This is a genomic window from Nocardiopsis sp. NPDC049922 (assembly GCF_040660275.1).
Lineage (GTDB): Bacteria > Actinomycetota > Actinomycetes > Streptosporangiales > Streptosporangiaceae > Nocardiopsis.
In genome coordinates this window covers 1-57,466 of sequence record NZ_JBFAME010000013.1, presented here as the reverse complement: position 1 = coordinate 57,466, position 57,466 = coordinate 1, and the positions used below count along the sequence as shown (strand labels likewise).

The window sequence follows — 57,466 nt, the reverse complement described above, 5'->3', positions numbered from 1 at the left end:
AGCTCGTAGAACTCGATGGCGCGGGCGTCCCGGTCGTCCTCGTTGAGGGCCAGACCCATGGCCACGCGCATGAAGAACGCCTGCGGCAGCTCGTAGCGGACCTCGTCGCTGTGCAGGAAGTAGCGGTCGTAGAGGGTCTGGATGCCGAGGAAGGTGAAGTTCTCGTCCCGCTCGGGGCGCAGGGCCGCGCCCAGGCGCTCCAGGTCGAACGTGGCCAGCGCCGGGTCGAGCTGGCCGAGGTCGATGCCGCGGCCGACGTAGGCGGCCAGGTAGGCCGGGTAGCGGTCGGCCATCTCGGACTGGCTGGCGGCCTGGGGGGAGCCGGCGATGAAGGTGAGGGCCTCGCGGCGGAGTGTGTCCAGCAGCAGGCGGGCGGCCACGTAGGAGTAGTCGGGGTCGACCTCCACGAAGCTGCGGGCGGCCATGACCAGGGCCAACTCCACCTCGGCGTCCGAGATCCCGGGGTAGAAGCCGCGGCGCGCCTCGGTGAGGACCTTGTCCGCCGAAACACCGGTGAGCCGCGCGCAGGCCTCGGTTACGACGTGCTCGATCCGGTCGACGGCGGCGGGGGGCGCGGCGTCGTGGGTCGGCTCGGGCCGAACGGATGCGGGCACGGCCTCGACGTCAAGGGTCATACAGCGGCTCCAACCTCGGTAGAAGAGTCCCGGCGGGGAGGGACACGAGAAACACGGCCACGGCACACCGGTGGGCCGACACGCTCAGTGCGCGTGGTCATCGTGACCGGTGGGTCGCGGTGGCCCGCTCTCGAAGCCCCGTCGTCGGCGCACGCTCCGGTGCGCGCCGGTGGCAGGTCCCCGGGCTCGTGGTCGGTCTCCTGAGCGTCGCTCCCCGGGGGTCTCTCGGGGGATCCCAGTACGTGTGCGGAGTCCGATCCCACTCGCCGCTGCGGGCAGTCCCGGATGCGCACCGGGTTCCCTCTCGCCTCACCCCGTCGGGGTGAACCACCAGCGGGACTAGATACTACATCTTGGGGATGGGACGTTGGAACACCGCAAGATGATGGCGTGTCATGGATTTTTCCCAGGAGTCGACCGCGACGGAGGGCACGTCGGCGGCGTGGTATGGGGCGCGCGAACATGCCCGCTTCATGGGGGTTTGGACCATCGATTCGAAGGTGTGCGCGACCGCGACCCGACACAGCCTAGGGGCCCGCGAGCGGTGTGACGCACCAGGCGCGTCAGAAAGCTCACGACACGCGCCGCAGGGCCGCCCGCGCTCGGCGCGGCGTGCCGAACGGCGGCGGGGTCAGTCGGTGTCCAGCAGGCCGTCCAGGTCGTCCTCACCCAGCCCCAGGTCGGTGCGGACACGGAACCGCATCCGTAGGAGTTCGTCGAGCAGATCGCGCACGTACGGCGAGGCCGCGGCGTCCATGTGGGCGCGGATCCCGACGGTCGCCCAACGCTCGGCGCCCGCCAGGTCGTCGTGCGCGTACAGCACCTCGGCGATGTGCACGTAGGTGGGCAGGCCGAGCACCGGCTCGCCTTCCAGTCGTTTGAGCTGCGCGTAGGCCCGATCGGTCTCGTCCAGTTGCAGCAGGGCGCCCGCGCTCAGGGCACGCGCGTCGATCACCGTCGGACCGCCGTCGTCGATCGCCCGCTGGTAGGCCGCGCACGCGTGCTCGTACTCCTGGGCGATCTCCCACTGCTCACCCGCGCGCACGAACAGCTCCGCGCGGGTGATCTCGCTCCCGGCGTCGACCCGGTTGGCCAGGTCCTGCAACTGGGCGGCGACGGGGCCGTGCTCACCCGACCGGACGGCGTGGAACTCCATACGGTCGAGATCGGCCGTCGTCACGTGGGTCAACCGCATCGCCCCCATCCCCTAACTCGCGCTCCCGCGCGCCAGTCAGGGTCTGGCGCGCTCCAGCGCCTGCCAGAACCCCTGGCGCAGTCCGTCCCGGACCTCGTCCCTCAACAGGTGGTCGATCGGCAGCGAAGAGCCCTGGAGCAGACGCGCCTCCAGGTCGGAGGGCATCCGAGGTCTCCGGGCGAGGACCGCCTCGACCCACAGGGCGGGCGCCTCGCGCGCGATCGACTCCGCGAAGTCGTTCCCTTCTTTGTGTGCGACATGCACCGCATCGTCAACGGTATGCGCGGCGGCGCGTGTCTGCTGGGGATATCCAGGACTGGGACCGGGTTCCTGGTGTCCCCGTCGGCCGAAGTGGCCGTCATGGTCGGGACCAGTACGCGGCGGACCCCCGTATCCGGGAGCCGCCCCGCCGCGGCGTGCGGCGTCAGTTTCCGTACTGGTCCCATAGGTAGGGTTTGCGTCGTTCGCACCCCCGAAACCCGGTGTGTCGCCCGGACCGAAACGCGGGTCCGCCTGGGGTGGCGGCCCACTTCTCTGCGGCGGTGGGTGCCCCTGGGGGGTGTCTGAGGCGAACGATCGCTGGGGGCCGGTCCCCGCGGCGAAGGACCGCTGCGGCCCCGTACCCGCGGCGAACGACGGCTGTGGCCCGGTGCCGCCCGCGAAGGACTGCTGCGGGCCCGTCCCGTTGGTGAACGCGGGCTGGGACCCGGTCGCCGGGTGCTGGTGGGCGCCCGGCCCGACCTGCCCCGGAGCCGCTCTGCCGGGCAGACCGTACCCGTTCTGCTCGGCGCCGTGCGCGCCCGGGTCTCCACCGGGGTAGGCGGCCTGGCCGCTCTGCCCGCCGCGCGCGTGTCCACCCGCGGTCGTCGGCGACGCGCCCGGGAAGGCGCCGTTGCCGCTCATCGGCACCTGGGCGCCGGAGGGGAACCCGTTGGCGTCGATGGGACCGGGCGACGGGGTGTCCGTGGAGGGGCCTGCGAGGTGGTCGCCGCGCTGTTGGGCGAGCGAGCGCCGCATCGCGCGCAGCTGGTCCATGGCACTGCCCTGGGGGGCGGACTGGGGGCCGGTGCTCGCGAAGATCGCGTCGAGGCCGCCGTTGGCGCTTCCCGCGGGCTCGACCCTGCTGCCGCCGGGCTGGGCCTCGACCGGCTGGCGGCGGGTGTCGGGCGCGGACCGGGCACGGCCGTTGGAGAACGGCGTCGTGGTCTTGGCCGCGGTCTCCTGCGTGGAACCGCCGCTGGTGAGCAGGTTGACGTAGGGACGCAGGTGGCCGGCGCCGATCTCGATGAGGTCGTCGCACTCCCGGCGCAGGGTTCGGGAGATGGTCCAGTTGCCCTCGACCGAGATGTGCACGACGGTGACACGGACGCCCAGGTCCTGCACGTCCGCGACGACCGACGCCATGTCCTCGTCACCGCTGACCAGGACGGCGTCGCACAGGACGCCGGTGCGCGCGAGGGTGGTGAGATCGCGCTGGACGTAGCTCTCCACCCCCTCACGGCGACCGGGGCGTATCCGGGCCGCGCGGAACTTGATGCCGGGGATGTCCGCGATGCCGTCCTGTTCCTGGGTGCGCCGGTCGTCGGCGACGGCCTCGTACCAGTAGCAGCGCAGGAGCGGCAGGCCGGTGCGGTCCCGCGCGACCTCGTTGAGGAACTGGACGAGACCGGAGTAGTCCCAGGAGACGGAGTCCCGGTTGCGGGTTCCGTGCACGGCCATCGCGCCGTCCGCGAGAAGGTATCCCGCGTCGACGAACAACGCGCAGCGGTCCACGTGACACCGCCCCCTTCCCTGTTGACTCTGGGGCCATATCCATGACCGGCCACAGCCTAGCCAAGTCTGTCTTGTTTTGCGTGCCAGCCGTGAACACCCACGGTTATGGCCACGCTACGCAGCGGCGAAGTTCCGAGGTGACTCGCCCCTTTCACGACCCACACAGCGTCACCGGGAAGTCATACCGAGTCGGGACTTCAGGTCCGCATGGGCGCGGTCAGGGCGACCGTTCCCACCATCACGGCGTCCTGGTGGGACTGGATTCGGATGTCCGATTCCCGCCCCAGTACTGCGTCGAATCGGACCACGTCCGTCCCGAACGTGGCGGGGTCCCCGACGGCCCCGCGCGCGGAACCGACGAAGCCGTTGGCCGCGCCCGCGTGTCCACCCCGTGGCGTGAGAACGGTTCCGTCCACCGTCACCGAGTCACCGTCCAGGCCCGCGTCGCCCTCCCACGCGACGACGTCGACGGTGGACGGCACCGCGGCGGGCAGCAGCCCGGACACGGGGAAGCCGACCGCTCCGCCCTGGAAGACCAGGTCGGTGTGGTCGAGGACCATCGCCTGGTTGTACGAGCCCACGCGGGGGTCCTCCAACACCACCACCAGGCTCCACCCGGCGTACACGCCGCGGCCCTCGGCCGCGGGGACGTCGGCGACCCACCACTGGCCGCCGCCCTGGGCGCGCACGAGGTCGGTGACGTCGGCGAACGCGTGGTAGGCGGGGTATCCGGGCAACTCGACGACGTGGGTCTCGTCCGCCTGGACAGTCCGGTACTCGTCCGCGGCGGGACCCTTGATCCGCGCGGTGGGCGCGTCCTGGTGACCGCTCGCGGAGAAGTACAGGCCCGCCCAGCGCACGGTGCCGCCCTCGGGCAGTTCCCAGGTCGCGGAACTGGAGGAGGCGGTGTCGGGGTTCCCGTCCCGATCGAGCGGCGCCATCTCCCAGTGGTCGTTGTCGCGAAGGTACCCCTCCCGTGCCCGCGCCTGGGCGCAGAACCCCTCCAGCCCCAGACCGGAGGGGCCGTCCGGGGGCTCGTGCTCATGGTCGGGCCAGGGCCACGGCCACGGGATCTCCGGGGGCTCGGGGGGATCCGGCTCGACACAGGTCATCAGGGCGTTGCCGACGGCCTCGGTCCGGACGCGGCCCGCCGTCGCGTAGCGCGCGGCCGCGCCCTCGGTGGTCACGCCGCGCTCCCCCGCCGCGGTGACGGAGACGTCACCCGTCGACAGGGAGACCGCGGCGGGGATCCCGGTACCGGCGTCCCCGGCCACCCGCACGTCGAAGAACTGGGTGCTGTTCTGACCGGCGCCCATGCCCGGGTGCACGCACCGGCCGCCGCCGCTGCCCGCCGCGCAGCTCCAGTCCCCGTGCCCCGCCGCGCCGGGGACCGCGTTGCCCGCGCCGCCGGAGGAGACCATCTCGACCCCGGGTGGCAGCGTGATGAGGGCGACCACCTCGTCCACGGTGGCCGCGCCGATGTTGCGCACGTCCATGACCATGATTCCGTCGCTCCCCGGAACCAGCGCCCCGACCGGGTCGATGCCCGCCGCGAACAGCGGTTCGGGGGCTTCCTCCGCGGGGACCTCGGCCTCCGGGACGTCGGCGGGCGGTACGACCTCCCATTCGGGCCCAGGCTCGGGTTCCGGTTCCGGCTCGGGTTCTGGCTCGGGTTCCGGCTCGGGTTCGGGTTCCTCGGCAGGCACCGGGTCGGTGACCGGTGCGACCGGGGCCGACGGGGGATCCTGCGCTGGGGGATCGTCCTCGGGAACGGGCTGCGCCGTGTGGGCGGGAGGCGCGGCGGTCGGCGGGTCGGGCAGCGGTTCCTGACCGCCCACCAGGGCGAGGGCGACCGCGACCGCGACACCGGTCGTGGCGGCGGCTCCGGCCGTCGCCTGCTGCTGGCCGCGCGACATCCGCCCCCACCAGGCCCCGGTGGCGGCCCCGCCCGGGACGGAGGCGAGGTAGCCCGCGGCACCCATCCCGGCCACCAGCGGCAGGACGGTCCCGCGCAGCCCCACGTTGACGTCCATGAGCTCCGCGTACACCTCGCGGCAGTCCGCGCATCCGTCCAGGTGCGCGCCGACCTTGGCGGTGTCCCGCTTGGCCAGGCCGCCCCGGACGTAGGCGCCGAGCAGGCCGAGGGTGGGACGGCACGGCTCCGCGGCGCCCCCGCCCGCCAGGTGCATCTGGAGGTAGGCCTGACGCAGGCCCTCACGGGCGCGGTAGGCGAGGGCGGCGACGCCGTTGGCGTTCATCCCGAGGATGGGCGCGGCCTCGGAGGGCTTGACCCCCTCGATCTCGGTGTGCCACAGCACCGCCTGCCAGCGTTCGGGGAGGGAGAGGAAGGCGCGGGCGATCAGTGAGCGTTCCAGACCCGCGAGCGCCGGGTCGACGAAGGGCTCGCCCGGGTCGAGGCTCTCCATGTCGTCCATGACGACCTGGCGCTTCTCCCCGCGTCCGCGGTCGTAGGCGGCGTTGCGGACGGCGGTGAGCAGGTAGGGGCGGAAGGAGTCCGTCGGGCCCTGGCCGCGCTGGATGACGCTGAGCACCTTGGTGAAGGCCTCGGCGACGGCGTCCTCCACCTCCGCCTCGCCGCGCAGGAGCTGGCGGGCGAGACCGCGCGCCGCGGAGGCGTGGCGTTCGTAGAGAACGCCATAGGCCGCGGTGTCACCGTCGCGTACCCGCCTGATGAACTCGGCGTCACCGGTGATCACCTCTGTGTGATGGCCGTCGGCGTCGGTCACCCGGCGTCCTTTCTCAACAATCTCCGCCAGCTGGGAGGAACGCCGGATCGGCGTCGCGTTCGCACGTCCCCGAAAAAATATCCCGCATTGGCGTCATAGCCGCCACCGATCTCCGTAATCCGAGGTGGAGGCGGGCGGACGGGCCCCGGAGCGCGGGTCGCGACCGGCCGCCGAAGGAACGGGCGACAGGGGGGAGCGGTGCCGTGGGTGACGACGCGGCGGGAGCCGGGGCATGCGACCACGGGGTTCGTGCCAGGGAACTGCGTGCCCTGTGGGCGACGCGGAGTCGGGAGACGGGGTGGGACGCGGGCGAGGACTGGTGGATCCCGGCGGTCGACGCGGTGTGCGAGTCCTTCGCCACCGGGTCCGGTCTGGCCGACGCCTCCGGCCACCTGGGAGCGGCGCGGGCCCGGGCGGGCGTCGGGGTCGGGCAGAGCCTGGCGGACCTGGCGGCGTTCACGGAGGCGGTCGGGTGGGGCGATCCCCCGTTGCGGCTGGTCCGGGCGATGGCCGAGGGGTGGGCCGCAGGAGGTCGGGCGGTGGACACCTGCCAGGACGCGCTGACCGGTCTGGCGACCCTGGCCTACCTGAGGGCCCGGTTGGGGGAGCTGTACCCGATCGGCGGCGACGAACCCCCCGCCGTGGAGCACCGGTTGGTCGTGGTGACGCTCGACCCGGCGATGGATCCGTGGCGGCGCGCCGCCCGACTGATCGTGCTCGGCTACGAGCTGCGCCGGTTCTTCACCCGTGGGGAGTCGGTGTGCCTGCTCAGCCGAACCCGGATCGCGGTGGTCGCGCAGGAGTCGGAGGGCCTCGACGCACAGCTGGCCGAGTTCCGTCGGGGATCGGGCTGGCGGCACGGGGCCGGTGTGTGGGCGGTTCCGCTCCCCCCGACCCTCACGGAGGCGATCACCCTGGTCGACGGCCTGTCGAGGTCGGGTCCATGACCACATGACGCCGCCCCGCGCCGTGCGGTCCGCCATGGGAGAGGTGCGACCCGGCGCGAGGTGGTAGGCCGACCGCCGTGCCCCACTGAGGGGAGGGGTGCGGTGTGTCGGCCCGCCGGACGGGACACGGGTCCTCTGGCCCCTTCGGGGGCGACCCGCGGAACCGCCCGGTGAGGGGAGCGCCGCCACGCGGCGCCCCCGGAGGCGCGTCCGCGAGGGGAGTCGGGCGCGCCTCCCCGCCTGTCACCCGATCACGGGATCAACCGAGGTTGACCCTGCCGCCGGTCATCGCGAAGACGGCACGCCGCAACCGCGCGGCCGGGACGGGCTTGATCGCGAGGATGCGCGCCTCGTACCCGCCAGGGGTCGGCGTGTGGGCGCCGTCGAGGAACCCCGCGGCGGAGGGTTCCGGAGCGGGCAGGACGCCCGAAACGGACTCGACGACGGGCGGCGCCGCCTCCTGGGGTGGACGAACCCACGGAGACTCGGAGGTCGTGGCCGTCGTGGACACGGGGGTATCCGGAACCTTCTTCCCGCGAGCCCTCCGCTCGGAGCCGCGGACGAGGAAGACGTCCGTCTCCTCCGCGTGGGGGTTCGGCGGGTCCGCCACGCCCGGCACTCCGACGACCGGGGGCCGCGGTGTGCCCACCTGACGGGGTTCCCTCGTGGCCGACGCGGCGTCCTGACCCGAGGTCCACGGCGTCGGTCGGGGCAGGTCCGAGGGTGGCACCGTGCCGAACCGCGCCTTGGCGGGGGACGCGCAGCCGCCCGACCCCCCGGTGCCGGAACCAGGCGCCGCTTCGGGCGATCCCGGGCCATGCTCACCGGTGGCACCGGTGACCGGACCGCGAACGGGGGCCGATGGCGCGGACCACGGGGACACGGGACCCGGCGATGGGGTTCCCGCATCAGGGGCCTCGGAGCCGAGCACACCGGACGCAGGCGACTCAGGGACGAACCCTCCGGTCACGGGTGTCCCAGGCGCGGGTGTCCCCTGAACAGGCGGCCCCGACACGGGGTGCCCCTGCCCGGGGATCCCGGGCACGGGCCCTGGTTGGGGCCCACCCCCCTGCCCGGGGCCGCGCGCAGGCATCCCGGCCACGGGACCCGGCTGCGGTCCACTGCCGGGACCGAAGGCGGGCGGGGGCGCCCAGGGCGACACGGGGGCGGGGGGATCGGCGGGCGGCGGCTCGGGCTTGGGCGCGCCGGTCAGGAAGGCCTCGGCCACCGAGTCCTGCGCGACGATGTGCGACGGCTGCGGCGGCATCCTTCCGGGGGGCGCCGGGGGGCGCGGCGGCCCCGCGTGCCCCGGCCACGGAGCCTGGTGCGGGCCTGAGTCGGCGAACCACGCCGCCCGGTTCGGTCCCGAAGGGGCTTCCCACGGCGTCTGGTTGGGGCCGGTCGGCTCGTGCGGCCCCGGCCGTTCGATCGCGTACGGGCTCGGCGGGATGTACGGCTGCCCGTGCGGGGGTGGGGCTCCCTCGGGCACGTCGGGGCGTTCCGGGTCCTCGGGATGCCGCGGATTCCGGTGGTTCACAGCGCCTCTCCCCTCCGCGTGCCCGGTCGGTCTCCGTCGACCGCCCGGTTCAGTGCCTCCGCCGCCGCGTCCAGAATCGTCCGGTGCGTCGCCTCGGCGATGTCGCGGGCCCGAACCTCGCCCCCCCGCGCCAGATGCCGGTCATGCGCCAACCGCAGGACACCCGCGCCGCTGTCGGCCACGACCCGCGCCGTGCGCACCGCGTCGAGCCCGGGATCCTCGCCGCGCCGCTCGTCGAACAGGACCACCACCGTCCGCCGTGCCTCGAACTCCCGACCGCCCTGGACGAACGCGTCGAGGGCACGACCCACACGTGCCACGGCGGCGCGCGTCGCCCGCACGACCCACACGCGGGCGTGCGCCGCCTCGGCCACGGCGTCCACGAACGCCGCGTCCCCCGCACCGGCGACCAGTGTCACCCCGAAGAAGCGGGACAGCGGCAGCAGTCGGGACGCGTAGACCGCCGCGTCGTCCCGTGCCGTCGCGACCGTCCACAGCCCGTCGCCCACCTCCGCCAGCGTCTCGCGTGCCGTCTCGAAGGAGGCCTCGTCCACGCCCGAACCCAGGTGGGCGGCGCCGTCCGCGCCCAGCCGCGTTCCCAGCGACGGCGACCTTCCGGTCGCGTCGACGGCGAGCACACGGTCGTGCCGGTAGTGGGCGAACGACCGGGCGAGCAGAGCGGTCACCACGGCGGTGTCCGCGCCCGTCCCGAGGTCGTCCACGACGATCCGCCGCCCCGTGGCGGTCGACCGCTGCAACCGCCGTCCGACCTCGACCGCCCGGGCCGCCTCGTCCACCGGCCGGAACGGGCGCAACGCGGCACGCCCGACCCGGCGGGGCAGGCTGTCACCCGGTACCACGCGATCGCCGGCCCCGGCGGTCGTCCGCGAAACGCTCATCGTCCCTCCAGGTCAGAACGTGGCGAGGAGCCGCTCGTAGGTGCCGAAGGCGCCGATCGCCAACGGAATGAGGACGACCACCGCGATCGCCTCGAACCGGCTGGTGACCCCCCGCAGGCGTGCCCGAACGTGCTCGGGCTGCTCGACGGACAGGACCACGGCGGGGATCGCCGCCACCGCGACCGCCACGCCCAACGCGGGCCACACCCCCCACGACACGGCCTCGGCCAGCGAGAACAGGGCGCTCACCAGGACGACCAGGCTCGCCACGATGAGCACGGACTTCTGGGCGACCAGGGGGAACAGCCGCGCCCGGCTGGCGACCACCACCGCGAGCACCGCCGACAGGCCCGCCGTCCAGGGGTTGAACTCCGAGGCCAGCCCGAGACCCGCGGTGGCGGCGGCGACGGCGACCGCCACGGTCGCGATGACCAGGCTCCGGTGCGCGCCCGCCACGGAGGTGAGCACGTCCGCCCGGGTCACCGCGTCGCCCGAACTGCGGTTGTCGTCCAGCACGGCCAGCCCCGAGAACATCAGCGCCAACCGCAGCAGCGTGCTCAGCAGCACCACGCAGGCCACGGCCATGACCACGGCGACCTGGTGGTTCGGAAGACCGAGCGCGGCCCCGGCCGACCACACCGCCGCCAGCGCCAGGCCGACGCCGCCACCAGTCAGTCCTCCCCGGCCCAGCCCTGAGGTCAGGCCGAGCAGCAGCACCAGCCCGGCCACCAGGGCGGCGATCCCGCCCCAGCGCGCCCAGTGGGGCCAGCCGAACAGGTCACTGGCCAACCACAGGCCCAGCCCGCCCATCGCCGTGCCGCTCATCGCGAGTGCGGTGCCCAGGGGCTCGCGCCATGTCGGCCCGATCGCGGCACCCACCGCCAGGAGCAGCGCGGCGGCCGCACCGATGGCGCCGACCGCCGCCCCTCCGGGCACGAAGTCCCGCACCGTCCACCCCGTGCTCAGCGTGAGGACGATCAGTGCGAGCGTGGACGTCCACCGGGCCGCGGTCGGGTTCCACCGGCCTCGGTGACCGTCCAGGGCCATGGACACCGCCTCGGGCACCTCGTGCACCACGGGTGCCGGCACCGGTTCGTCCGCGCTGACCAGCCGCAGCACCGCGCCGTCGGTGATCCGCCGTTCCGCCAGGGTGGTGTCGCCCGCCAGGACCGCGCCGGAGGCGGTGACCAGGTGCCGCAGCCGGGCGGGGTTGCTCACCTCGTCGCCGAGGAGGTCGAGCACCTCGGGCATGAGCGCGCCGATGGGCTCCGACGCGGGCAGGACGGCGTCGACCCGACGCTCCGCACCGACGAGCGTCACCCGGCTCCAAGCGGTCATGGCCTTCCAATCGTGCTGCGTGGCTGGCGGGGGTCACGCCAGGTTCGGATCCGCCCCCGTGCGGTGGTCAGGCGGGAACGTCGCTCACGGCGACGCGTTCAAGGTAGCCATTGCCGATCAGCCAGCGCACGGTGGGTACCGGCGGGACCTCGGCGAACCCGGCCGTGTCGAGGCTGAAGCGGATGCCCCCGCCCGGGCTGGCGCCGTCGGGGGCCGCGGTGCTGGCACCCACCTGGAAGGGGTGGATGACCCGGTAGCGGTGGTAGAGGTCCTCCCCGCCGGGGGACCTGCGGGCGTGTTCGGGCAGACCGCGGTCGGAGAAGGGGGTGCCGTCGGGGTGGAGGAACCGGCCGCTCTCCTGGCCGAAGGCGTCGACGACGTCGCCGACCTCCAGGGTGTGCCGGTAGGAGTCGCCGCTGCGGTCCTCCAGGTTCTCCCGCACCTCGGCGGTCAGCTCCGCCGTGGCCTCGGCGACGGCCTCCTCCTGGGCGGCGGTCAACGGAGCGGGTTCCGCCTCGGTGGTGGCCAACTCCTGGAACAGCCAGCGGGCCGCCTCGTCCTCGGTGGTGAACCGCATCCCGGTCCGGCCCTGGTCGAACGCGATGACCGAGGAGTCGAAGTAGCCCTCCGCGTCCTCGGTGACGAGGTAGTAGCTGTCGATGGTCCCCGGCGCGGGCCGCTCGTCGCCGGGAAGGACGTACAGGGTGTCGGGGACGCCCGCCGCGACCAGCTCCCCGCGGGCCATGTCCAGGGTGACCTCCGCGCCGACCCAGTCTCCCGGGAACTGCGGGACGGCGTTGCTCGCCGGACCGGAGGAGGCCTGTTCCTGCTCGATCCGCTGGTCGCTCAGGGTGTTGGTGACGAACGACCACCCGACCGTGGCCCCGCAGGCCACGGCGGCGAGACAGGCGCTGATCACCACCTTGCCCAGGTTCTCGTCGAGGCGGCGCCGGGTGCGCTGGCCGCCGAACAGCACCGCCTCGCGCAGGCGTTGCCGACGGACCGCGATGGACTCAAGAAGTTGGCTGTCGTAGTCGCGGGCCAACAGCACTCCTCGTTCTGGTCACGGGCGCCCCCGGGAGGTGGGGGCGGCCTGGTCGCCGCCTGTCCCGCCGGGGCCGGTCAGATGTTGGCGACCGCGGCGCCGGCGCGGCTCAGCGTCTCCTGTGCGGTGGCGTCGTTGGACTCCAGGGTCTCGCGCACGAGGCGAATGATCTCACGAACCTCGTTCGCCGCCGCGTTCCACTTCTGTTCCTTGCCGTGGTACTCCTCGGAGACACCGTCGGCCTCGAAGTCGCTCATCGCCGCGGCGACGTCGGTCTCGTGCTGGCCGATGATCGCCTCAAGGCGGGTCATGATGCCGTTGATGTTGCCCTGGACCTCCGAGGAGGCATCCGTGTTGTAGGCGTTGCGTCCGGTCATCTGGGGTTCTCCTCCACAAGGGGGGTGGGCGCGGTCTACCTGAACTTCGCGGCGTCGAAGTTGGCCGCGGCCATGTTCTGGTTGGCGTCGTCGGCCATGGTCTGGGTACCGGTCTGGAAGGCCGTCTCCATGCCCGCCTGGCCCTCGTTGATGGAGCCGAGCCCGGTGCGCAGGTCGGCGGTGATGGCGTCGGCGCGGTTCTTGAAGGAGTCGAACGCGGCCTTGCCGGGTCCGTCGAACTTGCCGTAGAGGGGCTCGGCCGCCTGGATGAGCTGACCGATCAGGGTGGAGAGTTCCTCACCGCTGCCCGCGGTGTTCTGTCCCAGGGTGGCCAGCGTCGTATCGCCTTGGTCCCAGCGTGGCATTCTTCACCTTTCCTCGGGGGCCTCGCGAGGCGGTCGCCTCCAGGAGGGGAGACGCGCGTGGAGTCGCCGTGGTTCCGGGTTCACGGAACCGCCGCCCCGTTTGGTAGGGGGACTTCGAATAATACAAGTGGCCAACGACGGAGAATAGGAGAGAACGGCCACCTGTGGACAACCGCGGAATGGCTCCCCGCGCCGTCCGCGACAAGGGCGGGAAGGCCGCGTACACGGCGCGGACGCGGGAAGACGCGGAAAACACGGAAGCGCACGCACCGCAGGCCTGCGCGCGGACGGAGAACCCCGTCCGAGACATCGGCCCCGTGCCGAGGCCGACGAACGCGAACACCCGGCCGGTGCGAACCAGCGGCGCCGAGGCGGGATCCCCGGAAGTGCCGTCGAATACCATCGGGACCGGCCACACCGAATTGCCCCGGTCGGACGAGTACGGCGCGCACCGGGAAAGACGATCTCTCCCCCGTCATCCCCACGGCCACCGCCGTGGTCCTCACCGCGCCGGAGACCGTCCGCCCGGCGCCGCCCCGCACGTGAGGAGACCCCTTGAGCCACGACGTGGTCGCTCTGCTGTCCCAGCCGCCCGACCGGCGCTCCCTGACCAGGGCCATGGTCGAGGCCGGACCCGGCCTGAGGGTCCGCCTCGTGGCCGAGGGCGCGTTGGTCGAGCTGCGCGACGACGACGGCCGGATCGTGGCCGCCCTCCAGGCCGCCCAGCGCCTGGCGATGTCCGCCGAGGCCGACCGCCTGTTGGCCGACGGCGTCAGCGACGACCTGCCCGCCGAGCCCTACTGGGTGGAGGCGCACGGAGCCGGGGTCCGGGACGCCGACACCGCGGGCATGGTCCGCCGGTTCGCCCGGTACCTGGCCGACGAGCACGACGGCGTGCTGTGGGAGCCCGAGCGCCGCCTCGATCGGAGCCACCCGCACCTCAACGGCACCACCGACCACCCCGCGGTGACCGCCGTCCCGGGCGAGTGCTTCGTCGTGCTCCAGGACCGCCCCGTGGTACCGCTCTCCCCCTGGCTCCTGGACGCCGTGGCCCGGCACGGACGGGAGGGGCGCCGCCTCCAGCTCGTCACACCCTCCACCAGCCGCCTCACGTACGCGCTGCGCTCCCTGGTCGGCAAACCCGGCTGCCGGTGGGTCGTCCAGGCGCCGGACGGGGCCTACTACGACGGCTTCTCCGGGGTCCCCCTGGTCTGGGACGCCGACTCCGGGTTCGTCGTGGACCCGGACGCCTCCGCCGAGGACGGACCGCACGAGGCGTTCCGGGGGTCCGCGCGGGATCTGGGCGCACAGCTGCTCGTCGAGGTCAACGTGGAGCACCCGGCCACCGACGACCTCCTCCTGGGCGGCGCCGCCGAACTGCTCGCCGAGACCCTGGGCGGCGCCCTCCCCTCCCTGTGGGGCACCGGCGAACCGCTGGCGCAGGCCTGGGACCGCGACGCCGTGACCGCGACGTGCCGCGGGCGCGTGCCCGCCCAGACGCTCATCGCGTTCTCCGGCCCGCCGGAGAGCGTGCGCGAGGAGGGGGTCCGCCCGTTCGCCGGTACCCAGCGGGTGGGGCGGACCGCGAACGGCGTGCGGGAGAACATCACGTTCGCGGTGGGGCACGAGCCCGGCGAGGAGCCCGACATGGCGGCCCTGACCACGGTCGTCAAGGAGCTCGCCGCGCGCGACGTGCTCCAGAACGCGACCGTGCGCCGGATGGGCGGACGGTCCGACCTGACCTATCCGGCCCGGTGGTCGGGGGTGCCGATTCCCGTGGGCGTGGCGCTCGGCGCCGAGGCGGTCTCGACCGTCGGGACGGACCGCGCCCTGTCCGCGCCCGTGCGCTCGATCCCGTTCGGCCCGCCCATGACCCCCGCCGTCTGGTACCGGATCGGGGACGGCACGGAGACGAACGCCTGGGAACGCTTCCGGAGCCTCATGAGGCACCTGCACCCCGGGGGTTCGCCGGGCTCCTCCGCGACGTCCTGACGGAACCGGCTTCGATAGGGTTCTCCGCATCCCGTGAGCCCGCCGGGGCGTTCCCCGCGCTCGCCGCTCCCCCGCACCTCAGGGCACGTGTCCACCCGGCCCGACCCGCCCGCCCCCGCCGCCCGAGCCGAGAGGAACGCCGATGAGCCTCCGCGTCGTGCACCGGCCGACACGGACCGTCCACCCCACTCCGGTTCAGGAACCCCACGAGGTGGAGGCGCCGCCCACGCTCCCCGACGGGAAGACGCAGGGCAACCCCCTCATGTCCATCCTGCCGATGGTGGGCATGATGGCGTCGCTGACGATCATGATGGTCATGCGCAACCCGGCGTTCATGGCGCTCGGCGCCGTGCTCCTGTGCGTGGCACTGCTCGGCGCGCTCGCCATGCTGTTCTCCCGGCGCGGCCAGGTCGGCCGGCAGCGCCGCAACCAGCGCGAGCTCTACCTCCAGTACCTGGAGGAGCTGCGCGAGGAACTGAGCGGCTGGGAGCAGCGCACCCGCGCCCACGCCCGGCTGCTCGACCCCCCTCCCGAAGCGCTCTACGACGTCGTCCGCGACCCCACGCGCCTGTGGGAGCGCCGCCGTCGCCACCGCGACTTCCTGCGGGTGCGGATCGGCACTGGTCTGACCGAGGGCCGCCACCTGCGGCTGGCCGAGCAGGGCACCGCCCTCACCCCCACCGACCCGTTCATGCTCTCCGAGGCCCAGGCCGCGATCCGCCGGTTCGAGACGATCCCGGAGATGCCGCTCACCCTCCCCCTGGACATGGCCGGGAACGTCAGCGTCATCGGCGGGCGCGAGGACGTGATGCGCCTCGTCCGCGCCCTGGCCGCCCAGTTCGGCGCCTTCCACGCCCCCGAGGACGCGGGACTGGCCGTCTCCTACCCCGCCGAGCGCGCCGACGACTGGACCTGGCTGCCGTGGCTGCCGCAGGTCCTGGACCCGCGGCGGCGCGAGGGCGGCGCCGCGGTCCGCCTCATCGCGCCCGACCCCGGCACGCTGGGCGGGCTCCTCTCCGACGAACTGCGCTCGCGCACGGACTTCGCGTCGGAGGTCCGCCGCGGGATGGGCAAGCGCGAGGCGTACCGGATGCTCCGCCGTCTGCTCGTCATCCACGACACCCATGGAGGGGTCGCCGCCGAACTGGTCCGGCCCGACCACGCGTTGGACCCGGCCGACCTGGGCGTGACCGTGCTGCACCTGGTGTCGCGGCAGATCGACGAGCCCGGCGACGTCAACGTGCGCGTCACCGTGACCGGCGACCAGGTGCGGATCGAGGAGCTGCGCGGCGACGACCCCGTCGTCATGACCGGCACCGTGGACGACGTCCCGGCCGCCGCCCTCGCCGGCCTCGTCCGCATGCTCGCGCCGCTGCGGCTCTCCCCCGACTCGGTCGAGGAGAGCGCGCAGGAGGGCGGCAACGTCGACTTCCCGGCCCTGATGGGGGTGCGGGACCCGGGCGCGATGGACGTGCGGCGCCTGTGGTCGCCGCGCAGCGAACGCGCGTTCCTGCGGGTGCCGATCGGTGTGGACGACATGGGGCAGCCGGTCGTGCTGGACCTCAAGGAGTCGGCCCAGCTGGGCATGGGTCCGCACGGGCTCTGCGTCGGCGCGACCGGCTCCGGCAAGAGCGAGATGCTGCGCACCCTCGTCCTGGCGCTGGCCGCCTCCCATCCCCCCGAACGCGTGAGCATGGTGCTGGTCGACTACAAGGGCGGCGCCACCTTCGCCCCGTTCGAGGACATGCCGCACGTCGCCGGCGTGATCACCAACCTGGAGGACGACGCCGCGCTGATCGAGCGCGTGTACGCGAGCCTGTCGGGTGAGGTCCAGCGCCGCCAGCAGGTCCTGCGCGACGCCGGGAACGTGGCCAACATCGGCGACTACCAGTTCAGGCGCCAGCACGACCCCGGCCTGCCGCCGCTTCCACACCTGCTCGTCATCATCGACGAGTTCGGCGAACTCCTCACCGCCCGGCCCGACTTCATCGAGCTGTTCCTGTCGATCGGCCGGATCGGCCGCAGCATCGGCGTGCACCTGCTGCTGTCCAGCCAGCGCATCGAGGGCGGCAAACTGCGCGGCCTGGACACCTACCTGTCCTACCGCCTGGGTCTGCGGACCTTCTCCGAGGAGGAGAGCCGCACCGTCCTCAACACCCCCGACGCCTTCCACCTGCCGTCCCTGCCCGGTTTCGGCTACCTCAAGGTGGACACCAGCGTCTACCAGCGGTTCAAGGCGGGCTACGTGTCGGGACCCTACCGGGGACCGGTGGCCGAGGAGGAGGACACCGACGCGACCCCGTCGGTGCGCCGGTACACCGCCTACAACGAGCAGGACGACGCCTCCGGGGTGCGGGCGGACGCACCGGCCGAGGAGGAGTCGCCGATGCCCTCCCGCACGGTCGGCCCGACGCTGTTGGACGTCATGGTCGGCCAGTTCTCGCGGCACGGGGAGCGGACGCGCGAGATCTGGCTGCCGCCGCTGCCGTCCGTGACCTCCCTGGACGCGGTGGTCGGCGAGCCGGAGGAGACCGACCAGGGGCTGCGGCTGCCCGGCGAGCGCGGGCACCTGAGCGTCCCGGTCGGGCTGTTGGACGACGCCGCCAAGCAGTGGCGGGGCGTGTGGGAGCTGGACCTGACCGCCTCCGGCGGGCACGCGGCGATCATCGGCGGCCCGCAGAGCGGCAAGACCACCCTGTTGCGCACGATGGTGCTGTCGCTGGCCCTCACGCACACGCCGCAGCAGGTCGCCGTGTACTGCCTGGACCTGGTCGGCGGCGGGTTGCAGTCCCTGGCGGGGCTGCCGCACGTGGGCGGCGTGGCCGCGCGCACCGACTCCGAGCGGGTGCGGCGCACCGTGGAGGAGCTGCGCGGGATGCTGGACCACCGCCAGGAGGTGTTCCGGGAGCGGGGCGTCGACTCGGTGCGGCAGCTGCGACGGAAGCACGCCCGAGGCGAGGTGCCCGAGCTGGCCAGTGCCGACGTGGTGCTGTGCGTGGACGGGTTCGGGGCCGTTCGCAAGGACTTCGAGGACATCGACCCGATCGTCAACGACCTGCTGCAGCGCGGCGGCGGGTACGGCATCCACGTGGTGGCGGGGATGCTGCGGTGGAACGACGTGCGCATCGCGGCGCAGTCGAACTTCGGGCAGAAGGTGGAGCTGCGCCTGAACGACCCGTCGGAGTCGACGATCGACCGCAAGCTGGCGGAGACGATCGGCGCCGGGATGCCCGGCCGGGTGCTCACGGACGCCGAGCTGTTCGGGCAGGTGGCACTGCCGAGGTTCGACGGCGTCACAGGCGACGAGGGGCTCGGTGAGGTCGTGGAGGCCGCGGTGCGCTCCGTGGACCGGGCCTGGCGCGGCAAGCGCGCGCCGGAGGTGCGCGTCCTGCCGCACGAGCTGCCCGCGCGCACGCTGCCCACCCGGGAGTCCGAGCCGAGGAAGGTGCCGATCGGAGTGGACGAGCGGGCCCTGGAGCCGGTGCTGCTCGACCTGTTCGACGGCGACCAGAACCTGCTGGTCCTCGGGGACGGCGGGTGCGGCAAGACCAACCTGCTCCGCCTGGTGGCCGAGGGACTGGTCGAGCGGTACGGCTCGGACGAGGTGGTGTTCGCGGTGATGGACCCGCGGCGCACCCTGCGCGACCTGGTCCCCGAGGAGTACATGGGCGGGTACGCGAGCAGCCCGCGGGTCTGCGCGGGACTGGCGGGCGGCGTCGCCAAGGAGCTGGAGGGCCGCCTGCCCGAGGACGGGGACCTCGACGCGCTGGAACCGGGGTCGGTCAAGGGCCCCCGGATCGTGGTGATCGCGGACGACTACGACGTGCTCACGACGGCGGGCCAGAAGCCGCTGGCGCCGTTCGTGCCGTTCGTGTCCAACGGGCGCGACATCGGGCTGCACTTCGTGGTGGCGCGCCGCGTGGCCGGTGCCGGGCGCGGGCTGTTCGACCCGCTGGTGCAGGCGATGCGGGAGATCGGCACCGGCGCCCTGGTGATGTCGGGCGACCGCGGTGAGGGACAGCTCCTGCCCAGGCTGTACGCCTCGCCGCAGCCGCCCGGACGCGGCACGTGGGTGGCGCGGGGCGGTTCGGCGCGGTTGGTGCAGACCGCCCTGAGGACGCCGGGGGGATCCGACCGGGGGTGACGGTTCGCCGGACGCCCCCGTCGCGCCCCGCCCCCGGGCAGGGGCGAGGGCCCGGGAGCGGGAGCCCGGCCCGGAGCGGAGGTCAGGCCGGGGCCGGTCAGTCGACGGCGTCGAGCCCGAGGAACGGCAGGCACGGTTCCACGCCCTCCACGGTGACCGGAACCGTGCGGTGCCTCTCCCAGTCCTCCCTGGTCAGCCTGTACCGGTGGTCCACCACCGAGGCGCCGCGCACCTCCACCAGCGAGACGCCGTTCGGCCGGTAGCCGAGCTTGCGCGACACCCGCTCCGAGGCCGCGTTGCCCTCGAGCACCGCCGTCTCCGCCGCGACCGCGCCCAGTTCCGCGAACGCCAGGTGCAGCACGGCCGCGCGCATCTCGGTCCCGATCCCCCGGCCCTGGTGGCGGCGGCCCAACCACGACCCCGTACTCACCTGGCGGGTGACCGCGAAGTCCCGCCCGCTCACGTCCTGCACCCCGACCACGGTGCCCTCGCACACCACGACGAGGTTCAGACTCCACGCGCGCGGGGTCATGTCGGCCATCCGCGCCAGGTTGTACCGCACGACCCTGAGCGCCACCTCGTCGGGGGTCCCCTCGGTCCACGGTTCGACGAAGGGCATCGAGCCCGGGTCGTGGACCCCGCCCGCGGCGGTCTCGGCCAGTCGGCCCAGGTCCTCGGTGTCGGGCAGCCGCAGTTCGAGACGCGGGGTGGTCAGGCGCAGTCCCATCGGAGGGAAGTAGGTGCTGAGCATGCCTGCATTCTTCGTGCCAGGGCGTCCGCGTGTCACCCGGATTTCCGTGTCGGACCAGGCCGTCCGCGTGGCGTCCGGGCCCGCCGCCGGGTCCGGAACGGTGTCAGCCGGTGCCCCGCAGCTCCGTCAGCAGCTCCCGCAGAACGGTCGCGGCCTCCCCCGGCACGGTCTCGCGCACCGTCCACCCGCGCATCCCGGCGAGGCGGGCGACGTGCGCGCGGGCCGGGTCGGTGAGCAGGTAGCCGCACGGGGCGTCCGGCCAGTCGGCGACCATCGGCAGGTGCTCGGACCGGTAGGCGGGCGGCTCGTCCTCCAGGGAGCCGGTGTCCGCCGGATCCCCCACCGCCCCCTCCGGACTCTGCGCCCGCTCCAACTCCGCCCGCGTGGAGCTGCCCGGCCCCGGCAGGAAGGCGTCCACGAGGACGTACCCGAACACCGGCCGGTGCGCCGCGCGCTGTGCCGCGCCCACCGCGCCGACGAGCGGGCCCGCGTCCCCCTCGGCGACCAGGGCGACCGGGCTCGCGGCGTCCACCAGGCGGTTGATCTCCAGGCTGGCGCGGGCGACGTAGCGGCCCGCGTGCGGGGGGCGGCGGTCGCCCTCGATCCCGGGCTGGACGGGCGTGACGCCCTGGTCGGCGAGGGCGTCCGCCAGACCGGGGAGCCGCGAGGGGCGGCCGAGCGGCGGTGGGAGGAGGACGGCGATCACGCGGTGCCGCCGCCCCGTGTCTCGTCGGCCACCCACTCCAGGTACGCGGCGTTGCCCCCGGTGACCGGGACGGCGACGACCTCGGGGACGTCGTAGGGGTGGATCTCCACGACGTGCGCGGTGAGCGCGTCCACCCGGTCGGCGGACGTCTTGGCGACCACCAGCCACTCCTCGTCGGCGTGGACCTCGCCCTCCCACCGGTAGAAGCTCGTGATCGGCCCGCTCACCTGCGCGCACGCGGCCAGGCGGTGCTCGATCAGCGACCGCGCCACCCGCTCCGCCCCCTCCCGGCCGTCGACGGTGGTCTCCACCCGGACGGTGCCCTCGGGTCCCGGCACGGTCACCCCTCCCGACCTGGGCGGGCGCGTCCGCGCGGCGCCGCCCGGTGTTCTAGGCTCACTGATCATGAGCGAACGTGATGAACTCCTGCGTCAGATCAACGATAAGGCGGTCGTCCGCGGGAAGGTGACCCTGTCCTCCGGGATGGAGGCCGACTACTACGTCGACCTGCGCCGGGTGACCCTGGACGCGAAGGCCGCGCCGCTGGTCGGCTCGGTCATGTTGGACAACGTCGCGGACCTGGAGTTCGACGCCGTGGGTGGACTGACCCTGGGCGCCGACCCGGTGGCCACCGCGATGCTGCACGCCGCGCACGCGCGCGGCCGCGAACTGGACGCCTTCGTGGTGCGCAAGGCGGGCAAGGCGCACGGCCTCCAGCGCCGGATCGAGGGCCCCGACGTGCGGGGGCGGCGCGTCCTCGCCCTGGAGGACACCTCGACCACGGGCGGCTCCGTGCTGACGGCGGTGGAGGCGCTCCGTGAGGCGGGCGCCGAGGTGGTGGCGGTCGCGTTGATCATGGACCGCGGCGCGCGCGAGCGCGTGACCGGGGAGGGCCTGGAGTACCGGGCGGTCTTCGAGGCGTCCGACCTGGACATCTGAGTCCGGGCGCGGCGCGGGAGAGCGACGCGGGACGGTGCGGCGGCGGGGTCGACGGCCCCGCCGTCGGTGTGTGCGGGCGGTGTGGAGGCGCCGACCGCGGGTCTACCCGTCGATGGTGAAGCTGTAGTCGTCGCTGCGGTCGGAGATGTCGCGCTGGCTGCCGTTGACGAAGACCTCCACCGCCGAGGGGTCGCTGATGGTGACCTCCAGCGGCGCCTGGGCGAAGGTGATCGATCCGCCGTGCCTTATCACCTGGTCGTGCAGCACGTCACCGCCCGGGACCCGGACGAAGACGTTGCTGGACTCGCCGATGACGCGCACGTAGAGCACGCCCATGTTCTCCGGTTCCTCCACGTCGGCGGAGGCTTCTGACGCGTTGGCGCTCACGCTCGTGCCGTCGCTCGGCAGCGACCGGTAGAGGAAGTAGCCCCCGAGGGCCACCAGAGCGGCCAAGAGCAGGACGGCCCCGACGATGGCCATCACCTGGCCAACGCCGCGCGGATCGTTCCTGTGCCTTCCCACGGCGTTGAATGTAGCGTGTATCACGACAAAAAGCGACAGCGGGCGCCCGAATACCTCGTGAGTCCACCGATTCGGGCACGTGCGCACGCGCGTCGCTCGCCCTCCCGCGGCCCTGGGCGACCGGTTCGCGCCGACCCCGGAGGCCCCACGCCCGCGAACTGCGCATACGCGCCCAGCCTCGGCCAATTTGGTCTAGACCTTTTCAAGGGCTCCGTGCATTCGGGATACTTGGACGACACCTGGTGGACACCCCCGGACGCGGCCCTCCCCTTGGGCCGACCCCCCGACGGCCGGCCTCCACCGGGGCAACGCACGTGGGGTGCCGTCGGGCGAAGGACCGGCGGCCGCTCGCTCCAGGCCGATTCCAGGGAGAGTAAGCATGCCCATCGCCAGCCCCGAGGTCTACACCGAGATGCTGAGCCGCGCGAAGTCCCAGGGCTTCGCCTACCCGGCGATCAACGTGACCTCCAGCCAGACACTCCACGCCGCCCTGCGGGGCTTCGCCGAGGCGGAGACCGACGGCATCGTCCAGATCTCCACCGGCGGCGCCGAGTTCCTCTCCGGGGCCACGGTCAAGGACATGGTCACCGGCTCGGTCGCCTTCGCCGAGTTCGCCCGCGTGGTCGCCGACAAGTACCCGGTGAACGTCGCCCTCCACACCGACCACTGCCCCAAGAACAAGCTCGACGGCTTCGTCCGCCCGCTGCTGGAGATCTCCAGGGAGCGCGTGGCCAACGGCCAGGAGCCGCTGTTCCAGTCCCACATGTGGGACGGCTCGGCCGTCGACCTGGAGGAGAACCTCCAGATCGCCGAGGAGCTGCTGGCCGCCTCCAAGGCCGCCCGCACCATCCTGGAGATCGAGGTCGGCGTGGTCGGCGGCGAGGAGGACGGCATCGTCGGCGAGATCAACGAGAAGCTGTACACGACCCCCGACGACGCCCTGCGCACCGCCGAGGCCCTGGGCCTGGGCGAGAAGGGCTACTACATGACCGCCCTGACCTTCGGCAACGTGCACGGCTCCTACAAGCCGGGCTTCGTGAAGCTGCGCCCGGAGGTCCTCAAGGAGGCCCAGGAGGCGGTGGGCCAGAAGTACGGCAAGGCCAAGCCGTTCGACTTCGTGTTCCACGGCGGGTCCGGCTCCACCCTGGAGGAGATCCACGAGGCCATCGAGTACGGCGTGGTGAAGATGAACATCGACACCGACACCCAGTACGCGTACACCCGCCCCGTGGTCGACCACGTCATGCGCAACTACGACGGTGTGCTCAAGATCGACGGCGAGATCGGCAGCAAGAAGGCCTACGACCCGCGCGCCTACGGCAAGGCCGCCGAGGCGGGCATGGCCGCGCGCGTCGTCGAGGCCGCCCAGCAGCTGAAGTCCGCGGGCAACAAGATGGCGTAGTGACGGACGGCGCCCGTGCGGAACGGGCGCGGTTCGCGACAGGGGCGTCCGGGTGCGGGAACGCACACGGGCGCCCCTTCTGGTTTTCCACAGGTTATCCACAGATCCGCACCCGCATTCGCGGAAAACCAGCTCCACATTAACCAACAAAACGTGATTAATCGCCCAACGGAAAGAAGGTTATCCACACCCCCGTTTCAGCGAAGCGCGCCCGGGAATTCTCTTCAACGCCTCGACCCCTCGGCGAAGAATGAGGAAAAGTGAAGACCAGGAACAGCATCGCGCGTACCGTGGCGGTTGGCGTTCTGACGGCGGGGACCGTGCTCGTCGGAGCGACGGCGTGGGCCGGGACCGACACCGCGATCGGTCACGCCGCCGCCCCCTGTGGACTCGGCGCCAGCATCCCCAGCCAGTACGGGAACACGGTGGCCGGCACCGGATCACGCACCGAGTGCGGCGGCAAGGTGACGCTCACCGTCCAGGTCCGCAAGCACCGCCCCGCGTGGCCCGATCTGACCGTGGCCGAAACCACCAGGACCGATTTCACGTCCGGGAATCTCACCGCGCGCGGCGGCTGCGAGGGAAAGGGAACGTACTTCACCGAGACCCGCAGCTCGACCGGAAACAAACTCGCCTCCGGACGCGTCAACCGATGCTGAGGGAGCCGACCGAAATCCCCCGCTGACCACCACGCGAGTTCGACGAGTGGAAACGGACGAGCCCATGCGCGTCACCGCAGAGGACCTGGAATTCCGGTACCGGCGCGGGAGAAGGGTCCTGAACGGCCTCTCCTGGACCGTCGAGCCCGGTGTCACCGGCCTGATCGGGCCCAACGGATCGGGCAAGACCACCCTGCTCTCGCTCATGGCGACGCTGCTGCCGGTCAGAGCCGGACGGCTGCTCCTGGGCGAGCACGACCTCTCCACGGCGGCGGGGCGGTCCGGAGCACGGTGGGCGTTGGGGTTCGTCCCCCAGCGCTTCTCCCTCGCCGGGGAACTCACCGTGGCGGACACGGTCGCCTACGCGGCCTGGGCGCAGGGGGTGGGTCGGCGCGGGTGCGGGGCGGCGGCGCGGCGGGCCCTGGACCTGGTCGACCTCACCGACCTCGCCGGTCACCGCACCCGCACGCTGTCCTGCGGCCAGCGCCGACGCGTCGGCATCGCCGCCGCGCTCGCGCACGACCCCCGGATCCTCGTCCTGGACGAGCCCACGGCGGGTCTCGACCCCGGGCAGCGGCTCCGCGTGCGCGAGGCGGTCGCCCGGCTCGGGCGGGACCGGACCGTGCTGGTCGCCACCCACCTCATCGAGGACGTCGCCCACGTGTGCTCCCGCGTCGGCGTCCTGGCGGGCGGCCGGATCGAGTTCGACGGCACGTTCGCCCGACTGGAGGAGATGATCGCGGACGGCTCCGGTGGGAGCCCCCACGGCTCCGGGTTCGAGCGGGCCTACGACCGGCTGATCGCACGGATCGGGGAGCGCGCATGACACCCGCCGCGACCCGTACCTCACCGCTGTTCTGGCCGCTGCCCCGGGTGTTCGTCCTGGTTCCCGCCGCGGTCATCCTCCTGCTCACGCTCGCCTCGACGTGGGGCCACCTGTCCTGGCGGGCGCTCGACTGGGTCCACCTGTCCTCCGAGGTCGGCGCCCAGGCACGCCTCCCGGTCGCGGTGGCGGCGGGCGCCGCCGCGCTGGTGGCCGCCCGGTTCGCCCGTCCCACCCTCGTGTTCGCCCAGCGTTGGCAGCCGCGCGTGGAGCGGGACGTCCCGCGGCGGCACTGTGCGGTGGTCACGGGCTGGTGCCTGGCCGCCTACCTCGCGGGGCTGGTCCCGCTCACCGTCGCCGTCGCCGCGCGGGGCGCCGGGGTCCCGGACGTGTCCGCGGTCGCGGGCGCCCTGGTGGGGTTCGCCTCCCTGACCGTGTCCGGCTACCTGTGCGGCGTCGCGCTGCGCGGCCCGCTCGCCGTCCCCGTGGCGATCGGCCTGGTGTTCCTCCTCACCAGCCTCCCCCTGGTGGCCGACGCCTGGAGCGCGCTCGCCCTCCAACTCCCCGTCTCCCCCTCCCTGGGGACACGGGAGAGCACGGCCCTCGGCCTCTACCGGCTGGGGTACTTCCTGCTCCTGATCGTCGCGCTCTCCTGGACGGTCGCGTGGCTGGTGCGGACGCCGCGACGGGTCTCGGCGGCGCACGGACTGGCCGTGGCGGCCGTCGCGGTCGCGCTCGTCCTGCCCCACCTGCGCCCGTTCCCGCTGCTGGCCTACGCCGGGGACGGCGCCGAGGTCTGCGACGAACGCGACGGCGTGCGCTACTGCGTCCACGAGGGACACCGGGACGAACTCGCCACGATCGTCGGCCTCGCCGCTCCGGTGTTCGACGCGTACGGCCTGCCGGGAGCGGCGCCCGCCCAGGTGCGCGATCTCAGCCTGGCCGGGGACGACGGCGAGGTGCTCCGCGGAGTCGAGCGCGGCGTGCTCTGGGTGCGCGTGTACCCGGGGTGGGACCCGTACCAGGAGGTGCCGGCGACCGCGGCGGACTGGCTCGTGCCCGACGTGTTCCGGTGCGGTTCCGGCGGCGTGGCCAGCCTGGCCCCGGGCGCCGAGCCGTCGGCGCGTCGGGCCGCGGTCGTGGAGGGCCTGCGGACCTGGTTGGTCTCCCGGGCCCAGGGCGACCCGTCGGGCGCCGAACCCTTCGCCGGGGTCTCCCCCGACCAGGTCCGGGCCTGGATCCGCCGCGACGCGGATCGCCTCGCGGCGTGTGAGGTGGCCCCGGAGGACCTGCCATGGCGAACGTGATCGCGCGGCCGTCCCTGCTGCCGATGACGGGGGCGCTGGTCGCCGCGGTGGTCGCGGCGCTGCTCGGTCTGGCGGCGTCGGGTGTCGTGGTGCCGGTCGCCCTCGTCGGCTGGCCGAACGAGGAGCAACGCGTCCCCGTCGCGGAACTGCTGTGCGTGTGCGCGGCCTCGGCGGGAGCGTGGTCGAACCGGCCCCGGCTGTGGGTCTGGGAGCGGCTGGGGGGCGTCCGAACCCGGCTGCGGGCGGCGGCGGTGGCGGTCCTCGGCGCGTCGCTGCCCGCCCTCGCGGTCCTGGCCGTCCTGCCCGCCGCCGACCAGGCGGAGCACCGTTGGCTGATGGTCACCAACGTGCTCCTCTCGGCCTCCGGCGTGTACCTGCTCGCCCCCGTCCTCGGCCCGGTGGTCTCCGGACCGGCCGTCCTGGCCGGTGTGTTCCTGGGCGCCGTGGCCTGCGACGCCGTGCCGGGACTCCACCGGGTGGTCCCGTACGCCTACGCGGACGGCGACGGGTGGGTCGTTCCGGACCTGCTGCCGCCCGGCGCGGTGCCCGCCCTGGCCGCCGCGGCCGTCCTGACGGCGGGGGGCGTCCACGCGGCGACCCGGGGAACCACCGCGCGCGTGCACCTGAGAGCGGAGGTCGAGGGATGAGGACCATGACCGACTCCGAGTTCCGTGCGGACCACGCCGCCGTACTCGACTCGGTGGTCGAGGACCGCGAGGAGGTCGTCGTCACCGGAACCGGGCGGGAACCCGTGGTCCTGGTGACGCTCCGCGAGTACGAGGCCCTCAGGGAAACCGTCCACCTACTCCGCTGCCCGGAGAACGCCCGCCGACTCGCGACCGCGATCGAGGAACTGGAGTCCGGCCACGGGGTCGAACGATCGTTGGGAGGTGAGACCCGTCCGGGCGAGCAGCGGTCGGCGGAGCCGTGACCGATGCCGAAGGCGGCCGGGGAACTCCGAGCGCGGTGGGACACGGGTTCCCGGGCCCGGGCCGGGCCGGGCGCGGTGGCAGGATGGGCCCATGAGTCTGCACCAGAACCTGCTGGGCGAACCGCCCGCCACCCGCCTGCCCGACGACCCCGAGGCCCGCGAGGCGCTGGCCGCGTCCGACGACCCCACCCCGGTCGCGGGCCGGTTCCCCTCCTACTCCGCCGCCTGGGCGCACCTCGCGGAGAACGCCCTCGCCCAGGGCCAGCCGGTCACCGCCTACGCCTACGCCCGTACGGGCTACCACCGCGGACTGGACCAGCTGCGCCGGGCGGGCTGGAAGGGCCACGGGCCGATCCCGTGGGACCACGAGCCGAACCGGGGCTTCCTGCGCGCCCTGCACGCGCTGGGCACCGCCGCCGGGGAGATCGGTGAGGCCGAGGAGGCCGAGCGGTGCTCGACCTTCCTGCGCGAGTCCAGCGCCGAGGCCGCCGACGCGCTCAACGCCTGAACCCGCTCGTCCACAGGGTGTGGACGGACTCCGTGCGCACCGTCCACACCCTGTGGACATCACCGCCCGGAGCACGGAACCACAGGTCGTGTACCCTCAATACGCAACGGCCCCTGTCGCTGCCTTGCGCCAGGGGTTCATCCATGTCCGGGGTGGGAAAGCCTCGGTCAGGCGTCGAGCGAAGAGGTTGAGACAATGCCGGCGATCACGCTCGTGGGGGCCCAGTGGGGCGACGAGGGCAAGGGCAAGGCGACCGACCTTGTCGGTGACCGCGTGGACTACGTGGTCCGCTACCAGGGTGGCAACAACGCCGGGCACACGGTGGTCATCGGCGACCAGAAGTACGCCCTCCACCTGCTGCCGTCCGGCATCCTCTCCCCGAACGTGGTGCCGGTCATCGCCAACGGCGTCGTCATCGACCCGGGCGTCCTCCTGGAGGAGCTGGAGGGCCTCAACGCGCGCGGCGTGGACACGTCCCGCCTGCTCATCTCCGCCAACGCGCACCTGATCATGCCCTACCACCGGGCCCTCGACAAGGTCAGCGAGCGCTTCCTCGGCAAGGCCCGCATCGGCACCACCGGCCGCGGCATCGGCCCCACCTACGCCGACAAGGTCTCCCGGCAGGGTGTCCGCGTGCAGGACATGTTCGACCCCAAGATCCTGCGCAAGAAGATCGAGCTGTCCCTCAACGACAAGAACCAGCTCCTCACCAAGGTGTTCAACCGGCGCGGTCTGGAGGTCGAGCCGATCGTCGAGGAGTACCTGGGCTACGCCGAGCGCCTGCGCCCCTTCGTCGCCGACACCTCGCTCATCCTCAACCGCGCGCTGGACGAGGGCAGGACGGTCTACCTGGAGGGCTCCCAGGGCACGCTGCTCGACATCGACCACGGCACCTACCCGTTCGTGACCTCGTCCTCCCCCACGGCGGGCGGCGCGGCGGCGGGCGCGGGCATCGGCCCCACCCGCATCACCAAGGTGGTCGGCATCCTCAAGGCCTACACCACGCGCGTCGGCTCCGGCCCCTTCCCCACCGAGCTCCACGACGAGCAGGGCCAGTGGCTGCGCACCCAGGGCGGCGAGTACGGCGTCACCACCGGCCGTGACCGCCGCTGCGGCTGGTTCGACGCCCCGATCGCGCGCTACGCCACGCGGGTCAACGGCATCACCGACTTCTTCCTCACCAAGCTCGACGTGCTCACCGGCCTCGACCGCATCCCGGTCTGCGTCGCCTACGACGTCGAGGGCGTCCGCCACGACGAGATCCCGATGACGCAGACCGACTTCCACCACGCCGTCCCCGTGTACGAGTACCTCGACGGCTGGAACGAGGACATCACCGGCGCCCGCCGATTCGAGGATCTGCCCAAGAACGCCCAGCGGTACGTGCGTACCCTTGAGGAGATGGCGGGAGCGCCCATCTCCGCCATCGGTGTCGGCCCGGGCCGCGACGAGACGCTGGAGCTGCGCTCCCTCGTCTGATCCGACGCCGCACAGTCAGTCCGCCTTCAACCCGAAGAGGCCCCTGTAGTGAAAGCCCTCGTTCTCGGCGGCGGAGGCCGCGAGCACGCACTCGTCCGCGCTCTGTCCCTTGATCCGGGTGTCACCAGTATCCACTGCGCGCCGGGCAACCCCGGTATCTCGGACCTGGCAGAGAACCACGTCATCAACGTGACCGACGGCCTGGCCGTGACCGAGCTGGCCGCGCGCATCCGCGCGGAGCTGGTCGTGATCGGTCCGGAGGCGCCCCTGGTGGCCGGGGTGGCGGACGCCCTGCGCGACCGCGGCATCCCCGTGTTCGGGCCCGACCAGGCGGCCGCCCGCCTGGAGGGCTCCAAGGCCTTCGCCAAGGAGGTCATGGAGGCGGCCGGCGTGCCGACCGCCCGGGCCCGGGTGTGCCGGAACGCGGGCCAGGTGTCGGAGGCCCTCGACGAGTTCGGCGCCCCCTACGTCGTGAAGAACGACGGGCTGGCCGCGGGCAAGGGCGTCGTCGTCACCGAGGACCGCGCCGCCGCCGAGAGACACGCGCGCGAGTGCGGCCGCGTGGTCATCGAGGAGTTCCTCGACGGCCCCGAGGTGTCCCTGTTCGTGCTCAGCGACGGCGCGCACGCGCTCCCGCTGCTGCCCGCCCAGGACTTCAAGCGCGCCTACGACGGCGACGAGGGCCCCAACACCGGCGGCATGGGCGCCTACGCCCCGCTCCCCTGGGCCCCGGCCGGGCTGGTGGACGAGGTCATGGAGTCGGTCGTGCGGCCGACCCTCATGGAGATGAACCGGCGCGGCACGCGCTACCAGGGCCTGCTGTACGTGGGACTCGCGCTCACCTCGCGCGGCCCGCGCGTGGTGGAGTTCAACGCGCGCTTCGGCGACCCGGAGACCCAGGTGGTCCTGGACCGGCTGGCGACGCCGATCGGCGCGGTCCTCCAGGCCACCGACACCGGGGGCCTGGGCTCCATCGGCTCCCTCCAGTGGAAGCCGGGCGCCGCGGTCACCGTGGTCGTGGCCGCCGAGAACTACCCCGGCGACCCGGTCAAGGGCGACGTGATCGGCGGACTCGACGCCGCGGACGCGCTGGACGGCGCCTACGTCCTGCACGCGGGCACCGACTGGGACGGTCCGAGCGACGTCAGGTCCAACGGCGGGCGCGTGCTCAACGTCGTCGGCACCGGCGCCGACCTGCGACAGGCCCGCGAGCGGGCGTACGAGGCGGTGAGCCGGATCGAGCTGCGCGGTTCGTTCCACCGGACCGACATCGCCGAGCGCGCCGCGGCGCAGCTGTAGGGGGTCCGACGATGAGCGGCTTCGTCGTCCAGCCCCCGCACACCGAGGTGGAGGGGCTGACCCACCTGCACACCGGCAAGGTCCGCGACCTGTACGCGACCGCCGACGGCCGACTCGTGATGGTCGCCAGCGACCGGGTCTCGGCCTACGACTGGGTCCTGCCCACCGACATCCCCGGCAAGGGACGCCTGCTCACGCAGCTGTCCCTGTGGTGGTTCGACCAGCTCGCGGACCTGGTTCCGAACCACGTCGTCTCCGACGTCCCGCCGGAGGGCGCTCCCGCGTCCTGGGCCGGGCGCACGCTCGTGTGCCAGCGCCTGGACATGGTTCCGGTCGAGTGCGTGGCGCGCGGCTACCTGGCGGGATCCGGCCTGGCCGAGTACCGCGCCGACGGCACGGTCTGCGGCGTCCCCCTCCCCGAGGGGCTGACCGACGGCTCCGAGCTTCCGGAACCGATCTTCACCCCGGCCACCAAGGCCGAGGTCGGCGACCACGACGAGAACGTCTCCTTCGAGGTCGTCGCCGAGCGGCACGGGGCGGAGCTCGCCGCCGAGCTGCGCGACCTCACCCTGGCCGTGTACGGCAGGGGGCGGGAGATCGCGCGTGAACGGGGCGTCCTCCTCGCCGACACCAAGTTCGAGTTCGGCCGCGACGCCGACGGGCGGCTGGTGCTGGCCGACGAGGTCTTCACCCCGGACTCCTCCCGGTACTGGCCCGCCGACGCGTGGGAACCGGGCGGGCCGCAGCCCTCCTTCGACAAGCAGGTGCTGCGCGACTGGCTGACCTCGTCCGACTCCGGGTGGGACCGGGCCTCGGACACGCCTCCGCCGGAACTGACGGCCGAGGTCGTGGAGCGGACCCTGGGTCGTTACATCGAGATCTTCGAGCGTCTGACCGGCACGAAGCCCGCGTTGTGACGTGTGGCGCGTGCGTGATTCCGCGCACGGGCCTCCGTTCCGGACGCCGGAGCACGTATGGTGGTGGGGTCGAGTCGGGCTCCGGAGCGTGGCCCGACGCGCGGCCCCCATCCCGGTCTTCTCCGACAGACTTGTGCCACTTTGGACGTTTGTCGGGACTCCATCCGTGATCTGCGGGTATACCACGTTCTGGGCCGGTACACGCGAGTGGGTGCTATAGAGTCGTCGCGAACCACCGGTTCACTGGCCACGCAGGTCACGCGCAAGATGGTCGCAACGTTCCAGGGGTGACCCGCGTCCAAACCGCATACAGGCGGTGCCCGTCGAGGGTGACCCCTTTTTCACATCTGCCTCACAAAGGAGCACAAGAGCATGGGCCAGGAGGTTCGTTACCGCGTCCGCGGCGGACGCCCCCTCAGCGGAACGGCGTTCATCCAAGGCGCGAAGAACGCCGTCCTGCCGATGATCGGCGCCGCCCTCCTCGCGGCGAAGGGCCGTACGGTGCTGCGCAATGTCCCGGTCATCGAGGACGTCTACCGCGCACTGGAGCTCGCCGAACACGTGGGCGCCAAGGTCGAGTTCCATGAGGCCGAGCGGACCGTCGTCATCGACGCCTCCACTCTGACCGACCCGGAGCGCGCCGTCCTGCCCGCCGAGATCGCGGCCCGCTTCCGCGGCTCCGTGCTCTTCGTCCCGGCGCTGATGCACCGCACGGGCCGCGCCCGCATCGAGGGCGTCGGCGGGTGCAACCTCGGCAGCCGCAACCTCGACTTCCACTACCGGGGCTTCGCGCGCCTGGGCGCCGAGGTCACCGAGGACCTCGAGCGCAACCACATCAACGTCGAGGCCAGCAACCTCCGCGGTGGCCGCCTCTACCTCGACACCCCCTCGCACACCGGCACCGAGAACCTCATCATGGCCGCCGTGCTGGCCCCCGGCACCACGGTGATCGAGCACGCCGCGCTGGAGCCCGAGGTCCTGGACGTCATCGCGTTCCTGACCGCCATGGGCGCGAGGATCAGCGGTGGCGGAACCGGTCTGATCACCGTCGAGGGCGTCGAGGAGCTCACCGCCGTCGAGCACACGATCATGTCCGACCGCATCGACGCCGGCGTGTTCGCGATGACCGTCGCCGCCACCGGTGGCGAGGTCAGCCTGGTCGGCGCCCAGCTGGACCACCTGGGCGTGGCCCGCTGGAAACTCGAGCAGATGGGCGTCGGCTTCTCCCAGGAGGGCGCCGTCCTGCACGTCCACCGGGACCCCTCCGTTCCGCTCCGCCCGATCAACGCGGTCACCTCGCCGTTCCCCGGCTTCGCGACCGACCTCCAGTCGCCGCTGATGGCCCTGGCGACGCTGGCCGAGGGCGAGAGCTACATCCACGAGGCCATCTACGACGGCCGCTTCGCCCTGGCCGACGAGCTCAACAAGATGGGCGCCAAGATCGAGGTGGAGGGCACCCGCGCGATCGTGCACGGACCCACCAACCTGCGCGGGACCGAGGTCATCGCCCACGACCTCCGTACCGGCGCGGCGCTGGTCCTCGCCGGACTGGTCGCCGAAGGTGAGACAATCGTGGCGCCTGGTTATCTGGTGGACCGCGGTCACTCCCAGTTCGCGACGCGGCTTGCCGCGCTCGGCGGCGACGTGGAGCGCGTCACCGTCTCGTAGGAGTCGAGGGCGCAGTTCAAGCCGGGGTGGGGGGTCGTCCCCCACCCGGGCTTTCGGCGTTGATATGGAAAACGATCTTCTTTGGCCCCGCACAATGGGTACGATCTCGGCAATCATGCCGTGACAGAGATCGGGTCGGGAAACCAGTGGGCGCACATAGTGAAGAGCGTGGAATGGTAGCGGGGAGCAGCCCGAGGTGAGTGCCCAGCGTACTGGCGATTTGACGATCGGCGTCATAGGGCCCCATGAGGTGGTCGAACGGGTCATGCTCATGGGACCGGGGTCCACGGGGCCCCTCAACGCCAGACTCATCGCCGCCGCGTACCGAGATGAGCAAGAGGCGACGGACAAGGTCGTCAGGCTGGGTTCGGCGATCGACGCCTACCTGTTCGCCAGCCCTGTCCCCTACGAGTTCGCGCGCAAGGCCGGGGTCCTGACGATGCCCGCCACCTTCGTGCCGCTCGGCGGGGCGAGCCTGCACGAGGCCCTGCTCCGAGCGACCCTCGACGACCGCTTCGACCCGACCAGAGCCAGCCTGGACGTGCTCAGCCGCGCCGACGTCGTGGAGGCCTACTCCGAGGTCGACCTGCCCGTGGACGGGATCCACGTGCACGAGGAGCTGACCAACACCGCGCAGCTGACCTCCTTCCACGAGGGACTGTGGCGGCGCAAGGCGACCAGGATGGCGATCACCTGCGTGCGCGGCGTGGCCGAGCGGCTGGAGGCGATCGGTGTCCCCGTCGTCCGGCTCCGGCCCACCAACGCGGGCGTGCGCAGCGCCCTCCAGACCGCGGGGCTGCTGGGAGCGCACCACCGGTTGGAGGAGGCGCAGCTGGGGGTCGTCGTGGTGGACGTGCCCACGCTGCGGGACTCGTCGCGCCGGTCCACCCCCCGGTACTGGCGGGAGGAGCTGCGTCTGTCGCTGCACCGGCTGCTGCTCCAGGAGGCGCACCGGATCAACGCCACGGCGCACCGGTTGGACGACCATTCGTTCATGGTGACCGCGACCCGCGGGTCCCTGGTCACCGCGACCGAGGGTTTCCGGCAGCCGCCGTTCGTGGAGCGGATCAAGGCGGAGCTGGGGATCGCGATCGAGGTCGGCATCGGCATGGGGCGCACCACCCAGGACGCCGAGGCACACGCCCGGGCGGCCCTGAACCGCGCCCAGGCGTCGCGTCAGAGCTTCGCGGTGGACCGCGAGGGTCGTTCCCTGGTCCCGGCCCAGCGCGCGCCCGCACGGCAGTCCTCCGAACCGCTGCGCACCAAGGGGCGGGAGACGCTGATTCGGCTGTCGGAGAAGATCGCCGAGGAGGACGGCCCCCTGGTCGTCGACGCGGAGAACGCCGGGCGGATGCTCGGCGTCACCTCCCGGACCGCGCGGCGGCTGCTGCGCACGCTCGTGGAGGAGGGGTTGGCGTGGCCGCTGCCGCCCAACCGCACCCTCCAGCCCGGCCGGCCGCGCCAGCTGTACCGGCTGATCGTGGAGAAACTCGACAAGGACGCCGCGGGCAAGTAGCCGCGACGCCGCGCGCCGCCCCGTACGCGGGGGCGCCCTCGGAGGGCGCCCCCGCGCCCGTTCGGGACGCGCCCCAACGTACGCCGACGGGACCCGCTCGTGCGGTCGCCGCCTACGACCGATCGCCCCCGTCCCCCTCGCCCATCTGGGCGGCGGCCTGGATCTGGAGCCGCGCGTTGGCGTCCAGGAAACGCGTGATCAGGGCGATCTCCTCGTCCCCGTACTCCTTCATCAGCCGGGCGAGCGCGACGGCGTAGCCCGCGAACAGCTCTCCGGCGGCTTCGGAGAGCCCCTCCGCCATCTCGACCACCACGCGCCGCCCGTCACGCTCGTCCTTGCGGCGGCGGACGTAGCCCCGCTTCTCCAGGCGGGTGACGATCCCCGTGACCGAGGCCGGGGCCAGTCCCGACCCGCGCACGATCTCCCCCGCCGTCATCGGCCCGTTCCGCTCCAGCAGCCCGAGGGTCTTCCAGTCGCTGGGACCGATCCCGAGCCGCTCCCCCAGCGCGGTGTGGTACATGACGGCGGCGTCGCTCGACCGCCGCCCCGCCGCGCGGAACTCGTCGAGCAGGGCGGCCCGACGCGCGCCGGCCTCGTCGTCCGCACTCCCGCCGCCAGCGTCGGTTGACACAGCGGAACCTCCTCCATATATTTCGTTCGAACGAAAGAAATAAATGATCCGACACCAACCTACCCCAGGAGGGGCGACATGCGCGCCATCGTCATCGGATCCGGCATCGGCGGGCCGGTCGCGGCCACCGCCCTGCGCCGCGCCGGGATCGACGTCTCGGTCCACGAGGCCCACGCGGGCCCCGGCATCACCCTCGGAGCCCAGCTCAACCTCGCGCCCAACGGCCTGGCCGTGCTGCGGACCCTCGGACTGCTCGACGCCGTCCTGGCCGCGCCCGGCACCATCCCCAACTCCGCGATCGACTTCCGCTCCGGCACCGGCCGCCGCCTGGGCATGATCGACGACGGCTCCACGGCCCTGGAGGAGGGGCTCCAGTCCGTCAGCGTCCGGCGTGGCGAACTCCAGGCGGCGCTCGCCCGGGCCGCGAGCGATCACGGCGTCACCGTCGAGTACGGTCGGCGGTTCGTCCGCCACACCGACACCGGCTCCTCCGTCGTCGCCGAGTTCGAGGACGGCTCCACGGAGGAGGCCGACATCCTCATCGGCGCCGACGGCATCCACTCCCGGGTCCGCCGGGGCATGGACCCGTCCGCGCCCGCTCCCGTGTACACCGGCCTGCTCGACCAGGGCGGGTGGACCTCCGCGCCCGGCCTGCCGACGACCCCGCCGTCCACGAGTCGGCTGGTCTGGGGCCGCCGTGCCTTCTTCGGCTACCAGAGCGCCCCCGACGGCACCGTGTACTGGTTCGTCAACACCCCGCACCGCGACCTCGACGAGGCCGAGCTCCGGAGTCACGACGCCGCGTGGTGGAAGCGGAGCGCGCTGGACCTGTTCACCGACCAGATGCCCGAGATCACCGCGATCCTGGAGGCGAGCGAGGAGCGCTGGTTCACGCCGCGCGCCGTCCACACCATCCCGACGCTGCCGCACTGGGTCCGGGGCAGGGTGGGACTGCTCGGCGACGCGGCGCACGCGCTCCCCAACTCCAGCGGGCAGGGCGCGTCCATGGCGCTGGAGGACGCCGCGACACTGGCCACGTGCCTGCGCGACGTCACCGGCCCGGCGGCGGCCCTCGCCACCTACGAACGGCTGCGCCGTCCCCGTGTGGAGCGGATCATCACCGAGGGCACCCAGCGGGGGGACCTCAAACTGATCACCAACCCGGTGGGGGTGTTCCTGCGCGACAGGGTGCTGCTGCCCCTCGTCTTCCGCATGGTGGCCAGGACGGAGGGGCACTCGTGGATCTTCGACCACCGCGTCGACTTCGACGCCCGGGTCAGCCCCGTCGGCTGAGGGACGCCCCCGGCGAGGGGCGTCCCGGACGCCGACGCGTGTGCGGCTAGCGGCGCTCGGCGTAGGCCGTGGCGACGGACAGGAACACGTCGTTCTCCTCGGGGGTGCCGAGGCTGACGCGGGCCCCCTCGCCGTCGAACGGGCGGACCGAGACGCCGACCTTCGCGCACTCGGCGGCGAAGTCGAGGGTGTGCTCCCCGAGGCGCAGCCAGACGAAGTTGGCCTCGGTCGGCGGGACCGTCCATCCGGCGGCGACCAGGGCCTCCCGCACCCGGGTGCGCTCCTCGACCGTGGCCGCCACGCGTTCCATCAGCTCGTCGCGCGCGGCGAGGGAGGCGGCGCCGGCCGCCTGGGCGAGGTGGTTGACGGCGAACGGCACCAGCGTCTTGCGCACGGCGGCGGCCACGTGCGGGTGGCCGACGAGGTAGCCCAGGCGCAGCGCCGCCAGACCGTAGGCCTTGGAGAACGTCCGGAGCACGGCGACGTTCGGGCGGTCGCGGTACAGCCGGACCCCGTCCGGCACCCGCGGGTCGCGCACGTACTCGTGGTAGGCCTCGTCGAGGATGACCAGGACGTGTTCGGGGACCCGGTCGAGGAAGGCCGTCAGCTCGTCCTCGGGCAGGGCCGTGCCGGTGGGGTTGTTCGGGTTGCACACCAGCACCATGCGCGTGTTCTCGGTGATGGCGTCGGCGATCGCGTCGAGGTCGTGGGTCTCGTCGCGGAGGGGGACGCGCACCGAGGTCACACCCGCCAGTTCGGCCAGGAGCGGGTAGGCCTCGAAGGAGCGCCAGGCGTAGACGACCTCCGCGCCCGGCTCGCCGACGGCCTCCAGCAGCTGCTGGAGCACGCCGACCGAACCGGCGCCCAGCGCCACGTGCTCCTCGGGGACCTCCAGGAACCGGGCGAGGGCGCCCACGAGTTCGGTGGCGCCGGGGTCGGGGTAGCGGTTCAGCTCCGCGGACGCCCGGGCGACGGCCTCACGCACGGACGGAAGCGGCCCGAGGGGGCTCTCGTTGGAGGACAACTTGATGGACCGCCCGTCGGGCCCGACGACCTTCCTGCCGGGCTTGTAGGCGGGGATGCTCTCCAGCACCGACCGCAGATATGGCGATTTCGGCTCCGACACCATTGTCCTTCCTCAATACTTTGTGTTATCCCCGCGACACGATCAGCGATATCGTGCCCGGATCGATCACCGCTCCCAAGCGGAAATATCGCACAAACGAGGAGATTGCACCATGCTTTCGCGTCATCGCCCCGCCACTTCCGCTCGAATCATGGCAGCTCAGGGCTCCGGTGCGCACAACGGCCCAGGCGTCCGGTCACTGGCCCTCCCCGTGACCCTGTCCATGGTCCTGGCGCTCTCCGCGTGCGGTTCCGGCGGGGAGGAACAGGAGCAGGCGGCGGACGCCCCCAACGCCGAGGCGGCCGCGCGGCTGCACGAGGCCCAGCCGACGTCCTTCCGCGACGCCACGCTGCTGCCCGAGGGCAGCGAGAGCGGCACCTACGCCGATCTCGCCACGGTCCAGTACAGCGAGCAGGTCCGCGAGAGCACCGAGATCGACAAGCCCGAGTGCGTGGACGCCGCCAACCGGTGGGGCGACCTCGACAGCGTTCGCGCCGCGCCCGCGTCGGTGGCCTCCTACGAGTGGCCCGAGGGCTCGGTGTCGAGCGTCCTCGTCCAACTCGACGAGGAGGAGGCGGCCGAGGCGATGGAGGTCGAACCGCCGTCCTCCTGCACGTCGTACAGCGCCACCTACGCCGACGGCACGTCCTCCGACTACGGCGTGCGCGAACTCGACACGCCGGCGGTGGGCGACGAGTCGCGCGCGTTCCTCATCGAGGTGCGCACCGGGGACGAGGAGAGCCACATGCTCAGCCTCATGTACCGCAACGGCGGCCTGCTGGGCGCCACCTCCGTCCTCGGCGGCGGCGACGTGGCGGAGTACGAGGACATGCTGGTGGGGTTCACCGAGGCAGCCATCGCTCGTCAGGGGCAGATGCTGGAGTGACGGGCTCGCCCGCGGCCCGGGCCGCCCGCAGCGCCCTGGCCTCGCGTTCGGGGTCCCGAACCGCGTCGTCCCGTTTGGCCGCCACCCGGGGGCGGGGCAGCTTGCGGGGCGGCCCCGGCAGTGCGCGCCTGGTCACGGCGCCGAAGGACGCGGACACGATCCCGCTCTCCCGGTCCACCAGCGCCGCGCGCACCGCGGTCCGACCGCGTCCACCGATCCGGACCGCGAAGACGACGTCCACCCGGCGTCCGTGCCGCATCCCGTCGTAGCGCAGGAACCTCCAGCAGCCGTGCCGCCACACGTCCTGGGGCTCGGCCCCCAGCATCACGGGCCGGTTGGTCCGCCACACGTCGCTGGAGCGCAGCCGCGCCATGGTGCGGCGCGCCGAGGCCGTGCGGAGCTCGCACGGCTCCTTGCCGGTGAGGCGCGCGGCCAGCTCCCGCAGCTCCGGACTGAGCGCCGCCAGCAGAACCAGCTCCCCGCCCAGGACCACGGCGTGCGTGACGGTGAACCCGGTGAGGGCCGTCCATCCCGTCGGGGCGAGGCCGAGTGTGGACAGGGCGGCGAGCGCGAGCAGTCCGGCGCGGGTCAGCGTGCGCCAACCGATCGGCGCCCGGCTCAGGCCGCCGAAGCATCCGCACCCGGCCTCCGGGTCGCGTCGACGCGCCAGGAGGAGGACGACGACCGATGCGGCGAACAGCGCCGCCGTGCCCGCGCGGGCCGCCGTGCCCAGTGCCCCCGCGAACCCGATGAGTCCGACGGCGAGCACGGCCTCCAGCAGGCCCGAGGCCACGGTGACCGGGCGGCGCAGACGTTCGGTCAGCAGGACGGCCAGACCGGACCTGGCGGCCCCGGTGGTGGTCTTGGCGACGGCCCCGAACATCAGCAGCACGGTCAGCAGCGGCAACTGGACCTCGCGGACCGCCTCGACGATCTCGGTCGGCATGGTCATCCCTCCCCCTGGGCGACGGTCATGGTCGCGTTGAAGCAGCCGTCCTCCAGTCGCCCGCCGAGGGCGACGAACGCGGTCATGGTGAGGGACGCGATCCGGCCCGCGCTCTGCCCCCCGCAGGTGGGGCACAGGTCGCAGATCCAGCTGTCGGCGGCGGCGCAGTCGACCACGGGCACCACGGTGGTGTCGCGCGTGCAGTCGTTGCGCAACCGCAGCGTGGCGCCGGTCGACAGGAGCGGCAGGGGCACGCAGGGCGTCCGCCGGTCGCACCCGCCGTGGTGCCCCACCGGGTCGATCGCCGGATAGGCGGCGGCGTTGGCGAGGGCGCGGGGGTCCAGGTGGGTGGAGCGGCCGAGGACGGGGTCGTACCAGGTGGCGATCCCGCTGACGGTGCCGGTGTACCCGCGCGTGGGCGGGCGGTGCGGGGTCGCGTGGAGCGGGTACGGGGGCTGCGTCGTGGCGGGTCGCGTCACCCGGATCGTTCCGTCGTGCCACACGCCGACGGCGTCGAAGACGTAGCCGGGCTCCAGGCGGGGGTGGCGGACGCCGATCCGCCCGGAGACGCGGTAGGGGATGACGACGGGCACGCGCGGGCGCCCGTGGCCCGGATCGATCTCCAGTTCCTCGCCGTCGCTCCCGACGATGACACCGGTCGCGCGGGCGGCCTGGGCCCAGACGCGTTCGGCGACCAGGCGGCCGTCGTGGGAGCAGAGGACGACCGCGTCGTCGCCCGGGCGCAGGTCGGTGGGCTCGGCCTCGTCGCCCCTCCAGAACGTGGTCACCCGCTCGAAGAGGAAGCGCTCCTCGCCGCGGGTCGTGGCCAGGCAGAGCATGTACGAGGTGGCGTCGACGACCACGCCCCGCGCCACGCGGTCGCTGAGCGGCAGGGGCTCGGGGACGGTGTCGGGGCCGAGGACCGCCGCGGTGAACCGTCTGCGGTCACGCCCCCTTCCAGCCATCACTGACATGTCGTCCGCGCCCCCTTGTCACCCGACTCGTCACTCCGTGCCCATTGTCCTGCTCGGCGTCCCGCCCGGGCGTTCACACGCCGAACCGCACCGGTTCGTGCCGGTGACATGTCCCAGGCATTGCCCAGCGACGGCACGGAACCCCGTTCGCCCCATACGCGCGGTTTGTCAGCGCGTGGGGCGGAAGTGCCTGAATATTGGCGTTCGCTGTGTGAGAGTGAGAGGAAGAAAAGTGACCGAGCTCACGAGTGCGCCTGAAAGTCGGTGGTCGGTGTGGGGGGGACGACCCAGACGCCCCGGTACGACGAGTTCAGCCGCTACGTGGAGGAGCGCGGTCCGACGCTGCTGCGGATGGCGCGGTCGCTGACCAACAGCCACGCCGACGCCGAGGACCTGCTGCAGGCGGCGCTGGTCAAGACCTTCCTCGCCTGGGACCGCATCGCCAACCCGAGGGCCCGCGACGGATACGTGCGCAGGGCGATGGTCAACACGCAGATCTCCGAGTGGCGCCGCAGCCACCTGGACGTCTACCCCACCGACGACATCCCCGAGCAGCGGGTCGACGACCCGACGTGGCGCAGCGACCTCGCCGACGTCGTGGAGCGGGCGATCGAGAAACTGCCCGACCGGCAGCGCACGACGGTGGTGCTCCGGTACTACGACGACCTCACCGAGGCGCAGATCGCCGAGCGGATGGGCGTGACGTTGGGCACGGTCAAGAGCACGCTGTCCCGCGCGGTGGAGAAGCTGAGGCGCGACGCCGACCTGATCATCGAGCGCACGATCGGCTGACGGGGCCCGGGGGGGAGACCGGTCTCGTTTTGCGCAACGCCCCGTGGGGTCTGTACCCTTGTCACAGCCAGGAGGATTCGCCTAGTCAGGTCTATGGCGCCGCACTGCTAATGCGGTTAGGTGGCAACGCCTTCCGGGGTTCAAATCCCCGATCCTCCGCGCTCCGGCCTGGGGCTTCTCGCATCGCGGAAGCGAGAGAAGCCCCAGGCCTCTTCATGTTCAGGGGTCGCCTCGGGGCCAGCAGGCACCACATCCGTGCCTGCCGAGCCGCCGTCGCAGGCGCTACGCCGCCAGACTGCAGGCAGCACCCCGGCCGCCGTCGACACAGTCCCCAACCTGAGCACCCCAGCCTCGGCACCGCCGAGGGCGCCCTTTCCCGAGAGCTCCTTCGCACCCCGACGGGCGTGACCAAGCCGCCAGACGAGCCCGAGCCGATGACTCTGAGTAGCCAGTTATCGCCGCGTCGAGTTGCCCCGATTCGGACCGCCCTCTCCGCTCCAAGCGCTCACGGCGAGCCACGATCGCGTCGACCGTCTCGCGTTCCTGCGTGCCGTACCGGGCATCGATCATCGCGGCCAGGACCTCCCTCCCTGTCGCCTCTGGCTGCTCGACAAGGGCGCGAACCGCCACCTCGATGTCCTGGGAGTAGTTCCTCCTGATCATCGACTTCACATGGGCGAGCCGCTCCGCGTACGCGTCTTCACCCTCGCCCCAGCGTTTGGCGACCGGGTACCGGGCCTCGTGCGCGTCTTGCTCCGCTTGGGCGGACGCCGCCCGTTCCGCTTCCACTGGAGCGTGCTCGGCCTTCATACGCTCACATTGTGAGCACCATGATTCAGGACGCTCAGCGGTCGAGGCGCTACCATTCCACGTCACACCGTCGGCGAAAACATCGTGATCCACGCAGTGCAGAATCACATCCGCCCGACCGCCATCCACCTTGGACGGCAGGTCGACACCGAGATACGGTGACACACACGGATCATGGAGGGGGATTTTCCCAAAAGAGAAATCCACCCTCCTGACCACCACGCTCGGAGCGCCATGGCGCCAATCACCGAGCGGAACACGATGTTGCTTGAATTTCGCCACTCCGCCATCACCTCGACGTCAACTTGGGAGCCGTCCGTGGAAGCAGCGGAAGGAATTCCGCCGAAGCAGCTCTGATCGGACCACCCATCCTTCCAGAAGCCCCAGACAGAACAACCGGTTCAACCACGCTCGGATCCCGCCAGCACCACCTGCGCACGGGGCTCACGCCGACCGACAGCCGGCCTTCGGCCCAGGCCGGCATGCGCGTGCGACGCGGACCGACCCCAGCCCAGGACCCAGCCGCCCCGCAGAGATCCCATGTGATTCACATCCCCGAAAGACAGCGAACCCGAGGACACCATTACCAGAAAAGCAAAACCGCTTCCTTTCAACCTCCCATCCGGAAAGGCATTCCCCTGAGGCCGGAGCAGAAGAGGCGCCCCAACACCGACAACACAGACCATACAGACAAGCAAGCCAATTCATCACATAGTCACATAAATTAGAAGCCGGGGATTCCGAATGAGAATCTTGGGGAACATCTGCAAACGTCACTCCCAACCCCCACCCAGGAGGTTGACATCAACGGCCACATCAGTCAGTTGTGTTGGTGCCGCAACCCCGAGACGAAGCGACCGTACCCCAAAAAGGCATGCCCCAAGTTCAAGAAGCCAGGGCACGCGAAATGGTACGCGCGCTTCGATGTTCCCACCGCAGACGGAAAGCGACGACAGGTGAGGATCGGACCGTTCCGCACACGCGCGGAAGCCCAGGAGACCCTCCGCCACGAAATCTCCCGTATCAGCTACGGCGGCGTCCCCTCCGCGCACAAGATCACGGTGGAGTCGCACTTCAACGACTGGCTCGCCCGGCAGCGTCCGCGGCTCGCCGTGTCGACGTTCGCTGACTACGAGCGTGTCATCCGCAACATCGTCCAACCGACGTTGGGCCAGGTGAAGCTCGTCAGGCTGACGACCCACCACCTGCGCTGCCTGTACGCGGCACTCGGTGCGGACGGCATCGAGTCCAACTCCTCGGTCGCCCTCATGGCGGAGCGCCTGGCTCCTTCGAAGACGGGCCCCGACGCGCCAAAGCGCAAAGGGACATGGAAGTACCCGCTGAGCGCGAAGCGCATCAGGAAAGTGCATTCCATCATCAGCTCCGGACTCACACACGCATGCAAGACCGGGCTGATAGCCCACAACCCGGCCTGGAACGCCGGCCTGCCGAAGATGGTCGAGGAGCCGGCACTCGTGTGGACCGAGCCCAGGGTCACCCACTGGCGCGAAACCGGAAGGAAACCGGCCACCGTCATGGTGTGGACCCCCGAGCAATGCGGCCAGTTCCTCGACTACCTGCAAGAGACCCGCGACCGCCATTACGCCCTGTTCCAGCTGGCGATGACGCGCGGCCCACGCTGCAACGAGCTGACGAACCTGCTCTGGCGGGACCTCGATCTCAGCAAGCCGGGCATCATCACCATCCGCGGTACGAAGACACCGCGCAGCTACCGGACCTTCCACCTGGGCCAGGGGAACGTCGCCGCGCTACGCCGCTGGTACCGGGTACAGGAACAGGAACGCTGGGAAGCCGGACTGCAGTGGACGCACAGCGGCCACGTCTTCACCAACCCTCGGGGCGAACCGGTGACGCGCAACGCCCTGTGGCACCGCTTCACACGGCTCACAGCCGCAGCGGACGTGCCACCGATCCGGCTCCACGACCTGCGGCACTGCGCCGCGAGTCTCGGCCTGACCGCGGGCACCGACCTCAAGGTCATCTCTGAGACGCTCGGCCACCGCCACCACTCGTTCACCGCCGACACCTACACGAACGTGATGCCCAAGAGCGACCGGGAGGCCGCCGACGCGGTCTTCGACATCATCCCCCGCAGAGCGGCCTGACCTCTCGGGCGGGAGCATCGCTGCCTCACGAGGCGCCCTGGCAGCCGCATGTCCCCTCTCCGGGGAGGGGACACCGTGCGTTGTGTGGTGTGCTCAGGGCGGGCCGGGGTTGAAGATGGCGTGTGTGCCCACCCGACGCCAGATGACATGCGGCTTACCCGGGTACCGTTCCTGGCCGTACTCCCACGTGGCGCGCCCATCAGGTGCCCAGGTCATTTCGTAGACCCCCGGGGCTCCCTGTACGCCCTTGACGCGCAGGCCCGGTCGAAACTGCCCCTTCTCCACGTCGGGTGCGAACTCGGTGGTGACCACCCGCCGGAAGCGCTCCGCCTGCTCACAGGTCAGCAAGTCGGCCTGGAAGCGGGGGGTGGTGGCGAACGTGGCCAGTGCTCTCAGCGCTCCTCGTCGGGTTCCAGAGCATCGAACATCGACTCCGCGTCCTCGAACTCCTCGGTCCGGCCCTCGGCGATCTGCTCGCTGGCCTCCCGCTCACCCCGCTGCCACTCGGGGTCCCAGAACCACGCCTGGTCGGCGGGGACCGACGTCATACCCCTCAGCGTGACCTGACCGCTCTCCGTGATGTCGAACTCGACCTCGTCGCCCTCACGGATGTGCAGCGCCTCGGCGACCTCGCGGGGCAGGGTGACCTGGTTCTTACGACGCATCACCGCACGTCGACGTCTTGCCTTCGTCTCGTTCATGGTCAGCAGCCTTGGGTCGTGCTCCGGCTTCCCTCCGGGGCACGGTTCCAGGATGACTCTAAGGGCCGGAAAGTTTAACTTTCCTACTAGCGACCTGTAGATCAAGCGGTCTCGCACAGGGCTCGCTGTCCTGCGCGAGACCGACTGCGGAACGCTCACGGGTCCGTTTCGCGTGGTGGGCCAGCATCCGCTGCAGGTGAAACGATCGAGTTCAAGAATCCCTCGCTGGTGATCAGATCACCGCTTCGGCCAGCCGTGGCCGGATTGCGTACTCGATTTGCTTCAACCGCTGCGCTTTGAAGTAGGCGTTAACGTCCTCTTGAGAACGGCGGTGCGCCTCCATGAGCTCGTTCATGAAGTCCCGGTGGGTGGACTGCCACAGCGCGAGCGCCAAGTCAATCCTCACCTTCTTCGTGAAGGGCCTACATGACCGAAGGCGCTCGCGAGCCTCCAGATTCCCTCTCTTCCGGTCTCGGGTGAAACATCCACGTCTGTCTGACTAGACAGGCAAAGGAGAATAGGAGCATCCACATGACCAGTAAGAACACCAACCCCGCAGTCAAACCCAAACGCCGCACCTTCACCACCGCCTACAAGCTGGACATCGTCACCGCAGACGACGCCTGCACAAGTGGCACCAAACGCGGCATCCTACTACGTCGCGAAGGCCTCCACCACTCCCACATCGCCGAGTGACGCACCACTTGAAAGGCGACCCAGTGCTGGATGCGGTCCTTGTGTTAGGTGGCACCCAAGAACAACATGAGGGAAGACGGTCAGTGCAGGAACCCGGTAAGCTCCTCGGCCAGTTCGTCGGGGTTGGTCAGATAGAAGTAGTGCCCGCCCGGGACGAGGCCAACCCGAAATGACGACTTAGTATGACTGCGCCAGTACTCCATATCCTCCACATCCAACTCCGGGTCTTCGATCCCGTGCAGGGCGCTGATCGGCAGGGGAAGCGGACCTCGGGGACTGTGGACGTAGCCGAGACCGAGCTCGTTATCCCGGCGGATCTGGCGGATCATGAGAGTCCTGATCGGAGTAGGCAACTCTCGCACGTCCGTTCCCGGTGGCCAACTGGCCCCGAGACGGTCGAGGATCTCCTCGTCAGTCCTGGTTCCCAAGGGTTCGAAGGAGGGAGCGGTGTCAGGAGGGCGCCGTCCCGAGACGACGAGTGCACGCGGCCCCGGCAAGCCGCGTTCGAGGATCTGCCAAACCAGTTCCAGGCCAATGATGGTGCCGAAGCAGGTCGCGAAGACGACGTAGGGCCGGGAGGCGATCCTCGGCTCCAGCTCTGCGGTGATCTCAGCGGCCAAATCCGCCACGGTCAGGCCCGCGGGCGCACGTGTCCTACGCCCCCGCCCCGGCAAGTCGGGAACCGCCAGACCGATGCCGGCGGGTATTGCCTTCCGGAGCGCGGCGAACACCCCGGCACCGCCACCTCCCGCAGGGAAGGCGACAACGGTCGCCTCCTCGTTCCGTTTCATCACCCCTCCCTGAATAGCCGAAACGGCGGTTCCTCAACCCTCAGCTCTCGCAACCAGGATGAGCTGGTCGGACGTGGGGCCGAAAGGTCGGCCGTCATACGTTCCGTAGACGTGTTCCAGGCACAGGCCCGATTCGCGGACGAACCGTTGCAGCTCCGCCGGGTGGCGGTAGTACAGCGTCTGCGAGGAGTGCCGCCGTTCGAGGACCAACCCGTCCTCGTCAAGGATCTCGGTGATCCTCCTACGCGTGGCCACCTGCGTCACCTCGGTAACGGAGGTGTAGTCCCAGATGGCCACCCGCTGGCCGGTACGCGGGTGACGGACCTCGCCGACGAACCTCAGCCTGTTCTGCATCTCGGCCATCGCCTCGTGTCTGAGCACCGGGACACTTGTCGCCCATCGGCCGCCGGGAGCAAGGTGTGCCCGGACCGTCCGTAGCGCCGCCCGCAGCCGCTCATCGGTGTCCAGGAAGAACAGCGGCTGTCCGGCCATGATGACGAGGGGGAAGGTCCGGTCGAACCGGACAGTGCACATGTCGCCCTGGAGGAGCGTCACCGCGTCCTCCAAGCCCTCGGACCGGCTTTTGTCCCACCCTCGTTCCAACATCTCGGGTGAGAGGTCGACTCCGACGGCCTCGCCCGTCGCACGGGCGCAAGGCAGGGTGACCCTGCCGGTCCCGCAGGCCAGATCGAGGACCGGACCACCGGTCTGCTCGGCGAGCCCAAGGTAGAAGGACACGTCGGGTTGGGCCTTGCGGAAGGGGAGTTCATCGTAAAGTTCCGCCTCCAAGGCGAACGTACCGGTCATTTTCCCTTTCCTATCCATGGGTGGGCATCTCCCGCAGCCGCCGCAGCGGCGACAAGACACACAACACGAAAGCACTCATCGAACCGACGGCCCCAATGAGAATGGTGGCGCGCAGTCCGACCACCTCACCGAGCAGGCCACCCGTGAACACTCCCACCGCGACCAGTCCTGATCCCAGAAAGCGGTAGGTCGCGTTCACCCTGGCCAAGACCTCTCTAGGCGTGTGGGCCTGCCGGACACTGGTCATCAGGATGCCGCCGATGGTCCAGCCGTACCCGGCGACCGCAAAGGCTGTGATCAGCCAGGGCACGGCCACTGCGGTCCGCTCCGGGGTGAACCCGACCAGCACGAACGGAACCGACGCGACCACCGTGGACAGGACGATGACCCGGCCGGGACCGAGCCGGTCACTCAACCTGGCCACCGTGACCGAGCCCAGCACCCCTCCGGCCGCGGCCGCCGACACGACCCCTCCCATGAGGCCAGCGCTGAAACCCAGGTCCCGAACGGCGAACAGCGGCAGCATCGCCACCACCCACTGGCTGAACATGTTGAACAGAGCCCCGATGCCGACCAGTGACCGCAGCAGCGGGTCACGGAACGACACCGCTAGACCCTCTCGGACAGCGCCGAGACTGCCGAACCTCCGGTCGGGAGCGGTGTCGATCCGCTCGTCGATTCGCGTGGTGGACAGGCAGACCGCTGAGACGAGGAAGGCGACGGCCTGCACGAGCAGGGTGAGGGGGGCTGTCACCCACTGGACGAGTAACCCGCCCAGCCCCGGACCGCCCACCTGGGCGACCGAACCGGATGCCTGGAGCCAGCCGTTGGCCCTCACGAGCTGTTCCCGGGGAACGGCGCTGACCAGCACCGTGGGAGAGGAGATGTCGAAGAGCACGGTCATCACGCCGAGCAGGAACACGACACCAACCAGCGCGGGCAGGGTCAGCAGCCCAGTCACGGCCAGCGCCACCGTACCGACCAGCAGCACCGCTCGCAGCAGGTCCGTCACGATCATGATGGGGATACGACGGCGCCGTTCCACCCAGGCTCCGGCCCACAAGGCCAGCAGGACGAACGGTAACCAGCGGGCGGCATTGACCATCCCGAGATCGGCGGCGCTGGCCTGAAGGACCAGGATCGCCATCAGCGGCAACGCCATCTCACTGATCTCGAAGCCGATCAACGCCACGGACTGACCGCCCCAGATCTTCAGGAAGTCGCCCTGCCGACTCAGTGGCGGATGATCCGCTCCGAGGACCTTGTCCTGCATGTCACCCCAGTTTCCAGGAGAGGTTGTCAAGCGGTGAGCGTGACGTCGTAGGTACGGAGCCAGCGGTCGACCTCGATGAGCGGCAGGAGGAGGTGGAGGTTGTCGGCCATGGTCATCATCTCCGTCCGACCGTCCGCGAACTCCCGGACCCTGTCACGGTCGAGCAAGCCGTCGAGTGGGGAGGAGCCGTTCTTCAGGAGCGTGTCCAGGGCCCCGCGTACTGCCCGCGCGTGCGCGGAGGAGAAGGTCGCCGGGTAACCACTCTTCCTTCGGTTCAGGAGTTGGCGCGGCAGCAGGTCACCGACAGCGGAGCGCAGGAGACTCTTCTCCCGCCCGTCCGCGACCTTCATCTTCCACGGGACGTTCCACATGTACTCCACCAACGTGTGATCGCAGAACGGAACCCGGACCTCCAGTCCCAGGGCCATACTCATCCGGTCCTTGCGGTCGAGCAGGTACAGCAGAGGTCCCTGCATGCTCAGGTAGAGCACCTCACGCATGCGGGCTTGCAGGCCGGTCTCACCCGTCAGGCGGGGTACACGCGCCTTCAGGGTGAGGTAGCGGTCCTTCTCGTCCTCCTCCGGGCGGACACGCGCCCTGACGTCGGGGGCCAGGCAGTCGGTCAGCCTCGGTGCGTTGCCGAGCCAGGGAAAGGTGTCTCCGAAGACCGTCGCGTGATCGAAGAACCAGGGGTAGCCGCCGAACACCTCGTCTCCGGCCTCCCCGGACAGCGCCACCGTCGACCGCTCGCGGATCCGCTGGAAGAGCAGGTACATGGAGGTGTCGAACTGGCCGAGGCTCGGCATGTCGCGCGCGGCCAGCGTGGTTGGGACGATCTCGGCGAGTGCGGCCGGATCGAGGATGACCTGCGTGTGATCGACGCCCAGGTGGCGAGCGGCCGCGAGAGCGAAGGGGGTGTCGCGCTCCGGGCGCAGCGTGGTTCCGCGGAAGTCGGCGTCAGCGCCCTCGAAGTCGACGGAGTAGGAGCGCAGCCCCTCCGGCCGGTGGATCGAGGCGAGCGCGGTGATGGCACTGGAGTCCAGCCCGCCCGACAGCAGTGTGCACAACGGCACGTCCGCGACGAGTTGGTGCACCACGGTGTCTTCGAGGATCTCCCGGACTCTCCGCACAGTCGTGGCGTGGTCGTCGTGGTGCTCCCGACTGACCAGCCGCCAGTACGGCGTCTCATGGACGCCCGAGCGGTCGATCCGTACCAGGTGACCGGGCTGCACCTGCCTCATGCCCGTGAAGGGCGTCTCCCACGGCATGGCCAGGCGCGGGTTGAACAGAATCGGCAGTTTCCGCTCACTGGTCCGCGCCGTGAACAACGGGTTCGCCAGGATCGCCTTGGGCTCCGAGCCGAACAGCAGCCCTTCGGAGTAGGGGTGGTAATACAGCGGTTTGATCCCAAGTCTGTCCCGTACGAGGAGCAGTTCCTCACGCCAGGCGTCCCAGATGGCGAAGGCGTACATCCCCGAGAGCCGGTCAACGAACGCCGCCCCCCACTCCAGATAGGCGTGCAGGACGACCTCGGTGTCCGACGAGGTGTGGAAGTGGTGGCCTAACCCGGCCAACTGGGTGCGCAACTCGCGGAAGTTGTAAAGCTCACCGCTGTAGGTCAGGACGACCGGCGCGTCCAGGCCACGTCTGCGGGCCCGCATGGGCTGTGCTCCCCCCTCAGGGTCGACGACCGCGAGGCGGCGGTGCCCGAGGGCGACGTGTGAGCTGAGCCAGATGCCCTCCGCGTCCGGACCGCGCCGGTGCAGTGACCTGGTCATGGCCTCCACCGTAGGGCGTTCGAGTTCGAGGTCTCGGGAAAAGTCGATCCAGCCGGTGATGCCACACATCACGGACCCCCTTCGTGAAAATCGTTGGTCTGAATGACGGTCTTCCAGCGCGATGGAGGAGTCACTGGCCCCGCAGGCAGCCCCGCGAGGAAGCCGTCCAGATCGACAAGCCGATACCGTTCCACGCCGGGACTCCGCCAACGCAGGTCGAGCCGTGGTGAGCGGTCCACGTCATGGAAATAGACGGCTTCGAGGTCGCCGTTCTCGGTGAACGCCAGGACGGGGTTGGCCACGAGGAAGTCGCGGACTGCGTCGTTGTCACGACACACCCGCAGGAGCAACCGCTTGTCGCGGAAATGGTTGGCCGGAAGCGTGACCTCCGGATGCATCTTGCGTTTGAACTGGAACGTCCCCTTGCTGAGGAACGGCTCGCCGCCGGACAGATCCACCCGGGTGAAGCGGTGCTCAGCGGCCCACTGGAGGATCATGATGAAGAGCGCCATGTACGTGCCGGACTGGTAGGCGTTCTCGTCCCCGCCGTCAACCCCCGCGAGCCGAACGGTCAGGGTGCGTCCCTCCAGTCGGCAAAGCATCCCGGCCACCCGTCGACCCGACTCACACAGGAAGAACAACCGACCCCGCCGGAGGATGCAGGCCCGAGCGCTCTCCCTGGGTTCGGATCGCGCGGCCTCACCGTGTCGGCGGTCCATCGTCGGCTGGTGCATGTTGTCGTAGAATCCGTCGAAATCGGCGTCCTCGGCGGTGACCTCGAGACTGCGTGCCCGGGACCGGAGCTCCCGGTTGTGCTGTTGGCGGGCTTTGCGGGAGACCCTGCGGAGCACCTCCGCGGGGTCGGATCCCACCTCCACCGTCAGCGAGACCCGGAACGGCAGCAGCAGAGCGTGGCTGGGGGGCACAACGGGAACCCGTGGCCCCGGATAGCCGACGGCGAGGATGTCCGCCCCGGGGGCGGCCGATCCACGGGTCAACTCGGCCCAGGAGGTGTGGTGCTCGTAACGCCGTGAGGGCAGCCCCCGGCGCTGTTCGAGGAACGGCAGCACATAGGTGAGCCCTTCCGACAGCCCTCCGTAGGCGAGTACCGGGTCACCGGTCACCGGGACCGAATACGTCACACGTGGACGGAACGAGGCGGCGGTGTCGGCCCACTCGCGCACGCGAAGAATCCACGGGTCACCGCTGTTGTGCCAGGCGTACCGCCAACTCCATGAGATCACCCGGTCTCCACGACGTTCCCGGGCACCAGGCCGGAACCCTCAGGTGCTCCGGACAACGCGGAGTCCAGGTCGACGATCCGGTTCTCGCCGTCCACGAAGACGACCCTCGGCTCCAGCTCCCGGGCTTGGGCGTCATCCACGGTGGCGTAGCCGATGATGATCACCAGGTCGCCCTTCTGGACCAGCCGGGCCGCCGCGCCGTTGACGCCGATGATCCCGCTACCGCGGGGCCCCTCGATGACATAGGTCTCCAGGCGGCTGCCGTTGTCGATGTCCACCACGTGGACCAGTTCGCCCGGAAGAAGGTCGGCTTCCTCCATGAGATCGGCATCGATGGTGAGCGAACCCACGTAGTGCAGGTCGCATTGGGTGACCACTGCCCGATGGATCTTGGATTTCAGCATCGTGCGGTACATCAGTTCGTCCTCTCATGCGTCAACATGCGTCGCACTTCGTCGTCGGTCATCCGGAGGAACTCCAGCGCCGCCCCAGCACGCTCGTCCAGGTAACGCCGCGGGGCGAGCTTCGCCAACGCGGCCGCAACGCCGCGTGGCGCGGGGTCGAGGTAAAGGGTCCGCAGCGGCAGGGAGACGGCGAGGAGCTTGTTGATGCGTACCAGCAGCCTGGCGGCGAGAAGGGAGTGTCCCCCCAGAGCGAAGAAGCTGTCAGTGACACCCACCCGTGTCCCGAGCACCTCCGACCAGATCTCGACGAGCAACTCCTCGACGGCGTCGATGGGCGGCGTTGCGCCATCCGGTTCGACCCCCCGGCTGGATGGCGCGGGCAGCGCACGGGTGTCGATCTTTCCGTTCGCGGTCAGCGGCAGCGCGTCGAGTTCGACGAGGGCGGCGGGGATCATGTACTCGGGAAGCCAGTTCCGCAGGTTGAGCAGGATGTCGTCGACCGCCGCGCCGCCGTTCTCCGCCGTGAAGTAACACACGAGCCGCCTGTCGCCAGGGGTGTCCTCACGGACGACAGCCGCGCAACCGGCGATGCCGGGGATGTCCGTCAGGGCCGCCTGCACCTCACTGAGCTCGATACGGAAGCCGCGAATCTTGACCTGGTGGTCGCTGCGCCCCAGGAAGGCCAGTTCTCCGTCGGGCCGGAGGCGCACCTGGTCACCGGTGCGGTACAGGCGTTCGCCGACACGACCGCTCAGTGAGTCCGGGACGAACCTGTCAGCGGTCTGCTGAGGACGGCCGAGATAGCCCCGGGCGAGCGCCGACTCACCGACCAGCAGCTCACCGGGCACCCCCATGGGAACCGGACGCAGCGCCTCGTCCACCACGTACACCTGGTAACCGGGGAGCGGACGGCCGATGGTGGGCGACGTGTCGGAGGTGATCAGGCGACCCGTGGCGTTGTTGGTCTCGGTGGGCCCATAGACGTTGAAGGTGCGCCAAGGCCCGGTGCTCAGTTTTCGCCACAGGTCGTCCGAGATCGCCTCGCCGGCCACAATCACTCGCAGCGCACGTGGCACCCGGGCGAAAGCGTCGGCGTAGACGAGCAGCTCCGCGTGCGAGGGGGTGCAGTCGAGAATGTCGATGTCCTCGTCCGCCAGGAGATCGACGAAGCGGTCGGGATCCTGACGGACCTCGTCGGGGACGACGACCAAAGTGGCGCCACGGAACATCCAGCCGAACTGCTGCACGGATCCGTCGAAGAAGACCGGTGCGTTCAGCGTGACCCGGCGCGGCGGTTCGAGGTCCCGGCCCAGCAACCGTCCCAGCGCGAAGAACATGCGGGTGATCGGGCGGTGCGCCATCGCGACGCCCTTGGGCGTGCCGGTGGACCCAGAAGTGTAGATCACGTAGAGCAGACCGTCGACGGTGCACCGTCGGCCGGGACGTTCCGTCGAATACGCCCCGAGGGGATCGGCCGGTCCGTCGTCCAGACAGACCGCGGGCAGTGCCTCGGGCAGACGCCCGGCATGGCGGTACTGGGTCACAACCGCGACGGCGCCGGCGTCCTCCAGCATGAAGCCGAGCCGTGTGATCGGCTGCTCCGGGTCGAGTGGCAGGTAGGCGGCGCCCGCCTTGAGTGCGCCGAGGATCCCCACGAGCAGGTCCACCGACCTGTCGAGACAGAGCGCGACCACGGTCTCGGGGCCCGCCCCCCGCTCGACAAGCCACCAGGCGAGGCGGTTCGCCTGCTCTTCCAGCTCGCGGAAGGTCAGCGACCGTGGGCCGCACACCACCGCAACGTTGTCGGGTGTCCGGTCGACCTGCTGCTCGAAGAGCTCGTGCACACAGGTGTTCTCCGGCCAGTCCAGACCCTCGCCATTCCCGGTCACCAGGAGCTGTTCGCGCTCGGTGGGCGAAAGCATGTCCAGGCCGGACAAGGGGGTGTCGAGCCCGGTGGTCATCGCGTCGAGGAGACGCAGGTAGTGCCCGGCCATCCGGCGTATCGTCGCCGCGTCGAACAGGTCAGTGCAGTAGTTCAGGACCCCGCGAACCTGACCGTCCTTCTCCTTCAGGTCGAGGGTCAGGTCGAACCTGGCGGTGTCCACGGGGAAGTTGACGCTATCGAAGGTGATCCCTCCGCCCCGTGCCGAGGGGGCGGGCAGGCTCTCGAAGGCGAACATCGACTGGAACAGGGGTGTGTGGCTCAGGTCACGTTCCGGTTGCAGATCCTCCACGAGCCGGTCGAAGGGGAGGTCCTGATGTGTGTAGTCGTCCAGGGACCACTCCCTGACCCGGTCCAGGAACTCGCGCACCGTCGGGTCGCCGGACAGATCGGCTCTGAGCGCCAGTGTGTTGACGAAGAATCCGATGAGCGGTTCCAGCTCGGTACGGGTGCGTTGGGAGACCGGGGTTCCGACGACCACGTCGGTCTGGCCGGTGTAGCGGGACAACAGCAAGTGGAACCCGGCGAGCAGGACCATGAAGAGGGTGAGCCCCTGTCCGTGGCAGAGCTCTCTCAGTCGGGCCATCAGGTCGTCGGACAGGGTGATGTCCTCGTTGCCCCCGCGGAAGGACTGGATGGGGGGGCGCGGCCGATCCGTCGGGAGCAGGAGCAGCGGAGGTGCCTCCGCCAGGCGATCACGCCAGTATCCGACCTCTTGTCCGAGGGCTCCGGAATCCAGCCGCCTTCGTTCCCAGATGGCGTGGTCAGCGCATTGGATCCGAAGGCGGGGCGAAGGCGCGTCGGCGTCGTCGTACAAGGCCGCGAGTTCCTCGACGAGAATCCGCAGTGACCAGCTGTCGAAGACGATGTGATGGACGACGAACACCAGGATGTGTTCGTCGGCGTCCACACGCAGCAGCTCAGCACGTAGCAATGGCCCTCGGGCCAGGTCGAACGGAACGCGGACCATCGCGTCCACCCGTCGACGCAATCCGTCGGCGTCGAGGCCCCGAACGTTCGTGACGGGAAGCGGAACCTCGACCGTATCCCGCACCTCCTGGTACGGAGCTCCCTCGTTGGTGGTGAAGACGGTCCGCAGCACCTCGTGCCGCGCGACGACCCCGGACAGGGCGGCCCGCAGGGCCGCGACGTCCAGTGGCCCCCGGAGTTGGACGACGGCGGGCAGGTTGTAGGCGACGCTGTCAGGTCGCAGTTGTTCGAGAAACCATAGGCGCTCCTGTGCCGAGGTCAGAGGCACTGGTCCTTCGCCGTCTCCGGGGGGAACGGACGCCACCGCGGGGTTGTCACCGCCCGCGCGCACCACGGCCGCCAGGTCGGCGATACGGGAGTGTCGAAGGATCGTACGGGCTGTGGTCTCGACACCGAAGGTGTCACGGATGCACGCGGCCAGGCGCATCGCCAGGAGTGAGTGACCGCCGAGATCGAGGAACCCGTCGTCGACACCGACGTCCGGTACCTGGAGGACCTCGGCGACCAGCGCCACGATTTCGGCCTCGACCCGGTCCCGGGGAGCCGTTCCCGTGGTGAGCGTTGCTCCGTCGAGGTCGGGGAGGGCTCGATAGTCGATCTTGCCGATCCCCTCGATCCGCGGCAGGGCGTCCACCTCCACGACGGTCGCGGGCAGCATGTGATCGGGCAACCGGTTCGCGAGCGCGCCCCGAACCTCCTCAGGCGGCATCCGCAGCCCGTCCGAGGTGATATAGGCGACCAGGCGCTCCCGATGCGCGATGACCGCGGCCTCGGTGATGCCGGGCAGACGAGTCAGGGCATCCTCCACCTCGCCTGGCTCGACCCGCAATCCCCGAATCTTCACCTGCCGGTCGATCCGTCCCACGAACTCCAGGACACCGGCCTCACCCCGGCGGACCATGTCGCCCGTCCGGTACAGGCGGGCCCCCCACTCTCCACTGAACGGATCCGGGAGGAAGCGGTCGGCGGTGAGCCCGGGGCATCCCATGTACCCGCGAGCGACCCCGGCCCCGCCGATCAAGAGTTCTCCCTGTCCGCCGGGTGGCACCAGCTCCATGGTCTCGTCCACGACGTACGTGCGGACGTTCCGAATCGGCCCCCCGATGGGCACTGTCGCCGAGGGGCGAGCCCGGCCGAGAGCGAAGGATGTCGCGTTGACCGTGGTCTCCGTAGGCCCGTAGACGTTGTGGATCTCGACCTCGGGGAGAACCGCCCTGCACCGGTCGACGAGGTCGTCGCGCAAGACGTCCCCTCCACAGAGCATCCACCGGATCCGGGTGCCGTCGAAGACCCCCTCCGCGAGGAGCGCGGACAACACGGGAGGGGTGAAGGCGACCGCGTCGACCCGCTGTGCGACCAGCAGCTCCCGAAGACACCGGCCGTTGGAGGTGAAGTCGGGCGGCGCCATGATGACCGTGCCCCCGGTGGTCAGCGGTGCGTAGAAGTCCTCCGTGGCCGCGTCGAAGCCGATAGAAATCGCTTGCAGGAAACGCACCGGTCCGCCGCGCAGCACCGTGGAGGTCAACCATGTGACCTGGTTGACGATGGATCGATGCTCAACCATCACGCCCTTGGGTGCCCCGCTGGATCCGGAGGTGTAGATCACGTAGGCCAGGGACCCCGGCACGACCTCCGCGTTCCGACGGTCGATCGGTTCGCCGTCGATGCTGTGCCGGTCGCTGTCGAAGCACAGGACCTTCGGCGCGGTGAGCCCGTCTGCGTGACGCTGACGTGTCAGGACGAGTCGGGCACCGGCGTCGGCGAGCATGAGGTTGACCCGTTCCACCGGCGTCATCTCTGGGTCGATGGGGAGGTGGGCCCCACCCGCCTTGAGAATGCCAAGCATGCCCACCACGAGCTCGGTCGACCGCTCCAGGCACAGGCCGACCACGGTGTCGGGGCCGACCCCGTGCCGGGTAAGGAACCGGGCCAGACGGTTGGCCTCCCGCTCCAGGTCCTGGTAGGTCAGGGTGTCATCCCCCGCGACGACGGCCACAGCCTCCGGAGTCCGGTCGGCCTGCCGCTCAAACAGGGTGTGCAGGCACGCGTTCATCGGGAGCTTCCACTCAGACGGGAGATCGGGGTGTCCGGGTTGTTGACCATCTCCGTGACGATCCGGCGATAGTCCTCAAGGATCCGACACGCGGTGGCAGGCTCGAACAGGTCGGTGCAGTACTCCAAAGCGACGGAGACGTCGTCGTCGCGTTCCTTGACCAGCAGCGACAGATCGAACCGGGCCGCTCCCTGTTCGACGTCGAGGGGCTCGGCGGTCAGCCCTACCAGCTCCGGCTCGGTGTCGGGGGTATTGGCCAGCGCGAACATCACCTGAACGACCGGCGACCGGCTGAGATCGCGTTCCGGCCGCAGCGCCTTGACGAGTTCCGAATAGGGCAGGTCCTGGTTGGCGTAGGCCCCCAGAGCGGTCTCACGCACCCGGTCCAGAAGCTCGACGACCGTCGGATCACCGCCCACATCCGTCCGGAACACCAACGTGTTGACGAAGAAACCGATCAACGGCTCAACCTCGACCCGGTTCCGGTTCGCCACCGGCGTACCCACCACCACGTCCGACTGACCGCTGTAACGCGCCAACAACACCTTGAACGCCGCGAGCAGGACCATGAAAACGGTCACCTCCTCGCGCTCACACAACTTGTGGAGCCCTTCGAGAACCTCTCCCGGAACGACCGTCGCCTCGTGGGCGCCAAGATGTGACTGCACGGCGGGGCGGGGTCGGTCGGTCGGCAACTCCAACACCGGCGGAGCACCCGAAAGACGCTCCCTCCAATACGCCAACAACTCCTCCCGGACACCCCCCTCCAACCACTCACGCTG

Annotated in this window: 49 protein-coding genes, 1 tRNA gene and 1 riboswitch (1 of these 51 cut by a window edge); of the genes, 22 read left to right on the top strand and 28 right to left on the bottom strand. The window is 71.0% G+C overall.

Annotated features, from left to right (window positions below):
* From AB0I72_RS21925 to AB0I72_RS21910, 4 genes are all read right to left on the bottom strand, one after another.
* On the bottom strand, positions 1–635 hold the 5' end (the start) of the coding sequence (locus tag AB0I72_RS21925; RefSeq protein WP_358571629.1) for a ribonucleoside-diphosphate reductase subunit alpha. It extends 1,927 nt beyond the left edge of the window; 635 of the gene's 2,562 nt are visible here — the first part of the coding sequence; it begins with the start codon at positions 633–635; the stop codon falls past the left edge of the window.
* A gap of 153 nt (positions 636–788) precedes the next feature.
* Positions 789–982, bottom strand: a riboswitch (cobalamin riboswitch).
* A gap of 284 nt (positions 983–1,266) precedes the next feature.
* A complete protein-coding gene (locus tag AB0I72_RS21920) occupies positions 1,267–1,839 on the bottom strand; it encodes a hypothetical protein (protein ID WP_358571627.1) in 573 nt (190 codons plus the stop codon).
* A gap of 27 nt (positions 1,840–1,866) precedes the next feature.
* Positions 1,867–3,603 (bottom strand): NYN domain-containing protein, encoded by a 1,737-nt coding sequence (locus tag AB0I72_RS21915; RefSeq protein WP_358571625.1) that lies wholly within the window; start codon positions 3,601–3,603, stop codon positions 1,867–1,869.
* A gap of 197 nt (positions 3,604–3,800) precedes the next feature.
* Entirely contained in the window at positions 3,801–6,350 is a 2,550-nt protein-coding gene (locus AB0I72_RS21910) for a sigma-70 family RNA polymerase sigma factor (RefSeq protein ID WP_358571623.1), read from the bottom strand.
* 203 nt (positions 6,351–6,553) lie between these two features.
* Here AB0I72_RS21910 and AB0I72_RS21905 point away from each other — a divergent pair, with 203 nt between their 5' ends.
* Positions 6,554–7,297: a hypothetical protein gene (locus AB0I72_RS21905; RefSeq protein ID WP_358571621.1), complete on the top strand. Its 744-nt coding sequence runs from the start codon at positions 6,554–6,556 to the stop codon at positions 7,295–7,297.
* A 259-nt stretch (positions 7,298–7,556) separates the two neighbouring features.
* Here the strand turns inward: AB0I72_RS21905 and AB0I72_RS21900 are convergent, their stop codons facing one another.
* The 6 genes from AB0I72_RS21900 to AB0I72_RS21875 form a co-directional block, all read right to left on the bottom strand.
* Positions 7,557–7,907 (bottom strand): hypothetical protein, encoded by a 351-nt coding sequence (locus tag AB0I72_RS21900; RefSeq protein ID WP_358571619.1) that lies wholly within the window; start codon positions 7,905–7,907, stop codon positions 7,557–7,559.
* Positions 7,908–8,830: 923 nt separating this feature from the next.
* Positions 8,831–9,733, bottom strand: a complete 903-nt coding sequence (locus AB0I72_RS21895; RefSeq protein ID WP_358571617.1) for an ATPase — start codon at positions 9,731–9,733, stop codon at positions 8,831–8,833.
* Between the two features lie 12 nt (positions 9,734–9,745).
* Positions 9,746–11,071 carry a type VII secretion integral membrane protein EccD gene (gene eccD, locus AB0I72_RS21890; RefSeq protein WP_358571615.1) on the bottom strand — a complete coding sequence of 442 codons (1,326 nt, stop codon included), beginning with the start codon at positions 11,069–11,071 and terminating at the stop codon, positions 9,746–9,748.
* A gap of 67 nt (positions 11,072–11,138) precedes the next feature.
* Positions 11,139–12,116 (bottom strand): TNT domain-containing protein, encoded by a 978-nt coding sequence (locus AB0I72_RS21885; RefSeq protein ID WP_358571613.1) that lies wholly within the window; start codon positions 12,114–12,116, stop codon positions 11,139–11,141.
* Positions 12,117–12,193: 77 nt separating this feature from the next.
* Positions 12,194–12,493, bottom strand: a complete 300-nt coding sequence (locus AB0I72_RS21880) for a pore-forming ESAT-6 family protein (protein ID WP_358571611.1) — start codon at positions 12,491–12,493, stop codon at positions 12,194–12,196.
* A gap of 35 nt (positions 12,494–12,528) precedes the next feature.
* Positions 12,529–12,858: a hypothetical protein gene (locus AB0I72_RS21875; RefSeq protein WP_358571609.1), complete on the bottom strand. Its 330-nt coding sequence runs from the start codon at positions 12,856–12,858 to the stop codon at positions 12,529–12,531.
* A gap of 555 nt (positions 12,859–13,413) precedes the next feature.
* Here AB0I72_RS21875 and AB0I72_RS21870 point away from each other — a divergent pair.
* Together AB0I72_RS21870 and eccCa are read left to right on the top strand one after the other, a co-directional pair.
* On the top strand, positions 13,414–14,850 hold the full coding sequence (locus AB0I72_RS21870) for a DUF6177 family protein (protein ID WP_358571607.1): 1,437 nt from the start codon (positions 13,414–13,416) through the stop codon (positions 14,848–14,850).
* A gap of 142 nt (positions 14,851–14,992) precedes the next feature.
* Entirely contained in the window at positions 14,993–18,994 is a 4,002-nt protein-coding gene (gene eccCa, locus AB0I72_RS21865) for a type VII secretion protein EccCa (protein WP_358571605.1), read from the top strand.
* Positions 18,995–19,091: 97 nt separating this feature from the next.
* Here eccCa and AB0I72_RS21860 read toward each other — a convergent pair whose 3' ends face one another.
* The 3 genes from AB0I72_RS21860 to cutA form a co-directional block, all read right to left on the bottom strand.
* Entirely contained in the window at positions 19,092–19,745 is a 654-nt protein-coding gene (locus AB0I72_RS21860) for a GNAT family protein (RefSeq protein WP_358571603.1), read from the bottom strand.
* Between the two features lie 103 nt (positions 19,746–19,848).
* Positions 19,849–20,451 carry a hypothetical protein gene (locus tag AB0I72_RS21855; protein ID WP_358571601.1) on the bottom strand — a complete coding sequence of 201 codons (603 nt, stop codon included), beginning with the start codon at positions 20,449–20,451 and terminating at the stop codon, positions 19,849–19,851.
* On the bottom strand, positions 20,448–20,795 hold the full coding sequence (gene cutA, locus AB0I72_RS21850; RefSeq protein ID WP_358571765.1) for a divalent-cation tolerance protein CutA: 348 nt from the start codon (positions 20,793–20,795) through the stop codon (positions 20,448–20,450). Before cutA ends, AB0I72_RS21855 begins: the two co-directional genes overlap by 4 nt.
* Positions 20,796–20,856: 61 nt before the next feature.
* Between cutA and pyrE the strand changes: the two genes are divergently transcribed.
* Positions 20,857–21,390 (top strand): orotate phosphoribosyltransferase, encoded by a 534-nt coding sequence (gene pyrE, locus AB0I72_RS21845; protein WP_358571599.1) that lies wholly within the window; start codon positions 20,857–20,859, stop codon positions 21,388–21,390.
* Positions 21,391–21,492: 102 nt separating this feature from the next.
* Here the strand turns inward: pyrE and AB0I72_RS21840 are convergent, their stop codons facing one another.
* Entirely contained in the window at positions 21,493–21,870 is a 378-nt protein-coding gene (locus AB0I72_RS21840) for a RodZ domain-containing protein (protein WP_358571763.1), read from the bottom strand.
* A gap of 421 nt (positions 21,871–22,291) precedes the next feature.
* On the opposite strand from AB0I72_RS21840, the gene fbaA reads away from it, so the two are divergent.
* The 12 genes from fbaA to AB0I72_RS21780 all read left to right on the top strand — a co-directional run bounded on the left by fbaA (position 22,292) and on the right by AB0I72_RS21780 (position 34,421).
* The gene (fbaA, locus tag AB0I72_RS21835; RefSeq protein WP_358571597.1) at positions 22,292–23,314 is read left to right on the top strand and encodes a class II fructose-bisphosphate aldolase; all 1,023 of its coding nucleotides are present in this window, start codon (positions 22,292–22,294) and stop codon (positions 23,312–23,314) included.
* A gap of 290 nt (positions 23,315–23,604) precedes the next feature.
* Positions 23,605–23,973, top strand: coding sequence for a hypothetical protein (locus AB0I72_RS21830; protein ID WP_358571595.1), 369 nt, complete (start codon positions 23,605–23,607; stop codon positions 23,971–23,973).
* 64 nt (positions 23,974–24,037) lie between these two features.
* Positions 24,038–24,799, top strand: coding sequence for an ATP-binding cassette domain-containing protein (locus AB0I72_RS21825; RefSeq protein ID WP_358571593.1), 762 nt, complete (start codon positions 24,038–24,040; stop codon positions 24,797–24,799).
* Positions 24,796–26,103, top strand: a complete 1,308-nt coding sequence (locus AB0I72_RS21820) for an ABC transporter permease (protein ID WP_358571591.1) — start codon at positions 24,796–24,798, stop codon at positions 26,101–26,103. The genes AB0I72_RS21825 and AB0I72_RS21820 overlap by 4 nt, the downstream gene beginning before the upstream one ends.
* Entirely contained in the window at positions 26,091–26,750 is a 660-nt protein-coding gene (locus tag AB0I72_RS21815) for a hypothetical protein (RefSeq protein WP_358571589.1), read from the top strand. The genes AB0I72_RS21820 and AB0I72_RS21815 overlap by 13 nt, the downstream gene beginning before the upstream one ends.
* On the top strand, positions 26,747–27,034 hold the full coding sequence (locus AB0I72_RS21810; RefSeq protein ID WP_358571587.1) for a type II toxin-antitoxin system prevent-host-death family antitoxin: 288 nt from the start codon (positions 26,747–26,749) through the stop codon (positions 27,032–27,034). Before AB0I72_RS21815 ends, AB0I72_RS21810 begins: the two co-directional genes overlap by 4 nt.
* 91 nt (positions 27,035–27,125) lie before the next feature.
* The gene (locus AB0I72_RS21805) at positions 27,126–27,542 is read left to right on the top strand and encodes a DUF3151 domain-containing protein (protein WP_358571585.1); all 417 of its coding nucleotides are present in this window, start codon (positions 27,126–27,128) and stop codon (positions 27,540–27,542) included.
* Between the two features lie 195 nt (positions 27,543–27,737).
* The gene (locus tag AB0I72_RS21800) at positions 27,738–29,021 is read left to right on the top strand and encodes an adenylosuccinate synthase (protein ID WP_358571583.1); all 1,284 of its coding nucleotides are present in this window, start codon (positions 27,738–27,740) and stop codon (positions 29,019–29,021) included.
* A gap of 48 nt (positions 29,022–29,069) precedes the next feature.
* Entirely contained in the window at positions 29,070–30,320 is a 1,251-nt protein-coding gene (gene purD / locus AB0I72_RS21795; RefSeq protein WP_358571581.1) for a phosphoribosylamine--glycine ligase, read from the top strand.
* A gap of 11 nt (positions 30,321–30,331) precedes the next feature.
* Positions 30,332–31,237 carry a phosphoribosylaminoimidazolesuccinocarboxamide synthase gene (locus AB0I72_RS21790; RefSeq protein ID WP_358571579.1) on the top strand — a complete coding sequence of 302 codons (906 nt, stop codon included), beginning with the start codon at positions 30,332–30,334 and terminating at the stop codon, positions 31,235–31,237.
* Positions 31,238–31,609: 372 nt separating this feature from the next.
* Positions 31,610–32,905 (top strand): UDP-N-acetylglucosamine 1-carboxyvinyltransferase, encoded by a 1,296-nt coding sequence (gene murA / locus AB0I72_RS21785; protein ID WP_358571577.1) that lies wholly within the window; start codon positions 31,610–31,612, stop codon positions 32,903–32,905.
* A gap of 265 nt (positions 32,906–33,170) precedes the next feature.
* Positions 33,171–34,421 (top strand): transcriptional regulator, encoded by a 1,251-nt coding sequence (locus AB0I72_RS21780; RefSeq protein WP_262391751.1) that lies wholly within the window; start codon positions 33,171–33,173, stop codon positions 34,419–34,421.
* 112 nt (positions 34,422–34,533) lie between these two features.
* Here AB0I72_RS21780 and AB0I72_RS21775 read toward each other — a convergent pair whose 3' ends face one another.
* The gene (locus AB0I72_RS21775; protein WP_358571575.1) at positions 34,534–35,052 is read right to left on the bottom strand and encodes a MarR family transcriptional regulator; all 519 of its coding nucleotides are present in this window, start codon (positions 35,050–35,052) and stop codon (positions 34,534–34,536) included.
* A gap of 78 nt (positions 35,053–35,130) precedes the next feature.
* Between AB0I72_RS21775 and AB0I72_RS21770 the strand changes: the two genes are divergently transcribed.
* Positions 35,131–36,345, top strand: a complete 1,215-nt coding sequence (locus AB0I72_RS21770) for an FAD-dependent monooxygenase (protein ID WP_358571573.1) — start codon at positions 35,131–35,133, stop codon at positions 36,343–36,345.
* A gap of 46 nt (positions 36,346–36,391) precedes the next feature.
* Here AB0I72_RS21770 and hisC read toward each other — a convergent pair whose 3' ends face one another.
* On the bottom strand, positions 36,392–37,474 hold the full coding sequence (hisC, locus tag AB0I72_RS21765; RefSeq protein ID WP_358571571.1) for a histidinol-phosphate transaminase: 1,083 nt from the start codon (positions 37,472–37,474) through the stop codon (positions 36,392–36,394).
* Positions 37,475–37,622: 148 nt separating this feature from the next.
* On the opposite strand from hisC, the gene AB0I72_RS21760 reads away from it, so the two are divergent.
* Positions 37,623–38,357: a hypothetical protein gene (locus AB0I72_RS21760; protein WP_358571569.1), complete on the top strand. Its 735-nt coding sequence runs from the start codon at positions 37,623–37,625 to the stop codon at positions 38,355–38,357.
* Here AB0I72_RS21760 and AB0I72_RS21755 read toward each other — a convergent pair.
* Together AB0I72_RS21755 and AB0I72_RS21750 are read right to left on the bottom strand one after the other, a co-directional pair.
* Positions 38,314–39,303 (bottom strand): MauE/DoxX family redox-associated membrane protein, encoded by a 990-nt coding sequence (locus AB0I72_RS21755; protein ID WP_358571567.1) that lies wholly within the window; start codon positions 39,301–39,303, stop codon positions 38,314–38,316. The genes AB0I72_RS21760 and AB0I72_RS21755 overlap by 44 nt on opposite strands.
* Positions 39,304–39,305: 2 nt before the next feature.
* Positions 39,306–40,277, bottom strand: a complete 972-nt coding sequence (locus AB0I72_RS21750; protein WP_358571565.1) for a PA domain-containing protein — start codon at positions 40,275–40,277, stop codon at positions 39,306–39,308.
* A gap of 264 nt (positions 40,278–40,541) precedes the next feature.
* On the opposite strand from AB0I72_RS21750, the gene AB0I72_RS21745 reads away from it, so the two are divergent.
* The 3 genes from AB0I72_RS21745 (at position 40,542) to AB0I72_RS21735 (ending at position 44,005) form a co-directional block, all read left to right on the top strand.
* On the top strand, positions 40,542–41,069 hold the full coding sequence (locus AB0I72_RS21745; protein ID WP_358571563.1) for a SigE family RNA polymerase sigma factor: 528 nt from the start codon (positions 40,542–40,544) through the stop codon (positions 41,067–41,069).
* Between the two features lie 70 nt (positions 41,070–41,139).
* Positions 41,140–41,228 (top strand) — tRNA-Ser (locus tag AB0I72_RS21740).
* A gap of 1,475 nt (positions 41,229–42,703) precedes the next feature.
* Positions 42,704–44,005, top strand: a complete 1,302-nt coding sequence (locus tag AB0I72_RS21735) for a tyrosine-type recombinase/integrase (protein WP_358571561.1) — start codon at positions 42,704–42,706, stop codon at positions 44,003–44,005.
* A gap of 392 nt (positions 44,006–44,397) precedes the next feature.
* On the opposite strand, the gene AB0I72_RS21730 is transcribed toward AB0I72_RS21735, so the two are convergent.
* Positions 44,398–44,670 carry an AbrB/MazE/SpoVT family DNA-binding domain-containing protein gene (locus AB0I72_RS21730; protein WP_358571761.1) on the bottom strand — a complete coding sequence of 91 codons (273 nt, stop codon included), beginning with the start codon at positions 44,668–44,670 and terminating at the stop codon, positions 44,398–44,400.
* Positions 44,671–44,938: 268 nt separating this feature from the next.
* Positions 44,939–45,100 carry a hypothetical protein gene (locus AB0I72_RS21725; RefSeq protein WP_358571559.1) on the bottom strand — a complete coding sequence of 54 codons (162 nt, stop codon included), beginning with the start codon at positions 45,098–45,100 and terminating at the stop codon, positions 44,939–44,941.
* A gap of 137 nt (positions 45,101–45,237) precedes the next feature.
* Here AB0I72_RS21725 and AB0I72_RS21720 point away from each other — a divergent pair, with 137 nt between their 5' ends.
* A complete protein-coding gene (locus AB0I72_RS21720; RefSeq protein WP_358571557.1) occupies positions 45,238–45,402 on the top strand; it encodes a hypothetical protein in 165 nt (54 codons plus the stop codon).
* Between the two features lie 80 nt (positions 45,403–45,482).
* Here the strand turns inward: AB0I72_RS21720 and AB0I72_RS21715 are convergent, their stop codons facing one another.
* The 8 genes from AB0I72_RS21715 to AB0I72_RS21680 form a co-directional block, all read right to left on the bottom strand.
* Entirely contained in the window at positions 45,483–46,193 is a 711-nt protein-coding gene (locus tag AB0I72_RS21715; RefSeq protein WP_358571555.1) for an alpha/beta fold hydrolase, read from the bottom strand.
* Positions 46,194–46,226: 33 nt separating this feature from the next.
* The gene (locus AB0I72_RS21710) at positions 46,227–47,000 is read right to left on the bottom strand and encodes a class I SAM-dependent methyltransferase (protein ID WP_358571553.1); all 774 of its coding nucleotides are present in this window, start codon (positions 46,998–47,000) and stop codon (positions 46,227–46,229) included.
* Between the two features lie 10 nt (positions 47,001–47,010).
* Complete coding sequence (locus AB0I72_RS21705) at positions 47,011–48,273, bottom strand: MFS transporter (protein WP_358571551.1); 1,263 nt, start codon at positions 48,271–48,273, stop codon at positions 47,011–47,013.
* Between the two features lie 26 nt (positions 48,274–48,299).
* Positions 48,300–50,120 (bottom strand): asparagine synthase (glutamine-hydrolyzing), encoded by a 1,821-nt coding sequence (asnB, locus tag AB0I72_RS21700; protein WP_358571549.1) that lies wholly within the window; start codon positions 50,118–50,120, stop codon positions 48,300–48,302.
* Positions 50,120–51,235, bottom strand: coding sequence for a GNAT family N-acetyltransferase (locus tag AB0I72_RS21695; RefSeq protein ID WP_358571547.1), 1,116 nt, complete (start codon positions 51,233–51,235; stop codon positions 50,120–50,122). The genes asnB and AB0I72_RS21695 overlap by 1 nt, the downstream gene beginning before the upstream one ends.
* A 56-nt stretch (positions 51,236–51,291) precedes the next feature.
* A complete protein-coding gene (gene panD / locus AB0I72_RS21690) occupies positions 51,292–51,711 on the bottom strand; it encodes an aspartate 1-decarboxylase (RefSeq protein ID WP_358571545.1) in 420 nt (139 codons plus the stop codon).
* Entirely contained in the window at positions 51,711–56,684 is a 4,974-nt protein-coding gene (locus AB0I72_RS21685; protein WP_358571543.1) for an amino acid adenylation domain-containing protein, read from the bottom strand. The genes panD and AB0I72_RS21685 overlap by 1 nt, the downstream gene beginning before the upstream one ends.
* A partial coding sequence (locus tag AB0I72_RS21680; RefSeq protein WP_358571541.1) for a condensation domain-containing protein occupies positions 56,681–57,466 on the bottom strand: 786 nt, incomplete at its 5' end. The genes AB0I72_RS21685 and AB0I72_RS21680, both read right to left, overlap by 4 nt.

What these genes read in the sequence shown, in the direction of transcription:
- AB0I72_RS21920 (WP_358571627.1), bottom strand. Translation starts at nt 1,839, where the DNA reads ATGGGGGCGATGCGGTTGACCCACGTGACGACGGCCGATCTCGACCGT.
- AB0I72_RS21895 (WP_358571617.1), bottom strand. Translation starts at nt 9,733, where the DNA reads ATGAGCGTTTCGCGGACGACCGCCGGGGCCGGCGATCGCGTGGTACCG.
- eccD (WP_358571615.1), bottom strand. Translation starts at nt 11,071, where the DNA reads ATGACCGCTTGGAGCCGGGTGACGCTCGTCGGTGCGGAGCGTCGGGTC.
- AB0I72_RS21880 (WP_358571611.1), bottom strand. Translation starts at nt 12,493, where the DNA reads ATGACCGGACGCAACGCCTACAACACGGATGCCTCCTCGGAGGTCCAG.
- AB0I72_RS21875 (WP_358571609.1), bottom strand. Translation starts at nt 12,858, where the DNA reads ATGCCACGCTGGGACCAAGGCGATACGACGCTGGCCACCCTGGGACAG.
- eccCa (WP_358571605.1), top strand. Translation starts at nt 14,993, where the DNA reads ATGAGCCTCCGCGTCGTGCACCGGCCGACACGGACCGTCCACCCCACT.
- AB0I72_RS21860 (WP_358571603.1), bottom strand. Translation starts at nt 19,745, where the DNA reads ATGCTCAGCACCTACTTCCCTCCGATGGGACTGCGCCTGACCACCCCG.
- pyrE (WP_358571599.1), top strand. Translation starts at nt 20,857, where the DNA reads ATGAGCGAACGTGATGAACTCCTGCGTCAGATCAACGATAAGGCGGTC.
- AB0I72_RS21840 (WP_358571763.1), bottom strand. Translation starts at nt 21,870, where the DNA reads ATGGCCATCGTCGGGGCCGTCCTGCTCTTGGCCGCTCTGGTGGCCCTC.
- fbaA (WP_358571597.1), top strand. Translation starts at nt 22,292, where the DNA reads ATGCCCATCGCCAGCCCCGAGGTCTACACCGAGATGCTGAGCCGCGCG.
- AB0I72_RS21825 (WP_358571593.1), top strand. Translation starts at nt 24,038, where the DNA reads ATGCGCGTCACCGCAGAGGACCTGGAATTCCGGTACCGGCGCGGGAGA.
- AB0I72_RS21820 (WP_358571591.1), top strand. Translation starts at nt 24,796, where the DNA reads ATGACACCCGCCGCGACCCGTACCTCACCGCTGTTCTGGCCGCTGCCC.
- AB0I72_RS21815 (WP_358571589.1), top strand. Translation starts at nt 26,091, where the DNA reads ATGGCGAACGTGATCGCGCGGCCGTCCCTGCTGCCGATGACGGGGGCG.
- AB0I72_RS21810 (WP_358571587.1), top strand. Translation starts at nt 26,747, where the DNA reads ATGAGGACCATGACCGACTCCGAGTTCCGTGCGGACCACGCCGCCGTA.
- AB0I72_RS21805 (WP_358571585.1), top strand. Translation starts at nt 27,126, where the DNA reads ATGAGTCTGCACCAGAACCTGCTGGGCGAACCGCCCGCCACCCGCCTG.
- AB0I72_RS21800 (WP_358571583.1), top strand. Translation starts at nt 27,738, where the DNA reads ATGCCGGCGATCACGCTCGTGGGGGCCCAGTGGGGCGACGAGGGCAAG.
- AB0I72_RS21790 (WP_358571579.1), top strand. Translation starts at nt 30,332, where the DNA reads ATGAGCGGCTTCGTCGTCCAGCCCCCGCACACCGAGGTGGAGGGGCTG.
- murA (WP_358571577.1), top strand. Translation starts at nt 31,610, where the DNA reads ATGGGCCAGGAGGTTCGTTACCGCGTCCGCGGCGGACGCCCCCTCAGC.
- AB0I72_RS21780 (WP_262391751.1), top strand. Translation starts at nt 33,171, where the DNA reads ATGCTCATGGGACCGGGGTCCACGGGGCCCCTCAACGCCAGACTCATC.
- AB0I72_RS21770 (WP_358571573.1), top strand. Translation starts at nt 35,131, where the DNA reads ATGCGCGCCATCGTCATCGGATCCGGCATCGGCGGGCCGGTCGCGGCC.
- hisC (WP_358571571.1), bottom strand. Translation starts at nt 37,474, where the DNA reads ATGGTGTCGGAGCCGAAATCGCCATATCTGCGGTCGGTGCTGGAGAGC.
- AB0I72_RS21760 (WP_358571569.1), top strand. Translation starts at nt 37,623, where the DNA reads ATGGCAGCTCAGGGCTCCGGTGCGCACAACGGCCCAGGCGTCCGGTCA.
- AB0I72_RS21755 (WP_358571567.1), bottom strand. Translation starts at nt 39,303, where the DNA reads ATGCCGACCGAGATCGTCGAGGCGGTCCGCGAGGTCCAGTTGCCGCTG.
- AB0I72_RS21750 (WP_358571565.1), bottom strand. Translation starts at nt 40,277, where the DNA reads ATGTCAGTGATGGCTGGAAGGGGGCGTGACCGCAGACGGTTCACCGCG.
- AB0I72_RS21730 (WP_358571761.1), bottom strand. Translation starts at nt 44,670, where the DNA reads ATGCGTCGTAAGAACCAGGTCACCCTGCCCCGCGAGGTCGCCGAGGCG.
- AB0I72_RS21720 (WP_358571557.1), top strand. Translation starts at nt 45,238, where the DNA reads ATGACCAGTAAGAACACCAACCCCGCAGTCAAACCCAAACGCCGCACC.
- AB0I72_RS21715 (WP_358571555.1), bottom strand. Translation starts at nt 46,193, where the DNA reads ATGAAACGGAACGAGGAGGCGACCGTTGTCGCCTTCCCTGCGGGAGGT.
- AB0I72_RS21710 (WP_358571553.1), bottom strand. Translation starts at nt 47,000, where the DNA reads ATGACCGGTACGTTCGCCTTGGAGGCGGAACTTTACGATGAACTCCCC.
- AB0I72_RS21705 (WP_358571551.1), bottom strand. Translation starts at nt 48,273, where the DNA reads ATGCAGGACAAGGTCCTCGGAGCGGATCATCCGCCACTGAGTCGGCAG.
- asnB (WP_358571549.1), bottom strand. Translation starts at nt 50,120, where the DNA reads ATGTGTGGCATCACCGGCTGGATCGACTTTTCCCGAGACCTCGAACTC.
- panD (WP_358571545.1), bottom strand. Translation starts at nt 51,711, where the DNA reads ATGTACCGCACGATGCTGAAATCCAAGATCCATCGGGCAGTGGTCACC.
- AB0I72_RS21685 (WP_358571543.1), bottom strand. Translation starts at nt 56,684, where the DNA reads ATGAACGCGTGCCTGCACACCCTGTTTGAGCGGCAGGCCGACCGGACT.